Origin of the sequence: Paenibacillus urinalis (genome assembly GCF_028747985.1) — a bacterium.
Classification (GTDB): Bacteria; Bacillota; Bacilli; order Paenibacillales; family Paenibacillaceae; genus Paenibacillus; species Paenibacillus urinalis.
The window spans coordinates 4,518,015-4,575,685 of record NZ_CP118108.1 but is presented as its reverse complement, the minus strand read 5'-3'; the positions used below and the strand labels follow the sequence as shown (position 1 = coordinate 4,575,685).

The window sequence follows — 57,671 nt, the reverse complement described above, 5'->3', positions numbered from 1 at the left end:
GGCAATGCCAAAAAAGGGCGCACATATCTGGGCGTCGGCGCAGCCATTCTCATTCTTGATAATTTGATCTTTGTTGTAGGTGTAACCCTGATTTCACTTGGGGTGTTCTATTGGAAGGGGCGTAAAGTCCAGCCGAGAGAGGGCTACATTATCAATCAAAATTTCATGTCCAATTTTGCCTGGGATGAGGAGCCTTGGATGCTTCGGAACACATCGATCTGGCATGTCATCGGTGAAGTGGATGCTGACTTATCGCTGGCCATTCCAGAGTCAAAGGAAACGGTTGTTTATTTGCAGGGAGTGATGGGAGATATTGATTTATCCATCCCAGAGGATTATGGTGTAGAAATCGAGGCCTTTATATTACTAGGCAAGCAGCAGTTCGGGAATGATCAAAAAGGTGGAGCGATGAATCGGCTTGTCTATCGGACTCCGGGCTATGAGAACAGTGAATATAAAGTGAAGTTTGTTATTTCCTATTTAATTGGCGACCTAAACGTGCGATTAACGTAATACTCAACAGGAGGGAGGACTCCCTTATGCAATCCACTAAAACAAAAAATATGGTTACGCGTAGTATGGGACAGAGCATATTGCTTGCACTGGTGCTGGGTCTGGTTACCTTTTATATATTTTACTCCTATGGATACTTGATGCCGTTTGATGAGTGGGATCATTGGTTTCAGGCTGGAGCCACCCTTGTATTACTGTTGATTGGATTTGGTGCAATTTATGGCTTCTTCCAAATGTATAGAACCAAAGTACAGCTAGAGAGACTGAGGGAAACTTTACTGCAGTGGGAGAAGGGGAGTGTGACGAGGGCCGTTCCGGAGCTTGGATATGATGAAGTCGGGCGAATTGGAGAACAGCTGGGCCGAATCAGTAAGAAGTGGGAGGAGCAGGTCACCTCGCTTCAGCGCCTCTCCACGCATAATGCTCAGCTTGCTGAACAAGCAAGAGTATCTGCCATTGTAGAGGAAAGACAGCGTCTAGCCAGAGAGCTGCATGATGCGGTGTCCCAGCAGCTGTTCGCGATATCCATGACAGCTACAGCAGTAGGACGTACACTGGAGAAGGATTTTGACAGAGCACAGCGTCAGGTGGCGTTAATCGAGGAAATGGCCTCTGTTGCCCAATCCGAGATGAGGGCATTGCTGCTGCATTTACGGCCTGTATATCTGGAGGGCAAGCATCTTGAACAAGGACTCAAGGAGCTTGTGAGAGAGCTTCAGTCCAAGGTGCCGATGGAAATTTCGCTTGAGATGGATGAAGGCATTCAGCTGGTAAAAGGGATAGAGAATCATCTATTCCGTATTATTCAGGAAGCCATGTCCAATGCCCTTCGGCATTCTAAGGCGGAAAGAATCGAGATTCGAATTCAGCGAAAGGATAAAGCCATTCGGGTCATTATCCGGGATGATGGTGAGGGCTTTGAATTGGATGACAAGAAGCAGGCTTCATACGGGTTGTCCAATATGCAGGAGCGTGTAAATGAGATTGGCGGATCGATCGTATGGATAACGGCTCCGGGCAAAGGAACCCGAATCGAAATAACAGTGCCGGTCATGGAGGAAGAAAGCGAGGGAGCATAGGATTATGGAAGATGAAAGTATGGAAGTTGCCATTAAGGTGCTGCTGGTCGATGACCATGAGATGGTGCGGATTGGGCTGGCGGCTGTGCTGGATACCGAGGATGGGATCGAGGTTGTTGGTGAAGCAGGGAGCGGAGAGGAAGGCATTCGTCTTGCTCAGGAGTACCATCCCGATGTCGTTCTGATGGATCTGGTGATGGAAGGAATGGATGGGATTGAAACGACCAAGCAGCTGTTAAAGATGCAGCCAGAATGCAAGGTTATCGTACTTACCAGCTATCTGGATGATGAGAAGATGTATCCCGTCATTGAAGCTGGAGCATTTAGCTACTTACTTAAAACTTCACGTGCTTCTGAGATTGCGGATGCGATCCGTGCTGCTGCGCGCGGTCAGTCTGTTCTGGAGTCTCAGGTAGCTTCCAAGATGATGAACCGCTTCCGTCAGCCGCAAGAGCAGGCCAAGGCGCATGAAGGCCTCACTGAACGTGAGATGGATGTTCTAAGACTGCTCGCACAAGGCAAATCGAATCAGGATATTGCGGACACACTGATTATCGGTATTAAAACGGTCAAGTTTCATGTGACGAATATTCTCGCGAAGCTGGGGGTAGATGATCGTACGCAAGCTGCGATTTATGCTTATAAGAATGGCCTGGCCGAGTGATAAGGAACAACTCTCAAATTCAAATTCATATAAACTGCGCATCACAATGTAAGGCCCCGAGACTCTGAATAGATGAGCCGGGGCCTTCTCTTACTTTATAGAAATATTAGATGAGGAAGAGCAAAGCGAGGAACGAGAGACCTAGTGCCCAATCATAGCCATAGCCGCCGTAAGGATAGAAGCCTTTAACTACGGCCTGCTTCTTTAGCTTTTTCTGTTTTTTCTTCGGCTGCTCTGCTTGTTTGCTCTCGAGTACACTCGATTTGTAAGCTCGGCAGGATCTGTATTTACTTTTGCGTTCATCAGTCAGAAAAATATGGGTTCCATTACAGCTGTGCAGTCTGCCTACGAACCGTCTGCCGTCTTTCATGACAGCACATACCATTTTACCGCAATGCTGGCCTATATTTTCCGGGGATAACGGACGTACAGGATACATAACATTCACCTCAATCGTAGATATTGTACTAGAGAGAATGAAGTTAAAGGTAGGGTTCTCCATTCTGTCTAACTTATATGTATTCTCTTAAAGTCGAACAGGTATAGACCTCTAACCAAGCCTTGTATGATAGATGAGCAATTATTTGAAATCTGGTTATAAGAATAAGAGAATACCTATACTAGTAGGAATTAAGGTCTTCTTAAGCATAGCTTCGGAAGTTCAGTTGTGCTAAAATGTCAGCAACATCCAGGAAGCTCTATAAGCAGTTCAAAAATAAAACTATCCGATAGGGAAAGAAGGAGCTATGGCGAACATTCAAAAGGTTGAAACAATGCAGGCATCGAGTGCGGTATTTTTCATTTTTGGAGCTACGGGCGATCTTGCCCGGCGCAAGCTTTTTCCTGCGATCTATAGTCTTTACCGGGAAGGTAAGCTGTCAGATCACTTCGCCGTGATCGGTCTGGCAAGACGTCAGCGTACACGTGAGGAGTTCAGAGAAGATGTGCTGTCCTCGATAAAAGAGTTTTGTCGTTATAAGCCAGGCGATGGAAAGCAAGAGGAATGGGACGAGTTTGCGCGGCATTTTGAATATAAGTCTTTAGATATTCATCAGGTCGATGGGTTTCGAGAGCTTAATGCCTTTACGGAGGAAGTGGAACATGAATTTTCCATTCCCGGCAATCGTCTCTTCTATCTGGCGCTGGCTCCCGAGCTGTTTGGAAACGTGTCTTCCCATCTTAAGGAAGGCGGGCTGCTTGAAAGTGCAGGCTGGCACAGGCTGATCATTGAGAAGCCCTTTGGCTATGACTTGGGCTCGGCAGAGCAGCTGAATGAGCAAATTCGTGAAGTGTTCCGTGAAGAAGAAATTTACCGGATCGATCATTATTTGGGCAAAGAAATGGTACAGAACATAGAGGTGATCCGTTTCGGCAATGCCTTTTTCGAGCCGTTATGGAATAACAAGCATATTTCCAATATTCAGATAACGCTGGGTGAGACCGTTGGAGTTGAAGAGCGCGGAGGATACTATGACCAGGCCGGCGCTCTTCGTGATATGGGACAAAACCATATGCTGCAAATGCTCACGATGATTGCCATGGAGCCGCCAAGCCGGCTTGTGCCCGAGGATATCCGGGATGAGAAGGTGAAGGTGCTTCGCTCTTTACGGCCATTTGTTTCAAGTGAGGATGTGAGCGCGAATGTCGTTCGTGGTCAATATACGGAAGGTGATGTGAAGGGTGTACATCTGCCCGGTTATCGCCAGGAGGATAAAGTAGATCCCGGTTCCAATACGGAAACGTATTTTGCGGCGAGGGTATTCGTCGATAACTTCCGGTGGGCCGGAGTGCCCTTCTATATCCGTACTGGTAAGCGACTGCCTGTGAAAACGACAGAGGTGGTTGTGGAGTTCAAATCCATGCCGAACAATGTGTACCTTGGCCAAAAATATAAGCTCGAGCCAAACCTCCTTGTCATCCGTGTAAATCCGATGGAGGGTATTTATATCAAGATCAATGCCAAGAAGCCAGGTACAGATTCGGAGATTGAGCCGCTTGCCATGGATTTTTGCCAGAGCTGTATGATTGGAATTAACTCCCCGGAGGCTTATGAACGGCTCATTCATGATGCCGCAGAAGGAGACTCCACCTATTTCACAAGATGGGATGAAGTTGCAACAGCCTGGTCCTTCGTAGACCGTATTGCAGCGGTATGGCAGGAACAGCCGGAGAGTCTGTCCTATTATCCTGCTGGCAGCTGGGGGCCGTCTGCAGCGGATAACCTGCTGGAGCAGGATGGACATCATTGGTGGCCGGTTAATGGACAGGATGAAGACAACGTCATCTGGATAAAGAACAATGAAGGATGAATAAACCGAGCTGGATAATTGAATTAGATTGTGATTCTTAATGATGCAAAGCAGGGACCCTTCTATAATCAGGAGGACTCTGCTTTTTTAGTGTGAGATAAAATATACAGGTAAAAATAAATAACAAATGTGGTATAATAGGAGAGTTGAGCCATTTAGATGGATAGGTTCCTTTTGCAAGATGACGACAGGAATGATTTTATATTTTGAAAAATAAAGTTTGATGAATATATGAGTATGAGAGGGATAAATGAACATGAGCAAAACCACGAATATTTTGCAGGAGGAGGTCGACAAACGCCGGACGTTTGCGATCATCTCTCACCCGGATGCCGGGAAGACGACGCTGACTGAGAAGCTGCTGTTATTTGGGGGCGCTATTCGCCTGGCAGGTACAGTAAAGGCTCGGAAGGCAAGCAAGCATGCGACAAGTGACTGGATGGAGATTGAGAAGCAGCGGGGGATCTCTGTAACGTCCTCTGTAATGCAGTTTGATTATTTGGGTCATCGTATCAATATTTTGGATACACCGGGTCACCAGGACTTCAGTGAGGATACTTATCGCACACTGACTGCCGCAGATAGTGCGGTCATGTTGATTGACGTGGCGAAGGGTGTCGAGGCACAAACGATTAAATTGTTCCAGGTATGTGCGAAGCGTGGAATACCGATCTTTACATTTATTAACAAGCTGGACCGTGAGGGACAAAGCCCGTTTGATCTAATGGAGGAGCTGGAGCGTGTTCTTGGTATTCGCTCGGTACCGATGAACTGGCCGATTGGTATGGGCCGGGAGCTCTGCGGTGTATATGACCGGATGAAAAATCAGGTGGAGCTGTTCCAAGGTGATGACCATTCCAAGATTAATGTGCAAAAAGTAGACAGCTATGAGGATCCGGTAATTCGTGAGATGGCTGGTGAATTCTTGCATGATCAATTAAAGCAGGAGCTTGAGCTTCTCGATGTAGCGGGTGATCCGTTTGATCTGGAGAAGGTGCTGAAGGGCGAGCTTACCCCTGTATTTTTCGGTAGTGCCGTCAATAATTTTGGTGTTCAGACCTTCCTGGAGAACTTCCTGGAGCTGGCGCCGAAGCCGGAACCGCGTAAGAGTACGGAAGGTGTAGTGGAGCCGACAAACGAGAAATTCAGCGGCTATGTCTTCAAGATTCAGGCGAATATGAACCCGGCACACCGCGACCGTGTCGCATTCCTGAGAATTGTATCGGGTAAATTTGAACGAGGCATGAGTGTGAAGCATGTTCGGGTAGGCAAGGAGATCAAGCTCTCTCAGCCTCAGCAGTTTCTGGCTCAGGACCGGGACATTGTACAAGAGGCCTATCCAGGCGACATTATCGGTCTGTTCGATCCGGGGATTTTCAGAATTGGAGATTCCTTAAGCCAAGGCAGTGAAGTGGTCTTTGACGAGCTTCCGACATTCTCACCGGAAATTTTCTCGAAGGTAACAGCCAAGAATGCCCTGAAGCACAAGCAGTATCAGAAGGGCATTGATCAGCTGACAGAGGAAGGTACAATTCAAGTATTCCGTACAGTGAGCTTCGATGAGACTATTCTTGGAGTTGTCGGGCAGCTTCAATTTGAAGTATTCGAGCATCGGATGAAAGCAGAATACGGTGTTGAAGTTCAGCTGCAGCGCATGTCGTATCAATTTGCACGCTGGATTATTGACGATAAGATCGATCCAAGCAAATTCCGGATTAACTCTACCCTTGTTAAAGATAAGAAGGACAATTATGTGGTCCTCTTTGAGAATGAATATGCGATGAGAACGGCAATTGAGAAGAATCCGACAGCTAAATTCCTGGAAACTGCACCGTAAGGCTTGTGCGAAATGTAGGGGCTTAGCATCACATACAAAAGAAATCCCTCCGTCCGAAAATGGGCGGGGGATTTTTTGCAGTTCAAGGCTATGGATGGATCGATTCTAGGTTAAAGGAACAGGCTTAACCTTCTTCAGATGCTCTTGCAGTACCTGAATCAGCTCATCCTGCTTTCCTTTCGGCAAATCCTTCCAGATCATTTCAAACAGGGTTCCGAGTCCCGGCAGAGCTGCTTCGGGTCCATCAACAGACCCCTCAATCATCTCTCTGATATCCTTATCCGGCTTACCATGTACCTTATGAACGATCGCTTGGCGCAAATCCAGTACGATAGACATGTGTTTGTCCCTCCAAAAGTAGTCTTTTCCTGCCTATATACTGTTCCCTGAGCAGAGCGTATAAATTCAAGTTTTCCATTCATTGTGCTATACTACTTAGGATGAATTGGTTGACAGTACTTATAATAATGAAGGGCTTGAATTCATCTCACATCTTTTATTGAGTAATGAAATGGATTCACCTATAGAATAATTTTTCTTATACCTAAGATGATATGGAGGTACCATATTATGGCCAAAAAACAATATGCCGTGATCGGTATGGGCCGCTTTGGATCGAGTGTTGCTTATGCACTTAGTGAAATGGGTTTTGACGTTCTGGCAATAGATCGGGACGAGCATAGAATACAGGACATATCCAATGTAGTGACACATGCCGTGTCCGCAGATTCAACGGATGAGGAAGCGCTTAGAGCGCTCGGGATTCGGAATTTTGATGTGGTGGTCGTTGCCATAGGTGAAGATATTCAGGCGAGCATATTAACGACACTGATCCTGAAGGATATGGGTATCCACTCTTTAATTGTGAAGGCCAAATCGGAGCTTCATGGCAAGGTATTGTCCAAGATTGGTGCAGATAAAGTCGTCTATCCGGAACGAGATATGGGAATGCGGGTTGCTCATCATCTGGCGTCGCCTAATATTTTGGATTATATTGAGCTGTCAGAGGAGTACAGTATTCTGGAAATGAAAGCTTCGTCGAACATTATTGGACAGAATTTGTTACAGCTCAACATCCGCGCTCGTTATGGCTGTAACGTCATTGCCATCCGCAAAGGAACAGAAATGAATATTTCACCAGATGCAAGTGATGAAATACAGCCTGAGGATGTGCTTATTATTGTGGGTCACAAAGATGATCTAACCAAGCTAGAGCTTGCCTATTCAAGATAAAGAAGGATTGAAGACATATGGAAATCGTTTCGGTACATAATCCGAGAGTGAAGGAATGGGCTCAGCTGCTCGATAAGAAGTATCGAACCCGGCAGAACAAATACATTATTGAAGGCATTCATTTGGTTCAAGAGGCGTTAAGCTATGATGCTGATATCGAATGTATTGCTTATGATATGGATAAAGGAATACCGGGAGAGCTGTCAGGTTATGCGGATTCGGAAGATCGTGCGGAGTGGATACCGGTGTCTGCTGCTGTCATTGAGAAGTGTACCGATATGGTGACGCCGCAGCCGGTGTTTGCCATCGTTAGAAAAGATGCGGCAGGGTTAAGTGAATTCTTAGACAAGAAGGACAGCTTGATTATTGTGCTGGATCGGCTTCAGGATCCGGGCAATGTCGGTACAATTATCCGCAGCGCAGATGCAGCTGGGGCAGACGGTGTGATCGTTGGTCGGGGGAGTGCAGATGTGTATAATCCCAAAACGATACGCTCCACGATGGGTTCATTTTTTCATCTGCCTGTCGTTGAAGCGGATCTGTCTGAAGTGCTTCCAAGAGCTAAAACAGAAGGGGTTACACTTGTCAGTACATCGCTGGCTGCCGACAGCTCCTGCTATGATTATGATTTTAGGGGAGCAAAATGGCTTGTCATTGGTAATGAAGGCAGCGGTGTCTCTGAGGAGGTAAGCCGTCTTGTGGATGATGCCATTATTATTCCAAGTCCCGGACAGGCAGAATCACTGAATGCGGCAATGGCTGCTACCATACTTATGTTCGAAGCGATGAGGCAGCGGCATTACTCCGCCTGATCGCGGACTGGTGAATTAAATAGACAAGAGACATCGAGATGGCAACGCCCCTTTGGATCACAAAGGGGCGTTGCCATTTAATTTAGGAGAATACATATGAACTTAATAAGCCGGATTACGGATTATGACATTTTGGGTGAACGTTCAGCACTTCTGCATTCCGTGTCCCGGTATGGGGCTAGAGGGGTGCTCGTCGATGAGAATTCCAATATTGCGATGATGCATATGACCAAACGGAGGCTATACAAGCTGCCTGGCGGGGGAATCGAAGGGTCAGAGACGCCGGAAGAAGCCTTTTTGCGTGAAGTAGAGGAAGAGACAGGCTATCGGGCAAAAATTACGCATCCGCTCGGCCGCATTGAGGAACATAAGACTAGAAATCAGTTCCTGCAACTATCCTACTGCTTTATTGCCAAATCAGTTGAGGAGAACACCGTGAAGCTCACAGCCAAAGAGAAGCAGCTTGGGTTGACGGTGAACTGGATGACAATGGATGAAGCTCTTACAGCAATGGACAGATCGCTTAGGATTTGTCGGGAGTATTCGAGTAAATTTATGATCCTAAGAGATAAAACCATATTGGAGCGGGCCATTTCCGTTCTAAATATATAGTTTCAATTCTACCTTTTTAATGATTTATGAAATTGATTTGGTTAAGAAAATATTAATATTTTGTTAAAAATTGAGGTTTGAAACCATGGTATAATGCTCGCAAATCCAGTTAAAGGGGGTTAATTCAATTTCATAGCTTAAGGGAGTTATGGGATTGATACGGTTAAGAGTTTTAGTTATAGGATAATGGTTAATCCATAATATGGAACTCGTTAAATATTGGAAACGGCTATGGATGAGGAGAGACAAGATGATGAAATTGCGCAAACTGACGGCAATTCTATTAATACCTGCACTTATTTTGCTAAGTATGTATATAGCCCCCGCTGCTTCTGCGGATGCGGTAGAGGGAGATATTATTGTTATACTCGGTGAGGATTTGACTGCTGCACAGAAAGAACAGGTGCTAGCCGATCTGGATGCTCCTACAGATGCGATGACGATCCAGGTGACAAATGAAGAAGAACATAAATATCTGGGGAGTCATATGTCCAAGGCACAAATCGGAAGCAAGGCGCTCAGCTCGGCTAAAATCGTAATCGGCAAGCCTGGAAGCGGCGTGTCAGCGACCTCCAATCACATCAACTGGGTGACCAACGATATGTACCTTAATGCGATGATTACAGCAGGGGTTAAGGATGCCCATGTTAGCATTACCGCACCATTTGATGTATCCGGTACAGCTGCACTGACAGGGATTATTAAAGCATATGAAACAACGACAAATACGGAAATCCCGGAGGAGCAGAAGCAGGTTGCTAACGAGGAGATCGTAAAGACGGCACAATTATCCGATTCCATCGGTGCGGAAGAAACAACGACGCTGATGACGAACATCAAAGAAGAACTCGCCCAAAATCAGCCTGAGACGAGAGAAGAAATGCAGACGCTCATTATTAATATTGCAAACAATCTAAATATTACAATTCCCGAAGCTCAGCTGAACGGATTAGTGGATCTGTTTATGAACATGAAGGATGCGAATATTAACTGGAATGCAGTAGGGGATCAGCTGGAGCAAGCCAAACAGCAGTTCACTGATTTTATTGAGTCGGAGCAGGGACAAGGTATTCTGGCAGCGATTAAAGATTTTTTTGTAGGACTGATTGAAATTATTAAAGGCTGGTTCTCCTAATTGAATGGAATATTGTAAGAGAGCACTTCTTTCAGCGGATGGCTGCGAATCATATGCAGGCATCCGAGGAAGGGTGCTTTTTTTATTTTGATCAAATATTATAAAACAAAGCAGCAGTTGAGCGTGTTGAATTAAATATGGGAAAGGGAAATCGACTTCTTAATAAATTTGCGCTCGAAAGGAAGATATAGGCTATGCGTAAAATGATCACCGGATGTGTTATCGCTGCTGTTCTTCTTCTCCTCACCTCTTGTTCAGATCATGCCGATAAGGAGAAGGAGTCAGAGGGAGTACATTATACGCAGCAGAACCACATTCCTGATAAGCAGCAGCAGGAGCAGCTGGAGGACTACGTCGCAACGCCTAATCAGGATACCGCTACTCAGCAGGAACTTACAGGCCAATCAAAGCCAGAGCTGCCTCATGCTCAGTTGACCAATAAGGTTGAACTGGAATATATCGAGTACGACAGAGATGTAGTGTCATATGAAGACTTAAACAAAAGACCTGAGCTTGAAGAATGGCAAACCGCTGAGGTCCTGGAATGGTATAACCGTATAGTACCCGATACACTGGAGCAGGCAGGTCAGATAGAGCTGGTGCCAACTGTCCAAATGGCCATTCAATTACCACGGAATAAGGAAGTCAAGATATTATACGCGATTACCTCTCCTGATAAGGTGTATCTGCAGCTGCGATCATCTGAAATAATAACGTACAGAACTGACGCAGAGGATATCAAGCTGCTTCTGGAGACGCTACTATTGGATGGACCTTATAAGCCCATTGAAGGTATAGAATATCGGATTCTAACTGAGGAGTATCTTGTAAATGATGATCCTGATAATCCTGAGATCAGTTTATTTTACCGGGAGTATAAAGTGTATAAGGACTATATGACAGGATCTACTCATGGGGTTAGTTTAGAACAAGTCGAAAATATGAGTGAGGCAAAAAAAGCGTTAGAAGGATTTGGCAGTCTAAAGCTTCCTCCAAATACAATCGTTAGCCCTAAAGTGCTGAAACAGTGGCAGGCAGAAGGATATTATCCTGTACAGGAATATTCAGAGGAGTCTGTGCGAGGACTGACTTATGATGATCTTCTTGAACGAGGCAAATAGCCGTTGAGTTATAGTAATGTGGATTATCGAAAGCTTGACTAGACAGCTTCAAAAGTTCGACTACAGAGCTTCAATTCAGATAAAGATAAAATGTAGATGGCATATAAAGATAACCCCCGTAACAGCTTACGGGGGTTATTGCTGCATAGATTCATCTTTATCTGAGTTAAGACTAGAGCCATTTCTTAGCCCATTGTCCGATTGAGCTCAAAGCACGTGCAAGCTCTGTCCCTTTGCGGGTAAGTGAATATTCAGTACGGACAGGTCGGTCAGCAATGACATTCCGAATGACAATGCCTTCTTCCTCGAGTTCTTTCATTCGTTCGTTCAGGACGCGCTTGCTTAAGTCCGGGATAACAGCATGTATTTCACTGAATCGCTTGGGCTCCTTCATTAAGGTGTGAACAATAGGCGCAACCCATTTCCGACCAATAATTTGATACGAACGCGAGACTTTCTCACACATCTGCATATGATTTGACGTCGATTGTTCATCCATTTTCAAGGTCCCCTTATGCACTTGATTATTAAAAGTAACTTCTATTGTACATGGAGTTATTCCAGAATGTGAAAAAACAGTTATTAGAATTATTTATAGAATACCATGGAAAGCGCTATCATAACAGAAAATTTTTATTGTTCACAGATTCGACATTTTTTGTTGACGAAAGGTGTCAGCTGGGTGTATGATAGTCACGTTAATTTAATTGGTTACAAATAATAACCAACATCGAACGGGAATTGTATTTTTTTGTAGGTAATACATGTGGTGTTGATTATGGAAATAAGTGCGAATTATCGTTGCGTAATTTTCACATGATAACTAGCGCACAATATAGAGTAGAGACACGGGAGGCATATCAGAATGGATTCAATGACTTTTGTCCTGTTCGGGGCTACTGGCGACTTAGCCAAGCGAAAAATTTACCCAGCACTATACAACCTGTATGTTGATCAAAAGATGCCATCATCATTTTCTGTTATTGGTCTAGGAAGAAGAGAAGTGTCCGATGCTGATTTCCAGGCAAGAGTTGAAGCTTCACTTCATACATTCTCTCGCCGTTCTCCTGAGGACGCGGCTAAGGTACGTGATTTTCTAGGCGCATTTCGTTATACATCGCTTAACAATACCAAGCTTGAAGATTATAAGAAACTGCTTGAAGTGGTTGAACAACGTGAGCAGGAGCTTGGCATTCCACAAAATCGGATGTTTTATTTGTCGGTTGCTCCAGAATTTTTCGAGCCTATTGCCGAGAATATCAAAGAAAGCGGGCTCGGTTCAGGCAGCGGCTGGAAACGGCTTATCATTGAGAAGCCATTCGGTCATGACTTGGTATCCGCAATACAGCTGAATGAGAAGCTAAACAGTACTTTTGCTGAGGAAGAGATTTATCGGATTGACCATTTCCTCGGTAAACCTATGGTTCAAAATCTCGAGGTACTAAGTGCAACAAACCCTGTCATGCATGCATTGTGGGGAAATCATTATATTTCGAATGTACAAATCACCGCAAGTGAAACCGTTGGAGTCGAAGAGCGGGCTGAATACTATGACCATACCGGAGCAGTAAGAGATATGTTCCAGAATCATATGCTGCAGCTGCTCATGATGATCTCACTTCACCTGCCGAAGAAATCTTCTCCTGATGAGGTTCGTGCGAAGAAGAGAAATACGGCACAGTCCTTGATTCCTCTGGAGGAAGAAGCACTCGATCAGCATATTGTAAGAGCACAATACCAAGCAGGTGATCTTCAAGGCAAACCTGTAGTTGGTTACCTGGACGAGCCTGGGATCGAGGCAACTTCCAAGAACGATACTTATTTCGCAGCAAGATTGTTCCTGGACGATCCATTCTGGACAGGGGTTCCTTTCTATGTTCGTACAGGTAAACGTCTGAGTGAAAAATCGACACGAATCGTGGTGGAGTTCAAGCAGCCGTTAAGTACAGGAACGTCGGAAGGCGAATCGGTATCTGCTAACTTGCTTACTATCGATATTGGACCGAAGGAAGGCATGCGCCTGACGCTTAATTCCAAGAGCCCGATGCATCATGATACGATTGAACCGATGGAGCTTAGCTTCAATTCCTCATATGACAACGTACCGGAAGCTTATGAGAACCTCATTTTTGATGCGCTTCGTAGTGATGCCACATTCTTCGCGCATTGGGATGAAGTAGAGCTGTCATGGAGATGGGTTGAACCGATTCTTAAAGCCTTTGCTGCAGATGAGGTACCACTTAACTATTATGCGGCGGGAACAGAAGGTCCAGCAGCAGCGGATGAACTGCTTGCACAGGACGGAAATCGCTGGCATTAATCATTGTTCTAAAACGTTATCCGGCTGAGCACAGCCGATGACATAGATTGGTTGTTGGACAAAAAACAGAGAAGATCTAGGAGGCAACATACATGAAGGTAGGACTTATTGGATTAGGAAAAATGGGATTAAACCTGGGGAAAAACTTGATTGATCATAAGCATGAAGTCGTGGCTTACGACTTAAACGCAGGTGCTGTCGGAGAAATGAAGGGATACGGTGCAGCAGGTGCTTCTTCTTACAAGGAAGTTATTGATCAGCTGGACTCTCCTCGCATTCTGTGGATCATGGTTCCACATGCTGTCGTTGATAGTGTTATCGCTGATCTTACCCCTCTGCTGGATAAAGGCGACATCGTAATCGAAGCAGGTAACTCGCACTACAAAGAATCGATTGCCCGCTATGACCAGCTTAAAGCGCACGGTGTTCATTTCATGGACGTAGGTACTTCTGGCGGTATGGAAGGCGCAAGAAACGGCGCTTGTTACATGATCGGCGGAGACGAAGAAGCATGGAGCATCGTTGAGCCTCTGTTCAAAGATACCTCTGTAGAGAACGGCTATCTGTATGCAGGTAAAGCAGGAAGTGGTCACTTCCTGAAAATGGTCCACAATGGTATCGAGTACGGTATGATGGCTTCCATCGGGGAAGGCTTCGAAGTGCTTGAGAAGAGCGACTATGATTTTGACTATGAAAAAGTAGCACGTGTATGGAACAACGGATCGGTTATCCGTTCCTGGCTGATGGAGCTTACAGAGCGTGCATTCTCCAAAGATTCGAACCTTGATGAAATTCGCGGAGTTATGCATTCTTCCGGTGAAGGTAAATGGACGGTTGAAACGGCATTTGATCTGCAAGCAGCTACACCGGTTATTGCTCTATCCCTTCTGATGCGTTACCGTTCCCTTGAGAACGACACGTTTACAGGTAAAGTCGTTGCTGCACTTCGTAATGAATTTGGCGGACATGCGGTAGAGAAGAAGTAAGACCGTAATTCCCTTCGGATAGGGATTTCCCAGAAAGGATCTCTGTTGATCCTTCATATACACGATGCACTTATTCTGAGAAGGAATTTCGCTTTTGAGCGAGGTTCCTTCTTTTTTGTTTTTTATGACCAGGCTTACAGCTTGATCTTCTTTTTTGGAGTCTGTCTGCATAAGGATAAATGGACACACCTCTCTTAAGGGAGGAATGCGAAGCATGGCATTCAAACGAGGAAGATGGCGTACACAGCGTCAAAAAACCGGGGGTCAGCGTAAAAAGTGGATTTTGATTGTACTGTTGGTGATTGTCATCGTGACCATCCAGTCTATTAGTTATGTGGAACGGAATTTGAAGCCGCCTATTATGCATCTGGCAAAAATCAGAGTGAAGCAGCTCGGGACAGAGGCCATTAACAAAGCGATTACGAGCCAAATCTCTGCCGCGGGTCCTTCGAACGAGCTGATTGATTGGAAGACGGATGCAGAGGGGAAAATCAGCGGATTCATGCTGAACTATAACGAGCATATGCGGATTACCTCAAATGCGTTGTCTGTCGTTCAGACCACTTTACAGGAGATGGAGACGATCGAGGATCACGTTCCTGTAGGGCAAGCGCTGGGCAGCCCGCTGCTATCCTCCTTCGGGCCTAAAGTGCCAATTCGGATCGAGCCGCAAGGTGCAGTTAAGGTTGACCTCAATACAAGGCAGCAAAATGCTGGTATTAATATGATACTGGTCGAGGTGTACATCCATATTGTGGCTGAGGTTGCTGTTGTCGTTCCGCTGGATATGGAACCGGAAGTGGTCGACACGGAAATTCCGATTTCTTATTTGTTAGTCGTAGGGGATGTACCGATGTATTATTACGACGGCAAGGGAAATCCAGTTGGAGAGAATGGAGCTAACGCACCAAGTATTGCAATCCCATCCCTCCCAGGCGGAACAGTGCCTAATACAGGAGTGACCACTCCAGACGCGGGCACGACTGTTCCTAGTGGAGAGGAAGAGAGTGAGCTGTACATGGAGGAGCCAGACTTTTCGCTTCCGACAGGTAATGAGTGAGTTGATCCAGTGAAAGAACTTGCAGTCATGCGAGTGATTTCTCATCCAATGAAAGAACTCGCAGTCATGCGAGTGAATTCACATTTAATGAAAGAACTCGCAGAACAGAGTGGTCATCTACTCTTGATCTGCGAGTCGCTTTATTTTTTGCTGTTCTTCTTGGCTTTACGCGCCCGATACTCGTCATTTTCCCATTGTCTCAATAGCGGATAAGGGTCAAATGACCATTCAGTTAAGCCACTGTCACGATAAATACCATAGTGCAAATGAGGGGGGAATTTTCCCTGCGTACCCGGCTTGCCATATCCTGAGCTGCCCACCCATCCGATGGTTTGTCCTGGAGTGACAAGGCTGCCAACGTGAACCGATTTATCAAAGCCGGAGAGGTGTGCGTAATAGTGGTAATGATTATCCAGGTCTCTTATTCCGACACGCCAGCCTCCAAATGGGTTCCAGCCTTTGATCTCAATGACCCCATAGCATGTGCTTCGAACAGGGTATCCATGAGGCGCAAACAGGTCTGTTCCTTCATGGATTCTCCGGCCGCCCCAGCTCCGGCTCGTTCCCCAGGTGCTGCGATAGGAGTAACCATTGCCTAGCGGCAAAGGAAAAGCATGCTGAGCAAGATCCAATGTATCAAAATGCTTATAAATCTTTGCAAATTGCTGGATGCGCTGCACAGATCTCGAATTTTGATAATATTGCCACAAGGCAATACCTAGATCGTCTGAGGATAAACCATATTTGGATGTAATTCTTGCCATGCTGTAGAGGACATCATAATCATTGTTGGGATCGGCGATATTGTCACCAGTACCATCTAAGCCATATCCGCCGAATACCTCGATGGATAATGGATTTCGATCTAAAGAATCTGGATTTAAGATACCGGACCAGAGCTGAGGTTCAAAAAACACCCCGGTCAGCCGCTCTTCATGGGCGCGGTCCTTCGGATGTGCCTTCGTCATCGTACGCTCGTACTGATCAATGGCCGCCAAGTAATACCATGGAACACCGCTGACTGCACTGATTTGGTCGTACAGAATTTTGCGTTCCTTATAGATCTCTTCTTTAGCTAGAGGTTTCGTCTCTTCACTTTTTGCATACACATCGGTTACTGACGAAGCAAAGAGGGAAGCGGATATTATCAGTGTGACGCCGAGGTTCAACCATTTTTTCTTCTGAATCCGTATCAAAAAAGCCAATCCTCCTTTCTTCATATTTTTCATTGTATTTAGGTTCACACATCAGCATCGTTTTTATCCGTCTTTACAGAAAAAAGCTGGAGTTTAAGTCCTACAAATTATTTCGATTTGGAGCTTATTTCCACAAATCCATGTTATAATGTGTTCCATGCGAAAATTCCAACTTGATATAGAAAGAAGGGTCTCTTTTGGCGAATAAAGTAAAAGAACCAAAACCCGATTGGATCAAAATCAAGCTGACGACGGGAGATAATTATCAAGAGATTAAAGATATGATGCGTTCAAAGACGCTGCATACGGTATGTGAAGAAGCACGTTGTCCGAACATTTACGAATGCTGGGCTAATCGAACAGCAACTTTTATGATACTAGGAGACATTTGTACAAGAGCCTGCCGATTCTGTGCGGTTAATACAGGGCTGCCTACAGAGCTGGATTTGAAAGAGCCGGAGCGAGTAGCCGAAGCAGCAGAACAAATGAACCTGAAGCATTGTGTTGTCACCAGTGTGGCCAGAGATGATCTTGCTGACGGAGGAGCTTCCATCTTTGCAGAGACGATTCATGCCATTCGCCGAAAACTGCCTTTTTGCAGTGTAGAGGTATTAATTCCGGATTTTCTCGGAAACGAAGAGGCCTTAAAGATCGTGATGGACGCTAAGCCGGACATCCTTAATCACAACATGGAAACGGTCGAGCGCTTGTCTGACAAAGTTCGGGCAAAGGCCAAGTACAAGCGATCCCTTCAACTGCTTGAACGTGCCAAAAAAATGCAGCCTCATATTCCAACGAAGTCCAGCATTATGCTCGGCTTGGGGGAGACTTGGGAAGAAATACTGCAAACAATGGATGATTTGAGAAGCGTAGACTGTGATATTATGACGATCGGTCAGTATTTGCAGCCTTCGGACAAGCATTTGTATGTTGAAAGATACGTAACACCAGAAGAATTCTCCAGGCTCAAGGACGAAGGCCTCGCTCGTGGCTTCAGCCATGTTGAATCAGGGCCAATGGTCAGAAGTTCTTATCATGCGCATGAACAAGTTAAGTCTGCCGCGAATGCTAATAATGTAGTATGATAAGAGCAGGCCTGAACCTATGGGCGGTTTGGATAGAAAGGAAGGAAGACGGTTTTGATTCAGATTAGCGGGAAAACTTACGAAGTATTACAGGACTATCGAAATGGTTGGAATCCGGAAGCCTTTCGTGACCGGTATAGTGAAGTCCTGGAACGCTATGATTACATCATTGGGGATTGGGGCTACAATCAACTCCGGCTCAAAGGCTTCTACCGAGATAACCATCCAAAAGCGAACAAGGATACATCGATAGCGGGAATAGTTGATTATATTAACGAGTACTGCAACTTTGGGTGTGCTTATTTTGTGCTACAGAAACTTAAGGAACCTAAAGAATACAAAGAACACAAAGATAACAGCAGCAAGGAGCATAAAGAATCCAAGGCTGTGAAGGAAGCAAGAGAGTCCAAGGAAGCTGCAGAGCCTAAGGAAGCCACCGAAATTAAGGAATCCAAGAATTCTAAAGAAACCAAGGACAAAGAGAATATGGAAAAAATAAAAAGCAGCTCCTCATAAGGAGTTGCTTTTTATTTTAGTCCAAAAATGCAGTTCGAACCCGATCCCAGAACGGATATGGACGATATCGGGCAAAGCTGACCTTCTGGGTAGAAACCTGGCATTTTACAGAGATCAGATCGTCTACTGTTAAGTTCACATGGTCAATGGTCAGTAGCAGACGTTGAGATTTGCGAGAGAAGATGTCGCAATGATGATGCTTCGGTAGAACGATTGGCGAGCCTAATGTACGGTAGACCCGATTATTAATGGATGCAATCTCTGCAATCTGCATCGCTTCAATGGTCGGATGAACCATGGCGCCGCCGAGTGCTTTGTTGTACGCCGTACTTCCCGATGGGGTGGATACACAAATCCCGTCACCACGGAACATTTCAAATGTGACATCGTTAATATCGACCTGGGCAACCACGGTGCCGTCTACACCTTTTAACGTGAATTCATTAAGGGCGATCATAGAACTCACACCGGACTTGCGCCGAATCTCCAGATCAATGAGCGGATACTCGACGATACGAGGGGAACGGGCAGCATCCTTATTTCCTTCAGCCATAAGCTGTATGAGATCCTCAAGCTCGTCTGCTTTCCAATCTGCATAGAAGCCCAAATGGCCGGTATGAACGCCGACGAATGCGATATCAGGAATCCGGTCTGTGAAGGTGTGAAATGCTTGCAGCATGGTTCCATCTCCACCGATCGATATCACAATTTCCGGTGATTTGGCATCAAGAGTAAACCCATGCTCCTTGGCCAGTTTATGAAACTGCTGGGCTAAATCAATGGATAAAGAGTCTCCTCTGTCCTGAACATAATATCTCAAGATGAAAGCTCCTTTGTCATCAGTATAACTCGATGATATCCAATTTCAGGAGAGAAAACAATCAATATGCGTAAAGTTCTAGACATTACCTGAATCTTGAAGCGAGCCGCTGAAGGAGGATGCAGATCAAGGTCAGGACAAACAAGAAGAATATTATTACTAAGGTGAGTGCAATTTGATAAGGGACAGCCTGAAAGATGGCCGATGGGTATGGAAGGGAATGAAAGTGATCAGGCAACAGCATGAAGGATGATGTACTCTGATCAGGCATAACCAAGTCCCAGCAGACAAAGACAATCATCCCGGATAGCAATGCATGGACAAGTCGTGCCATCAAGAAAGGTGCATATCGTAACGGAGTTGGGTTAAGGATACTGACAACCTGCGCATGAACGGAGAGTCCTCCCCAAGATAATACACAGGCAGCAGCAGCCACTTTATACATTAAGGGTATGTCTGCAAGCGTTCCTGCATAACGAGCGCCGAGTGTAACTTCAAATAACCCGCCTACTAGGGCTTGGGAGATCTCTGGCGGCAGCCCGAGAGTCTTAAGCATCAGCTCCACTGTATGATACATGCCGGCCATCAGCCCTGCTTGAGTGAAGACCTCTAGTATAACGCAAAAAAAGACAACCAGGCCACCGACGACGGTAATTAGCTGCAAAGATGATTGTATCGCCTGCCTAAGCAATTCCCCCATCGTTCTACCGTCCTCGATACGTGCCTCATGCATTGCCTCAAAGGCAGCACGGAGTCGATGGGACTTAACATCGGATGAATCTGACTCAGCAGTCAAGTGCGAAGCTTTTTTTCCGTGAAACCGCATTAGCAAGCCTACGATCAGTCCAGCTCCATAATGTGCAATAGCCAGCATCACTGCCACGGCGGGAAGCTGAAAAAAACCGACGGATACGGCTCCGATCAGGAAGATGGGATCAGATGTTGTCGTAAAGGCAACCAGACGTTCGCCCTCATCCCGGGTAATCTGCTTCTTCTCCCACAGCTTGGCCGTCAATTTGGCTCCAATTGGATATCCTGAAGCATAGCTGATCGCAGCAACAAATCCTCCGGTACCGGGGATACGAAATACAGGTCTCATGAGTGGATGCAGGAGTGCGCCTGTAAAATGAACGATGCCAAGCCCAAGCAGCAGCTCAGAGATGACAAAGAACGGAAATAAGGAAGGAAAGAGAACGTCCCACCAGATGGAGAGACCGCGAACCCCTGCATTCCACACCGCTGTCGGATAAATCATCATGAATATGCATATAATGAGAAGGCCAAATACGATGCTTAGCGGAATAACTAGACGTTTCATGAGCATTAGTTCCTCCCGTAACTTCCGTTTCTCATCAATTGAGTCTAGTTAATATATGATCGTTATTGGACAAACAGGACAAAAAAATAAAGTAAGCGTTTCCAAATTAGCTGTAATTTAAAGTATTCTATGATAATATATATTTAATATAAGAAATAAGACTAAAGTCCTTTTTCAAATGTCGGATTTTCAACTTTTTTGAGGATGGAGTGATGTCATGATGGGAATTATAGCCGGTGTACTCGTCTGCGCTATCGTGTATGTGATGCGTGAAGCTCACACCCATCCGGGTGAAGAAGATTGGCGCAGCTATTAACTGAGGGGATGCGTCAAACAACGCTGCTAAGAGTTACTCGAGGTGTAATCTTTATAAGACAAGAGACCTATGAATGAAGAGGCTCTTGTCTTTTTTTGTCTCTAAGGCTAGGTAAATGAGGTATTGTATTTAGTTATGCGGAGTGAAATGCTAAAATAGCATCAAGCTGATTATAGAAAGAAGGCGCAATCGTTATGGATCCTAACAAAACGCTATATGAAAATCTAGGCGGAGAAAAGGGAGTTCGGGCTTTGGTCGAAGCATTTTATCCCAAGGTGCAGCAGAATGAATTGTTATCCCCTTTATTCCCTGAAGATATCCAGCCTGTTATGGAAAAGCAATATATGTTCCTAAGTCAATTCTTTGGAGGTCCGTCTCTGTATTCTGACGCTTTTGGTCATCCGATGATGAGGGCAAGGCATCTTCCTTTTCCTGTTACGGAAGAACGAGCTCAGGCCTGGCTCTCTTGTATGGCAGCAGCTCTGCAGGAGCAGGACTTGCCCGATTCTGTAAGGGAGTTTACTCTGAAACGTCTCTCAGGTCCGGCTTATCATTTCATTAATACCCCCTCACCATAAACAGGAATCAAAAAAAACGCCATCTCGGCGTTTTTTTGATGATACCAGCAGGCTTTGTGAGTACTTAGCCATATAATTGCAATGAACCCGAGCATTATTTACGAAGCGGCTGATCTGCCAGAAAATAATCCTGGTCATTATCGAGCAGTGTGACCCGATTATTGCAGCATGGGAAGACGAGAAGTTTCTTTTTGCCTTCGCGAATGTGAATCAGTTCTTTAGGTTTAAGCGGGAGCAGCACATTCTCTTGATCACAGAATGGACAGTACTGGACATAAATATCCCCCATCACGATATCATAAGGCCAGGTGTTCTCAAATGGAATCATGAAGTCGGCGAATCCTTCTCGTTGTTGGAAGAAGCCCCTGCTTGATTCTGCTCCTGCTTGGCTTCCTCTTTGGACAGCTCAGCCAGCTTCTGCATAAGAATGTGCTGAGGCATATGCATCAGCTGCTCGATGGGAATTCCTAGCTTCTTGGACAATGTGACTGCGGTATCGGCTGATATTTGTAAAGGTCTCATCAAGTTCCCTCCGGTAATAAACAATTTAATCAAAGTAGGTTGATCTAAATTCTGATATAGTATTAGTTATACACCTTGAATTAACGTACTTCAAACATGTTTTGTGTATTTTATTTTAATTTTTGAGAATGAGGTGGAGAAATAGTGAGTAACACACTTGCGCAAACCTGGAATTTGGAATCCGTTTTTAGCGGCGGCTCATCCTCAGCATCTTTTGCTGCTTATTTGAAGCAGCTGGATCAGGATATCACTGTTTTGGACAAGGCAATTAAAGAATATCAAGTGCCGAAGGCTATAGAGGATACATATGCTTTGGATTCTTTGCTTGACCAGCTTCAAGATGCAGCGGCGAGATTATATGAAGGCTCTTCATTTACCGCTTGTCTTGGAGCTCAGAATCAGGATGACAAGAAGGCCGTACAGCTAAGCGGTAAGATTGCTGCCTTATCCGCAAGACTGGCCGGAGTTCAGACGATGTTTGACAGCCTTTTTGAAAGAACGCCTGATGCCGTGTGGTCGGTATGGATGGAACGCCCTGAAATTCAGCCAATTTCGTTTGTGTTAAACGAGAGCAGATTAAAGGCCAAGGAAAAGATGTCTCCCGAATTAGAGAATCTTGCACTGGATCTTGCCGTTGATGGTTACCACGGCTGGGGAGAATTCTATGATACGATTGTAAGCAAAGTTCGGGTTCCATTTGAAGAGAATGGAGAAACCGTATATCTATCTGCTGGCCAAGCAGCTAACAAATTGCATGACCCAGACCCGAATGTGCGGGAGAAGCTGCTGCAGGACTGGGAGAAGGCGTGGAGCGATGCGGCAGATTACTGTGCGGATACGCTGAATCACCTGGCTGGATTCCGTCTCAAATTGTATGAAAGACGCGGCTGGGATTCAGTACTGAAGGAGCCTTTGAGCATCAACCGCATGTCACAGGACACACTCGATGCGATGTGGAACGTGATTACACGGGCTAAACCGACACTAGTGAAGTTTCTGGAACGCAAGGCTCAGCTCCTGGGGGTCGAGAAGCTGTCTTGGGCAGATGTGGATGCTCCGATAAGCTCCGCTACTGAGAAGATATCGTATGATGCTGCTGCTGCGAATATTGTGAATCAGTTCCGCAAATTCAGTCCAAGGATGGCAGAGTTTGCTCAGCATGCCTTTGATCATCAGTGGATAGAGGCAGAGGACAGACCAGGCAAGCGGCCAGGCGGCTTCTGTACAGGACTTCCTGTGAGCAAGGAAACCCGCATTTTTATGACTTATGCAGGAACAGCCTCCAATGTTTCCACTTTGGCTCATGAGCTGGGGCATGGGTATCATCAGCATGTGATGGACGATATGGAGATCTTGAATCAAAATTATGCCATGAACGTTGCAGAGACAGCGTCAACCTTTGCAGAACTCATCGTGTCCGATGCACTGATCAAAGAGGCGAAGGATGAAGAGGCTCAAATAGCATTGCTTGAAGAGAAGATACAGAATTCAATTGCTTTCTTCATGAATATCCATGCCCGCTTCTTGTTCGAAACGCGCTTCTACGAGAAACGGAAAGAAGGACTTCTTAGCAGCAGTGATTTGTCCGAACTCATGGAGGAAGCTCAGCGCGAAGCGTATTGTGACGCACTGGGGACGTATCACCCAACTTTTTGGGCATCCAAATTACATTTCTATATTACCGATGTGCCATTTTATAATTTTCCATATACTTTTGGATACATGTTCAGTATGGGGATTTACGCACAAGCGCAAAAAGAGGGCAGTGATTTTGCTGAGAAGTATGACGCGTTGCTGCGGGATACGGGCCGCATGACGGTAGAGGAGCTTGCTGAAAAGCATCTGGGTACAGATGTAACTAAACCTGCTTTCTGGCAAGGTGCTGCTGATCTCTGTATAGCTGATATTGAGCAATTTTTGCGTATGACACAGCATCGAGTTTAATGGAAGTTTGAAGAAGTTCAAGTTATTACTTATGAGTAGGACCTCGACAATTTATGTTGAGGTCTTTTTTTTATATTTGGATGAAAAAATTCTGAATTATATGTCGAATATTGAAGAGGGTCGACTGGATATTACCCGATTCGATAGGTATAAACGCAAAAATTAGTATATTATTCCTAATTTACTATTCATTTGTTGTATTAAGGAAAATATTGTAATATACTGAGTCACAAGCCCTATATAAAATAGGTCTAATATGCTAAGGAGGTAACATATGGTCTCACTAGATCAACTATCACTGCCTAGACAGCTGGATATGGTATTTAAGGAGCTTGATGAAGAGCTGAAAGGAATGGATTCTGGAATTGTATTTGTGCAAATACGGAATAATGTGATTGGTAAATTCGGTATTAAGCATTATCCGGTTCAGTTGCGCAGCGAGATCCATCCTGCGACCGGATTGACGGAGATGCAGCGCGTTTCTTTTCGACAGATGGCCCTGGAAACCTTGAAGCTGAAGAGACACTGGACACATGGAGAAATTACCTATGATTTTGGAGTTCGACAAGGAATGATTGTAGTAGACGCCACGCTTGAGTCCAATTACAATTTAGCAAGCTTGATGATTCGCTATCCACGAAATACATATCAAGAGAAGACTTCTGGTTAATGCAGGAAGTGTAAGAAGAATGAATAGATTAGAACCAGAAGAAACTTGAATTACAACGAAACAAAGCGGCCCTCTGGTTAGAAGACCGCTTTGTCTATCTGCCATAGATCTCTTCTTACACGAACAACACTTTTCAGTGCATAATCATGCAGAACAGCTTAGGCTAGATTTATGAGGAAAATTGCATCATTATTGACGACCAGCCAATTGCTGTTCAGCCAATTGAACAAGACGTTTTGTGATGTAACCTCCAAGAGAACCAGTCTCACGGGAAGTGTAGTTACCGTAGTAACCATCTTGTGGAATAGTTACACCAAGCTCTTGTGCAGCTTCCATCTTCAATTGTTGAAGAGCTGCAGTTGCTTGAGGAACGACAAGGTTGTTAGAAGATCTTCCATTTGCCATGTGTTGTCACCTCCTTTGTGCTTTGTGAGTTTAGTATGGTTTCAAAGAGATAAAATATACTCAAAATAGGATAAGGTAACAAGTGGAAAATTCGAGCACTCTCAACAGCAGTCACAAGAGTGATGAGGAACTAGGATTTAGATCGTTCAACAACAAAAAAGCAGCTGAAGCATATGTCAGCTGCTAGTGCGTATTCAGATCATCTATTTTGCGTGTTCAGGCTGTATTATTTCAATTGCGGTATGAAGTGAGACCGACTCTCCAGGCTCTATATGAATCAAGCCGGTAAATTCCGTATCCTTGTTCAGATTAGGGGCGTCTGGAAGCCAGGTGTAGGGCTCAATACATAAATAATCACTGGCTTCGCCTTTGGTAAACAATACCCAATGCTTAAAGGAATCCTTGCTGGCTGTATATTTAATCGTATATCCATCATTACGCTGCAGAACAGCAGTATCCTGCTCCATATTTGATCTGTAGATGGTGTCAAGATTTTGACCTGCAAGACTGATGCCTTCAGGAAGCTCTGCCTGAGCATCTAAACTGGCTAATTCACCTGTGGGTAGCTGTTCTTCATTCAGCGTATATATGCCTGTAACAGGTAAAGATATATTCCATCGTTCCGGTTCACCATCAAGCAGGAACCAGGTATGGTAGCCCATTCCAAAAGGAACAGCATGGCTGCCAAGATGAGTAATACGAAGCTGCTGTGTCAGAATGGACCCCTGTAAACGAAATGTCATCTCCAGCTTGAGCGGTACAGGAAAATGCTTCATCCACTGCTCATCTTCTTGAGTCTTGAATTCAGTTGTGACGGTGCATCCTTCTTCGTCTTCTTCAATATCACTGACGCACCACGGCTGTGTGCGGTGTAATCCATGAATATGATTGGAATGGTTGGAGTTTTGAGCGAATTGGTATTCGTGGCCCGCATACTCAAAGTGACCTCGGCAGATACGCCCTGGAGGAATCAGCATCGGAACGCCAAAATGGTAAGGTTTCTGAAGATAGAAAGCGAGATCCTGTTCATCTGGTCTTCGAACAACTTCTCGATTCTGAGCTCGATCATAGATGGATATAATATTGTTACCGAGGCGGGGCAGCAGGGTGACTTCAAGATCACGGCTGTTTAAGGTATAAGTATCATAGCCGTTCCAAAGTCCTTTGGTCACTTGTTTCATTTTATTAACTCCTTTTCCCACAAAAAATCAAAATACAACTTAAGTACAATTCGTAAGAACAAACTTAAGACTATCATATCAGATAATCAAGCCGGGCTGTGAAGAAGGATCTGTCATTTCCGAATGAAAATAATGTAATCTTTGGGAAATGGAAAGTGACGTTTGACAATCAGAGCAATAGATGCTTATGATATAGCAAAGCTCAATTGTAAGATGAAGAGCGCCAGATCATACGAATTAAAGCGATGATGAGGATAAGTAAGCTTAGCATTAGCAAGTACAGAAAGCCGGTGGTGGATGCGAACCGGTATTGCATGCTTTGTCTGAATGGCCCTCAGAGCTCCCAGGCACAACGAGAAGTATTATTCTTCTTTAGTATGCCGGACGATGGTTTCCGCGTTAAGGAACATAAAAGGCTGATGAATATCAGTGAATTAGGGTGGCACCACGGTCTCACGTCCCTTCTACGGGGATGTGGGGCCTTTTTGTATTTCTCGTGAATCATATTAGGATCTGTTTAGGAGGAAAAAAGAAAATGAAAACTGTTTTTTCTGGTATTCAACCCAGCGGTAAATTAACACTGGGTAACTACATCGGCGCCATGAAAAATTTTGTGAAACTGCAGGACGAATATCATTGTCATTTCGTTGTCGTTGACCTGCATGCGATCACGGTTGCCCAAGACCCGGCGGCATTGAGAGAGCAATCGAAGGATGTTGCAGCCCTCTATCTTGCAGCAGGTATTGATCCGAAGAAAGCAAATGTGTTCCTTCAATCTCATGTACCCCAGCATGCAGAGCTCGGATGGATGTTAACGACGCTGACTGCAATGGGTGAGCTTGAGCGGATGACGCAGTTTAAGGATAAGTCCCAAGGTAAAGAGTCAGTAGGTGCAGGGCTGTTTGTATATCCGTCACTGATGGCTGCAGATATCTTGCTGTACAATGCGGATCTGGTTCCTGTCGGTGAGGATCAGAAGCAGCATCTTGAACTGACAAGAGATCTGGCACATCGTTTTAACCACCGTTACGGTGAATTCTTCACAATTCCTGAGGTCTATACACCGAAGGTTGGCGCACGCGTCATGTCACTGGATGATGCTTCCAAGAAGATGAGCAAAAGTAATCCGAACCCAGGCAGTTACATCTCCCTCTTGGATACACCGGCAGAGATTCGTAAAAAGATCAGCCGTGCGACAACAGACTCAGATAGCGCCGTCCGGTTTGATCCGGAGAACAAACCGGAAGTCAGCAACTTAATGAGCATTTACAGCGAATGCTCAGGCCTCTCTTTACAAGATGTAGAGAAAAGATTTGAAGGACAGATGTATGGCGGCTTCAAGAAAGAATTGGCCGAAGTCGTCCTGTCTGTTATCGAACCGATGCAAGAGAGATTCCGTGAAATACGCGAATCCGATGAGCTGATGAACATTCTGAACGCTTCCGCGGAACGAGCTCGTGAGGAAGCATCCAAAACCCTTGATGAAGTCAAAAAAAGAATGGGATTCGTACTTTAACAAAAAGAGCAAAGAAGGGCTTGTGATCTCGAAAGATCAAGCTCTTCTTTTTTTAGCCTTTATAACAAAGCCCCACCCGATATTGGCAACGGACAAGACAGCGAATAGCAGCGCATACCACAAGGAATAGCTAAGAGACACGGCAGTTGCCATAAGCAGAAGCATCGAAGAGGTCGCGAACCAAGCGGACAAACCTTTACTCATCATTTTGTAAAATACCTCCAGGTTAATGTTTTTTGTGAATAAGAGAATAGCGTCAGATAGTAAGAGACATAATAATCTTGCAAGCTTGCATAGCACATAATAACAGCATGAGAAGCGAAAGGAGATTACACATTATGGCATCTCGTTCTAACAATCTGGTAGTTCCACAAGCAACAGCAGCTCTTCAACAGCTTAAAATGGAGGCAGCTCAAGAACTGGGTGTAACCATTCCAGCTGACGGCTACTATGGTAACTACACTTCCCGTGAAACGGGTTCACTCGGTGGATACATTACCAAACGTCTTGTGCAACTAGCTGAACAACAACTGTCTGGCCGCAGCGGCCAGTAACTTAGACAGTATATAATTTGAGTCATAAGCCTAGAACGGCGTAAGCCGTTTTAGGCTTTTTGTGCGTTAATCCCTTTGTGCTGATTTTGCCTGAATAAACCGCTTTCCGTCAAGAACAAAAAAACGGCCTGTTCAGGCCGTTTCATGTAGATCGTACTAAATATTTGAGCTAATGGAGAGCTTCTTCTCCATCTTATCTTCACTTAGCCAGCCGACATAAGTGCTGATCGGCTCATAATTCTTATCCATGACGACGCAGGCGACAAAAGGATATTGCTTGCGATGCCGGTATCTGACATCTCCCCAACGGACAAAGTAGCCGAAGCTCAGCTCTTCTACCTCTGCGACTGCGAAGGATGTGAAGTAGAGGAAAGCTTGGATATCAGGATGTTCTTTGGATTTAGCCACCGCCGGATGGTCTGAGGAAACGGCATGTTTTTTCCAAGTAAGCTCATCTCCGTCCAGCTTTCCGATTTCGTAGCTTCCATCCTCATGGGCTTTAACGACATGCCAGCGGTTCAAATGGATCGTTGGAATGACATAATATTTGTCGTTAGATTTGGAAGCAGGGTCCATCCGTCTGACATGAGCCTTTCTGGCGAAGTGAACCCAAGTGCGCCAAATATAATAAAATGCTAAAAATATATACAGCACAGTGAAAATTTCAGCAGGGTGGAATACCCCGAAGGCCCACAGCAGGATGGCTGCGATATGGGTACCGAATAAAACCGGATCGAAGATGTGAATGATATTCCATGAGATCCACTTCTCCGTAATCGGCCGCAGCGCTTGTGTGCCGTAGGTGTTGAAGACATCTGTGAATACATGGACGCATACGGCGATTCCGGTCCAGAGAGCGACATGCCCGATTGGAACATCCCTGAATAGAAGTGCAATGGCGGCGGTAATCAGCACAGTCCATATAGCAAGAAAAGGAAGCGAATGAGTAATGCCGCGATGGTTACGTATATAAACGGCATTGTTTTTCATACGAAGCGCCGTGTCGATATCAGGTGCTTGTGAACCAACGACGGTTCCGATCATAACGGCAAAGGCAAGCTCAGGATTAGCCGCAACTACCGGATCGACGTAGCTGAGTCCGGCAAGTCCTATGCCCATAACAAAATGTGTAGCGGTATCCATCTAAGGTATTCTCCTTTGTTATTGGTATAAACGATAGCTGTAATCCTTGTTTTTTCTAAAAATGATCTGTTCAATTAGTAGATGCCCTATTCGCACATCCTGTATTCGATGAAGTAAGATAAGCCATAAATTTAGATAAATTTGTCATATCCTATTCATATTTGCAAGATGAATGTCAAAGACTTTCTTTTTTTGTTGTGATAAAATTTAGTGCGGAGGCCATAATTCCCCTCCATATGACGCAAAGCAAGGAGGATTATAGAAGCGTGAGTAATCGATATCGAGCCTCTTCCGATACGGCAGCGCTCTCAACCCGGCAAACACCGCCGCAAGAGTCTGTCACTTGGAGAGACTTCGTTACATTGGCTAAACCCGGCATCCTCCGGAGCAATCTGATTGCCGCTTTTGGCGGATATTGGCTTGCTTCTCAATGGGACATTGACTACCTCAAAATGATAATAACCATGCTCGGAACGGTTCTCGTTATGGCTTCAGCCTGTGTGTTTAACAACTACTTTGATCGTGAGCTGGATAAAAAAATGGAACGCACACGGGATCGCGCACTTCCTACCGGGAAGCTTACTCCGCAGCTCGTGCTCGCTTATGCATTTATCCTGGGCATTGCTGGACTAGCCCTATTGTTTTCTTTTTCCGGCTGGCTGGCAGGTATACTCGGCATATTTGGGATGTTCATATACGTTATTGTGTATACGCTGTGGCTTAAGCGCTCCTCAACCTGGAGTACTTCCATGGGAGGCTTCTCCGGCGCGGTGCCGCCTGTCATCGGATATGTTGCTGTAACCGGGACAGTAGATATGGGTGCGATTCTGCTCGGTGCCCTGCTGTTTTTGTGGCAGCCGCCACATTTCTGGTCGCTTGCCATTCGCCGTTTGGATGATTACAAGAATGCCGGCTATCCGCTGCTTCCGGTAGTGAAAGGAATCCATCGTACCAAAATTCAGATGATTCCTTATTTGATTCTCCTGGTTCCTGTGCCGATATTAATGTATGTCTATGGATACACAGGTATCATCTTTATGAGCGTATCTTTACTGCTGTCACTAATATGGCTGTTCCTCGGGTTTCAAGGCTTCCGGGCCAGAGACACCGATGCTTGGGCCAAGAAGATGTTTTTCTTCTCCATAAATTATTTAACCATTAGCTTTATTCTAATGATTGTCGATACCGTGCGCCAATAGGTGTACTACTAAGAAGCCCGGTATGAACAGTAATTACACTTTCAGTGAAGAATTTAATCAATGAGCATATAGGAGTCCCTGTTAGACGTACAGCTGAAAGGACTCCTTCTTTTGTAGACTCAGCTTCAATTTTATTACATCCTTTGGGGATAATGTAAGAAGGGGAGTGGGGATAAGATGTCACTGTTTAGAAAATACATATGGACTTGGATATTGCTGCTGATTGCTGCAGCGATGGCTGGTTATCTAATCTATAATGCGCTTGATCTGGGGGAAGAAGCATTTCCGGTGGCAGGGGAAGTAACGGACTTTAGTATGGAAAATGTAGATGGAAGTACTGTTTCACTTGCGGATACGGAGGGAAAGGTACGGCTGTTTTATTTCTATTTTACAAGCTGTCCGGATGTATGTCCGGTAACGACGTTCTCTATGTCGCAAGTACAGGATTTATTGAAGGAAGACGGCACTTTTGGCAGGGACGCTTCCTTTGTCTCCATCTCATTTGATCCAGAGGTAGACACGAGAGAGAAGATCAAGGAATTCGCCGATCGCTTCAAGGCAGATTACTCAGGCTGGTATTTCTTGAGAGGAGATGCGGAACAGACGAAGCAGCTGGCGAGAGACTCTTTCAAAATTATTATTGAAGGAGACAAGGCGGATAACTTCGTCCATGCCAATTATATCGGTCTTGTGGATAAGGACAACAATCTTCGCAAGGTATATAACGCGTCAGATATGGAGGCGGCAGCTCCGGATGTCATCGCAAGAGATGTCAGAACACTGGTAAACGAATAGGATATCGTTCTGCTAGAATATCTCAGGATAAATAATAAAAGCTTCAAGGCCGGCCTTCTCGAGCTGTGCAACCAGATACTCATCAGGTGTACCTTCAACACCCGCATAACCTTTTCTTGTATATATCTGTTCTGCATCGGGAAAGGTGTCGCGCAGCATAGCCCTTATTCGTTTACCTGAACTATCATTGTCCATGAACAGATACACTTCATCATCCTGAACGCGCTTGCGAAGCGTCTCCAGCTTCTCACTGTTGAGCGTACCGAACGTGCATAGGATGGATATTTCGGGATCGAGCAGCCTGCGGAGCTTGCTGCGGTCGTTCTTACCTTCAACAATGACATGAATCGGCATCGTATGCTTCACCTCTAGTATGTTAAGTATCGAAATTCCCCGGGAAATGTTTGTTTATATTTTAGCGCAATTTTGGAATTTGATGCAAAAAAGGTCTGCCGTAAAGGCAGGCCTCTTTATGTATGGGTCACACTCGGATCGTTAAACATGCTTGGCTTCCGGATGAGACAGAGTAGATGCTTTGAACTTGTTAGGGAATGGAAGGAGAAGCAGTCCAAGCATTAATACAATAAATGCAAGGAAATATGGTGACACGTCCATACGGATTTGTCCAGCGGCGATTGGTCCGACGAAGGAGCCGAGTGAAGTGGCAATGGACTGGATCGAGAACACTCTTCCTAGCCGTACACCTTGACTGAGCTGAACAAGCATGGAAGCCAGTGCAGGAAAGATAATTCCTTTGGAAGTACCCAGAATAAACAGAATCAGCCACAACGGAATTTGGGGTGCAGCGGCCATAAGAAAGAAGCTGAACGCCATGAGCAAAACACCGCCTGCGAGCCTCATGGTTGGTGAATACCGATTGAGAAATAGCATGCTCAGTGTTGCGAGAGCACCCAGACTGATGATCGAAAATAACAGACCCGTAGATAGGATGGAGGCCGACCCGCTGCCTCTAAGCGGCAGTTCAAAGAAAAGAATGCCCTGTGCACATGCAACGACCAGCGGAAGTACGAAAAAACGCCATGAAATTGGAAAAAAGCTGCGATTTGGGCTGTCTTCTGTCTGTGCTGCTGTTGATGGGGCGTTCGCTGCACTCGTTTTTACGGCTGGCAGTGTGAAGTAAGCCATAATTCCGGTAATGATCAGCAGGATGCCGAGACTCTGGAAAGTTCCCGAGAACCCGATGCCTGCGACGATAAATGCTCCTGCAGCCGGAGAGACAACAGAAGCTAAGGTGTGAACGACACCATGCCCTGACATATATTTGCCTTGGGTGATGGGATCCGATGATAGCTGGGCAAGAAGAGTCATACAGGCTGGAGACAGAAAAGCAAGCACAAAGCCGCTGATAGCCCGGAGGGCAAGCAGCTGCCAAGGAGCATCGACTTGGGATTGCAGGAGCAGTACAATTCCGGCAGCAGTCAAGCTGAAGACGATATACCTTCGGCTTCCATGCTTATCAATCTGAGTGCCTGCAATGAGATTGCCAGGCAGGTGGGTAAGTGAGTAGATCCCCATCATCCAGCCTATAAATGTAGGAACGGCTCCAAGTGAGAGCGCAAAGGGCGTGAGTATCGGATATTGAGCATGCAAATCAAAAAAGGCGAGAAATAGAAAAAGATAGAGCCATACGGCCGTTTTCAAGCGAACTGCACCTCCTTATTTCGAGTCGAACAAGCATAAGCACACCTGATATACTTGTACGCTGGACAAACGGGTCTTATACCGTTTTTTTCCACGAGCTCTTGCTTATATGACAGGGACATCGGTAATCATGTATAATATTCGGGAGAAATGAACCAAGAGCAAGGCAAGAGTAACCTCGATGAATACACAATCTTGAATTGACCGATAAAGTGGTACAGAACTCGAGTGTTGAAAAGGTGGTCAAGTAGATGGATATTGAAATATGGAAAGAGTTTATTTCGCAAAATTGGCTTGTTATCGTGATTGCGCTGATCCTGTTGTTCGTCGTCATTAATGTGCTGAGAACTGTGCTCAAATGGGCCATCGTTGTCGTCATTGTTGCGGCACTTATCATCTATAGCGGTGTTTCATTTGATCAGATTAAAACGGTCGTCACTGATGTAGGCACCAGCACGATGGATACGCTTCGAACAGAGGCTGCGGAGCTCATGCAGAAGGAAGCGGCAAAGGCGGAGTATGTAGTGAATCCGGACGGTACTTTTACCATAACCAGTCCGAATGTCGAAGTAAACGGCAAGCAGGGTGAGGACAAGGTCAAAGTCTCTGTCCGCGGCATATCGCTCGGGGAGTGGAGTATTAACGATACGGTTCGATTGTTTATGGAAACAGCTCAGAATAGATAGCTGCATTTTAGAGTTTTATATAGGCAAGAAAGCAGGTGAATTATGATTGATGCTTGGATAGGGAGTGTGAAGGAGGGGAACCTCATTACGCTCATTCTAATGTTGATCATCCTTATATCGCTGTTGCAGGGCTTTATCCGGGGAGCCTCACGTTCGGCAGGAACCCTGGTGAACCTGATTACCGAAGGGGTGTTCACGATCGTCGGGATCGCAGGTGCTTTTCTGCTATCCTTGAAGCTGTCTCCTGCGGTACAGTCATGGCTATCGGGTTACAGCGAAGCGATGCCGAGTCGCGATTTGAACATGTGGGAGCAAATTTACTACACAGTCATTACAGCACTGGCTGATTTTCCGCTGCTGCGGTTTGCTGTGCTGTTCGTTATTAGTTACAGCATCATTCGTTTCATTCTAGGTCTGATTGGCGGATTCATTAGAGGAATCCCATCCGGTGAAGCTCGCCGCAATCCTGGCTTTCTCAGCCGTTTAATGGGGGCGTGCTTTGGTGCTGTTGTTGGAGCGGCTAGATGCGTGTTGGTTATTGCACTGCTATTCATCGTAGTGAGCCTGTATCCAAGCAGTTCCTTCAGCAATTATGTAGAGTCATCACCGATGTATCAGCAAGGAGCCAAATCCGTAATAGAACCGATATCCGGGAATCTGATTAAGGACAAGCTTCCGGTTATCAGCCAGGCGGCACAGAAGGAATTTAACGGCATGATGCAGCGCAGATATGAGGTCATTGATCGTAATATTCCTGAGGATATCGAGGGAGCTGCAGCTAAGATTGTGGAGGGGGCCGTTACAGATGAGCAGAAGGCAAGAGCGCTCTATCAATGGGTAGGAACCCGAGTTGAGTACGATTATGGTAAAGTCGAGGATTACGAGCAGCGCGGCATATGGAATGAGCAGACGCCTCAAGATACCTTCGATACGATGATGGGGGTATGCATAGACTATGCGAGGCTCTATGCGGTGATGGCTCGTTCACAGGATCTCGAGGTGAGAGTCGTTACAGGCCTTGGTTACAACGGTCAAGGGGGCTATGGGGCTCATGCCTGGAATGAAGTATACCTGAGTGAGCAGGATACTTGGGTCCCGCTTGATCCGACATGGGCAAATAGCGGCGATTGGTTCAATCCGCCTCATTTTTATGACACCCATATCAAGGATCAGACTGTCTAAATAGGCTCTCTGGTATATTTCGGAGCAGCAGGAAAGGGTAGTAGCATAATGAACAAAGAGGAGATGGCTTCGTATCTTGGTCAGCAAACAAACCATGAGAAAAGTTTTAACTTTCGCTTAAATGTGTTTTTTCTTGCGACATTTCTTATTTTTACCGTATTAATTGTAAGATTGGCCTACTTGCAGCTGGTGCAGGGACCGACAATGCAGAAGGAAGAAGCCAATATTGCAACAAAAAGCGTGTCGATCGCGCCCATTCGCGGAACTATCTTTGATTCGACAGGCGAGAACAAAATTGCGTATTCTTCATCCACTCAATCCTTATATATGAGCTTGGACAAGAACTACAGTCTTGAAGAGAACAAGGCTGAGCTGAGCAGCATCATTTCGGAGCTTAAAGCGGTTTTTGACGAATATGGCGATTCAGAAATGACTATGTCCGAGCAGGAAATTGAAGATGCGCTTGATATTACGTATCGACAAAATTACGGATATACGCCTAGGCGAATCAAAACCGGTTTGACGAACGAGGAAATTGCCTATTTCTTATCTCATAAAGAGGATTTCCCTGGTGTTGAAGTGGTAGAAGAGAACATTCGTCATTATGACAAAGACACGGTTGCCGTACAGACCGTTGGGTACATGAAGCCCTTCCGCTCCGTGATTGATCCGGAATATGGTATCGATTTTTATATTCAAGCCAAGGAAGAGGAGGACCCGGCACTCCAATATCTTGATAATGAAGAGGTCGGATATGATGGAGTGGAGCTGATGTTCCAGGAGGAGCTTCGCGGCACGAAGGGGCTGAAGACCTTCCCGGTGGACTCGCAGAATCGGATCTCGGGTGAATCGACATTGACTCCGCCTGACAAGGGCAACAATGTGTGGCTGTCGATTAACAAAGATGTGCAGATGGCAACCGAACAGGCCATAATGGATCAGCTGGAATATTTGCAGACAACTAGCAATCCTGCCGTCTATGCACCCAACGCCAAAACCGGCTTTGCCGTTGCCATGGAAGTAGATACGGGCCAGATTGTTGCGATGGCAAGCATGCCTGACTACGACTCTAATGTGTGGTCAGAGGGCAGTAAAACCCAGGAAGAAATTAATAAGATATCACCGTTCTCCTCCAATGGAGCCATTCGTGAAGTGTATCAATCGTATGGAAGCCAGGAGGAGAGCTATAAGCATCCTTCTTCTACCGTGCTGCTCGGTTCTGTTATTAAGCCGTTGTCGGTATTGATCGGATTGAATGAAGGGCTGTTTACAACCTCGACGATCTATAACGATACCGGAGCAGGCAAGTTCGGGAAGAAGGGATACGAATCAACGGTACGTAATTCGAGTGGTCACGTATATGGTCAGATCGACCCGGCCTCTGCCATTGAACATTCCTCCAATGCCTTTATGATTGAGATGGTAGCCAATAAGCTGTTTGATGAATACAATACCGGTGGTGTTGAAGTGTGGGACAGCTATATGAAGCAGTTTGGGCTTGGTGTCAGTACGGAAAGCGGTCTGCCTGGTGAGCAGGAAGGGCTACGTGAGTATATCCATGAGCAGGAGACCAACAGTACACAATCTGCCTTGGCTTTTGCTTCATTTGGTCAGCAGGGTAAGTATACAACACTGCAGCTGGCACAATACACCGCCATGCTTGCGAATGAAGGGAAACGGTTAAAGCCCCAAATTGCCAGCAAAATTACGGATGAAGATGGGAATGTCGTCAAGGAATTCGGAGCAGAAATTCTGAATACGGTCGACATGGATGATGCTTACTGGGAAGAGATCAAAAAAGGGATGAACAGTAATGTTCAAGGCTTTGATCATTTTCCTTATGATTACGCCCGCAAGACAGGGACTTCTCAGCAGAATGTAGGCGGAGTAGATGTTGAGAACGGTGTGTTCATTACCTTCGCCCCCCGTAACAATCCGAAGCTGGCGATTGCTGTCGTTATACCGGAAGGCAAATACGGCTCCAACAGTGCGGCGCCGGTAGCAAGGAAGATCTATGATGCTTATGACAAATATATCGGACTGGACGGTACGCCTAAGGGAGATAATGAGGCAGCCGAACAGGAAGAAGAGCAGAGCTCTAATTAATATTTAATGGTATGAAGCAGTATGTCTTGAAAGGTTCATATAAGGCATACTGCTTCTTTGTCGTTTAATGACGAAACTGTAACCGGCAAAGAGGAAATTTATTGTCCGAATATGGTAGAATGGAATACAGCAAAAGAATCACAAAGCGAGGTATCGTATGGCACAGCAGCAAAATCATGAAAAGGAAGAACTTTCGAACAAACGCCGGTTCAGTTTTCGATTGAATTTTTTCTTTTTTAGCTCTTTTATTATCTTTTCTATTATTATTATAAGATTGGCCGTGCTTCAGTTTGTGGAGGGGCCCGTGCTTGCTCAGCAGGAGAGCAGCAGTGTAACGAAGAGTATTCCATTGCTTCCTGTCCGCGGAACAATCTATGATGCAACCGGAGAAACCAAGCTAGCCTATTCGGAGCCGATTCAATCTTTGTACATAACCCTGTACAAAAATTACAGCCAGCAGGAAGGCGGCCCAGAGAATCCGAATCGTCCAGAAGCCGAGGCCATGGCGGAGAAGCTGGCAGAAGTGTTTGCTGAGTATGGGGAAGCAGACCGTGAGCCAATGTCTAAAGATGATATCATTAACGCCATGGATCTGGAGTATCGTCAGACACACGGCTATACGCCGAGGCTGATCAAGAGCGACCTGTCGAAAGAAGAGATTGCTTACTTCATGCAGCATAAGAAGGATTTTCCAGGCGTGAGTGTAATAGAGGAAACGGTCCGCAAATATGATGAGGATTCTGTCGCTGTACAAGCGATTGGCTATCTGAAGACGTTCAAGACGTCCAAGACATTGGCAGAATACGCTGCGATTGATCAGGAAAATAGCAGCCAAACGGACCCGGGGCTCGTCTATTCTGAGCTGGAGTATGTGGGTGTAGATGGCTTGGAACGACAGTATCAGGATGAGCTGCGCGGCAAAGCAGGATACAGTCAGATTCCGATCAACCCGCTTAACCTGCCGGAGGAGGGAACGGTGATTCAGCCTCCGGAGAAGGGTCATGACCTGATCTCATCGATTAATAAGGACATTCAGGTTGCAACAGAACAAGCGATCTTGGATCAGCTGGACTGGCTTCACACCAATCTGGTGTCAGGTAAGTATCATACAAATGCCAAGACAGGCTTTGCTGTCGCCATGGAAGTCGATACGGGCAATGTAGTTGCGATGGCCAGCATGCCGGATTATGATCCGAATGAGCCTTGGGACTATGACAAGGTCAAATACATTTACCGGAATGGTACCGTAGAGTCCTTCCCGCCGGATGATACGGGAAGACATCCTGAATCAACGGTGCTATTAGGTTCAACGGTTAAACCGCTCAGCGTTCTTATTGGATTGAAGGAGGGTTTCTTCTCTCCGAACGGAACGGTTTATCAGGATCGAGGAATTGCCTACTTTGGACGGGATGATTCTAGTGTAAGGAACTCCCAGGGCCATGTATATGGACCTTTATCGGCAGCAACTGCAATCCAGCATTCCTCCAATGCCTTTATGGTTGATTTGATCGGAGAGAAGCTATGGAACAAGTATGGTAGTGAAGGGGTTAACGTCTGGGATCAATACATGAAGGAGTTTGGTCTTGGGGTAGAAACGGGTGTGGATCTGCCAAAAGAATACGAAGGCTTCCTTGAGTACACTAATGAAGGGGAAACGGCACTAGCAAGACTTGCCTTTGCTTCATTTGGTCAGCAGGGTAAATATACGACGATGCAGCTGGCTCAGTATGCAACGATGCTGGCTAACAAAGGGAAACGATTAGAACCACATCTGGTGAAGGAAATTCGTGATGCGGAAGGCAATATTGTGGAGAAAATCGAACCTGAAATTCTCAATGAAGTTGATTTTAATGACGCTTATTGGGAAACGATTCATCGCGGGATGAATACCGATGTAAGCATGGCATTCTCAGGATTCCCTTATGATTTTGCTCGTAAGACAGGTACATCAGAGCAGGATATTTATTTTAATGGAACGCGTAATCGGGTGGAGAACGGAGTATTTATCGCCTTTGCTCCGCGTGATAATCCTAAACTGGCAGTGGCTGTTGTAGTACCGGAAGGTGGATATGGCTCAAGCAGTGCTGCTCCGATCGCCCGTAAAATCTTTGATGCATACGATCAGGTATACGGTCTCGATGGTGTTCCGAAAGGAAAACCGGAGAATAGCGAAGAGGATACAACAGAACAATAAGAACAACAGGCTGTCGGGAAAATTTCTCGGCAGCTTTTTTTTGCCTGCGAATGGAATAAATTAGTATAATTAGAGTTGTTAATCCATATAACTGACCTATTCAATACCGACTGTGGGACGATGGGAGAGGATTCATCGAATGAACCGTTATGAACAGGAGCAGGAAAGGCTGCTTAAGGCAAATAAAAGAAGCTTTCGTCTTAATCTCACTTTTTTCGCTGCCTTTCTGCTGTTTTGTGTACTGATCGTACGCCTGGCCTTTCTACAGTTTGTCGAAGGTGCTGAACTGACTGCGCTTGAGCATGGGGAGAATCGGAAGGCGGTGCCGATGATGCCTGTGCGAGGAACAATTTTTGATGCAACCCATACGCCGCTTGCTTATTCAGAGCCTTCGCATTCGTTATACCTCACTCTCTATAAAAATTACGGGAACGCAGAAGGCATCCCCGCAGCAAGCCGGATTGAAATGAATTTGCTGGCCGAGGAAATTGCAGCTGTGTTTAGACAGTATGGTCATGCGGATGCGGAGGAGATCACCGCCGGGGATATTGTCAATAAGCTCGATTTGAATTATTCCAAAGCCGGAGGATATGTTCCCCGTTTGATCAAGAGCAATTTATCCTCGGAAGAAGTGGCTTATTTTCTACAGCATAAAGAACGGTTTAAGGGAATCGACATCGTTGAAGAAACGGTGCGCAGATATCATAAGGATTTACTGGCAGTACAGACCGTGGGTTACTTGTATAAGTTCAAGGGAGCTAAGGTAGAGTCGCTGTACGAGCAGATGGATCAGCGAAATGCAGAGATGGCTGTTCAGCAGCCAGGGCTGTTTTATCAGGAGAATGAGCTGGTCGGGTTCGGTGGTCTGGAGCTTCAGTATCAGGAAGAGCTTCGGGGTGAATCCGGATATTGGCTCATTCCGGTGGATCCTCGTAACATGCCGATCGGACCAGCAGAGCTCGTACCGCCGAAGAAGGGACATCATTTGTACACTACACTGCATAAGGATGTGCAAAAGGCGGCGGAGCAGGCGATTCTGGATCAGATTGAGGCCCTTCGTTCCAGCGGCAAGAGCGAGTCGAAGAACGCATCAACCGGCTATGCGGTAGCGATGGAGGTGGATACAGGGCATGTAATCGCCATGGCCAGTATGCCGGACTACGATACCAATGTATGGGAACAGGGCGGTGTGTCTCCGGAGATCTATGACCAGATTCGCCATATTTATCAGAATGGTACGATCCGGTCCTTTTTCCCTTCGGACAAAACAAACACGCCGGAGTCGGTCGTGCTTCTCGGTTCTACTGTAAAGCCGCTCAGCGTTCTAATCGGTCTGAAGGAAGGGCTGATCAGTCCTTCTACAACGTATAATGACCTCGGTTCGGCCGAATTTGGCCGGGACGGATCAAGAGTCTCGAACTCAGGCGGTGCTGTCATGGGAAGACTAACGGTACAAGATGCAATACGCCGTTCCTCGAATGCCTTTATGGTCGATTTGATTGGTGAAGAGCTGTACCGAAGATATGGGAGCAAGGGAGTCGACATTTGGGATGAATACATGAAGGAATTTGGTCTTGGAGTGGCAACAGGTGTGGACTTGCCGAATGAATTTCGCGGCCGGATTGAGTATAGGCAGGAGGGACAGACAGCACTTGCATCACTGGCGTTTGCTTCCTTCGGACAGCAGGGCAAGTACACGACAATGCAGCTTGCACAATATGCGGCGATGCTAGCTAATAAGGGGAAGCGGATGGAGCCTCATCTCGTGAAGGAGATACGGGATTCAGCAGGCAATGTCGTGAACAAAATTGAACCCAAGGTGCTGAATGAAGCTCAATTTGATGACAGCTATTGGAGCATTATTCATCGCGGTATGGATACGAATGTGGGTGCTGCCTTTAACGGCTTTCCATACGATTTTGCTAGAAAAACGGGGACTTCACAGCAGATGATCTACCCAGGCAATGGCCAAGGGCCCATCAACGTGGATAATGGAGTGTTTATCGCTTTTGCTCCTCGTGAGAATCCCAAGCTCGCAGTTGCTGTAGTCATACCGCAAGGAGGATTTGGAGCAAGCAGTGCTGCCCCTGTAGCCCGTAAAATATTTGATGCGTATGACAAATACTATGGACTGGACGGTACTCCAGCAGCAAGTCAACAAGACCGCAAGCGTAATTCGAATTGAACATTTCTGTGTATATAACTACATGACATAAAGATAACGGGTCCAAGCAGGAGAAAAATTTTCTCTTGCTTTTTTTTGTGGAGTCTAATAAAATTTGCACTAAGGAAACATTATTGTGCTTGTATAATAAAAGAGTGCATGTACAAAATTATTATACTTAATTAAATAACTTGGCCTAATGCTAAGTTGCTTGTCTGACGAATGTCTAACACAAAAACAAAAAATGGGTAAAGGGGAAATGAGAGAAATGAGGAGATTTACAGGTAGAACAGGAAGTAAGCTGCACAAAATGATGATCAGCGTGGCTGTTGTGAGCTCGATGCTCGTACTGGCCGCATGCGGAAATGCTTCGGATGAGGGAAGCTCGGCATCAGCTGATGATAAGCTCCAGATTACGACCACGACAGGGATGATTGCGGATGCAGCCCGCGAGGTTGGCGGTGATCTCGTAGAAGTGACAGGACTTATGGGTCCAGGGGTTGACCCGCATTTATACAAAGCTTCACAGGGAGATATTCAGAAGCTGGAATCCGCTGACGTCATTCTGTATAACGGTTTGCATCTGGAAGGGAAAATGTCAGATATCTTGATTAATATTGGCAAGTCGAAGCCTGTGGTTCAGGTAACCAAGGACATTCCAGAAAGTGAGCTGTTAATGGTGCCTTATGGGGACAGCGAGGAAGCAGATCCGCACATCTGGTTTGATGTTGAGAAATGGATTCAGGTTACAGATACGATCCGCAATGCAATGATTGAAGAAGATCCGGACAACACAGACACTTACAACCAACAGGCGGATGCTTATATTGAAGAGCTGAAAGCACTGCATGAAGAGGTAAAGACACAAATTGCTTCCATTCCAGAACAATCCCGAGTACTTGTTACCGCTCATGATGCATTTGGATATTTTGGCGAAGCATATGACATTGAAGTTGCGGGACTTCAGGGGATCAGTACATCAGCTGAAGCGGGTGCGAGCGATGTCAGCGAGCTGAGAGATTTTCTAGTGGAGAACAAGATCAAGGCCGTATTTGTAGAGTCCAGTATTTCGCCTAAAGCAATGGAAGCGATCGTAGCCGGAGCAGAAGAGAAGGGACATACCGTCTCGATCGGCGGGGAGCTGTTCTCAGATGCAATGGGCCCTGAAGGGACAGAAGAAGGAACATATATCGGTATGGTGAAGCACAATACGAAGACGATTGTAGATGCACTAAAATAAACGGGTAAGCATAGTAATAATGGGCTTAAGGCTATTGGAAGGAGTTGAATGGGGATGAGCTCAATATCGTATGAACAATCAGGAAGAGATCAATCTCAAGGCAGCGAGCAAATTCCGTTCTCGGTACGGAACCTGGCCGTTGCTTATCATAAAAAACCGGTGCTGAGGGATGTAACCTTCAGCGTGCCGGATGGCAAGCTGATCGGTATTCTGGGTCCCAATGGAGCCGGTAAATCTACGCTGATCAAGGCTGCACTCGGTCTTGTTCCTACAATCAGCGGCGATGTCCGCATCTACGGCAAGCCGTATAAGGAGCAGCGCAAACGAATCGGATATGTTCCTCAGCGAGAGTCCGTGGATTGGGATTTTCCAACGAATGCACTGGATGTCGTCTTAATGGGGCAGTATGGACAGCTTGGCTGGTTTAAGAGACCGGGCAAGAAAGAAAAAGAGCTTGCATTTGAGTGCTTGAGCAAGGTAGGCATGGCTGACTACAGCAATCGTCAGATCAGCCAGCTCTCGGGAGGTCAGCAGCAGCGGGTCTTCTTGGCGAGAGCACTTGCGCAGAATGCAGATATATATTTTATGGATGAGCCGTTTGCAGGCGTTGATGCCACAACAGAGAAGGCGATTATTGTACTGCTCGAGGCACTCAAGAATCAGGGTAAGACCGTTCTTGTTGTACACCACGATCTGGCTACCGTGGAAGAATACTTTGATCATGTACTGCTCTTGAACGGCAGGCTGGTTGCTGCCGGACCGACAGCAGAAACCTTCACCCCTGATCTTCTGCAACAGACCTATGGGGGCCGTATTGCCATGATCGGGCATTCCGCACCGAAGGATGGAAGGTGAGCCTGATGTTTGAATGGATAGCTTCTGTAGTAACTGATCCTAACGTCAGATGGATTCTGTTTGGTTCTATGCTGCTTGGCTTTAGCAGCGGATTAATCGGTTCCTTTACCTATCTTCGTAAACAAAGTCTGATCGGTGATACCCTTGCTCATGCGGCACTCCCGGGCATATGCATCGCGTTTATGCTTAGCGGGGTTAAATCCACCTTCTTGTTCATGATTGGGGCCCTTGTTGCAGGTTGGATGGCGACCATTGGGATTTCGCTCATAACCCGCTATTCCCGCATTAAGCAGGATACTGCTCTCGGTATCGTATTGTCCGTATTTTTCGGTATTGGTATTGTGCTGCTGACGAAAATTCAGCATGGGGATTACGGAAGTGCCAGCGGGCTGGATAAGTATATGTTCGGCCAGGCAGCTTCCATGGTCAGAAGCGACGTATACATGATGCTGGGAGTATCGGTTCTTCTGCTCATCGTGTGCTGGCTGCTATTCAAGGAGTTCAAGCTGATCAGCTTTGACGCCGGCTTTGCAAGGGGAATGGGTTATCCATCAGCCTTTCTTGAACAGCTGTTATTATTTCTAACCGTGATTGCCGTTGTTGCCGGCGTTCAGGTTGTAGGTGTCGTGCTGGTCGCAGCCTTATTGATTACGCCAGCTGCCGCTGCAAGGTACTGGACGAATGCGCTCGGTCTGATGGTCTGTCTGGCAGGACTGTTTGGAGCAATTAGCGGAGCACTGGGCACGCTGATCAGTGCAACAACGCCGGATCTTCCTACTGGACCCGTTACCGTGCTGGTGATCACACTGATCTTCGGTGTATCTGTGTTGATCGCACCGGGCCGGGGGCTGCTCGCCAAAGAAATTAGGAAGTATAGAACCAAAACGGATTACAACAATCAGCAGCAATCGGTAAATCGTGCTGAGGTAAGTAAATAGGAAGGGGGAAATCAATCATGTCAACATTTTGGATCTTGCTAACTGCCATACTGGTTTCCTCGGCCTGTGCACTGCTCGGTACGTTTCTGGTGCTTAGAAAGATGGCGATGGTTGGGGATGCAATCAGCCACGCGGTCCTTCCTGGTATCGCCATTGCCTTTTTGATCAGCGGCCGTGAATCTCTCTGGATTCTTGTCGGCGCTACGGCGGTGGGACTGCTTGCTGTCTTTCTGATTCAGCATCTGGAGTCCAGCGGGCTACAGTCTGATGCTTCCATCGGGATTGTTTTCACAGCTCTGTTCGCCTTTGGTGTCATTCTGATTAGTTTAAATGCACAGAATGTCGACCTTGATCTGGACCACGTACTGTATGGTGAAATTACGTATGTTCAATGGGACCGGCTAATCATCGGAGAGATGGATCTCGGGCCAAGGGCGGTATGGATGCTCGGAATTACCCTGGCGATTATTCTAACGCTGCTAACTTTGTTCTACAAGCAGTTTAAGCTGGTATCCTTTGACCCTGCACTAGCGGCGGCTACTGGCATTCCGGTAATGCTGTTTCACTATCTGCTGATGGGCATGGTGTCTATGACCTCTGTCGCTTCATTTGACAGTGTCGGCGCCATTCTCGTTGTCGGCATGCTGATTGTACCTGCGGCGACGGCATATCTGCTCACAGATCGGCTGTCCCATATGCTGGTGATCAGTGTTATTATCGGTGTAATCAGCTCATTTGCCGGCTATTATTCCGCTTTGATCATGGACTCGTCCATTGCCGGATGCATGGTAGCTTCCGCAGGTATTTTGTTTGTGCTGGCCTTCCTGTTCTCTCCACTTCATGGAGTTGTCGTTCGGAAATGGAAACAGAAGCGGGGCACCATGACAAAAGATCCGCTGGAAGTATAGTTGAATTAGGTGTACGAGAATGTAACATAATGAAATGATGAAGTGACAGGCTGAGATGGAATCTCGCCCTGTCCTTTTTGCATTGTAATTTTTGTTGAACAATCCTGTTTTATGTTAAAATGTCGCTATGCCTCTTGATAGAGCGGCTAAAGGTATGATGAAATTGAATCTAGTTGATTCTGCCTTATAGAGAAATACGAAATTGGATAAGAGATGCAACATACACAAAGGAGGTCGAACCTGCTTGAGTAATCATTATCAATATAAATTACTTGCGCTGGATATGGATGGTACACTGCTGACGGATAATCATGAGATATCCCATGAGACTTCCACCTGGATTCATAAAGCGATGGAGGCTGGCATTCATGTCTGTCTGTCCACCGGACGTGCCGTGCATCATGCCCTGCCTTACGGTCAGGAGCTGGGCCTTGCGACACCGATGGTTACAGTGAATGGAAGCGAAGTATGGAAATCGCCGAATGAGCTGCATATCCGCACACTGCTTGACCCTGAATTAATTAAGAAGATGCACGATATTGCTGTGAAGCATGACTGCTGGTTCTGGGCTTATTCCGTAGATCAGCTGTTTAATCGTGAGCGCTGGGTGGATGCCATTATGGAACATGAGTGGCTGAAATTTGGCTATACCACAGAGGATGATCAGGTGCGTCATGAGATTCTCATGGAGCTTCAGGATCTCGGCGGGCTGCAGATCACTAATTCTTCACCGACCAACCTGGAAGTGAATCCTGCGGGGATATCGAAGGCAAGTGGTATCGCTGAGGTGTGCAAGCTGCTGGGTATAACCATGGAAGAGGTTGTTGCCGTTGGCGACAGCTTGAACGATCTTGCGGTTATTCAGGCTGTGGGTCTTGGTGTGGCCATGGGTAATGCACAGGAGACGGTGAAGGAAGCAGCAGATCTCATTGTCGCTTCCAATAATGAGGATGGCATTGTGGAGGTCATTCGTGACCATATGTTGAAGGTAGGAACGATTAAAATACAGCCTTAACGTTTCGCACGGGGAAGGAAGAAGGGAAAGAACGTTTTGTCTAAGAAAGAATCATTTATTAAGGGGACGCTGATTCTGGCTGCAGCTGCATTAGTTGCGCGCGTGCTGGGCCTGGTTCAGCGGGTTCCGCTTGAGCATTTGCTCGGCCCGGTCGGGGACGCTTCATTCGGTGTCGCAAACAGCGTCTATCTTATGCTCCTTACTGTAGCGACAGCAGGCATTCCGAGCACGCTCAGCAAGATGGTATCTGAACGGTATGCGCTCGATAAGCCGCAGGATGCCAAAAGAGTTTATCAGGCTGCGCTTATCTTCGCTGGTTTTGCCGGAATCGTCATGACCATTCTCTTATGGTCACTCGCTCCATTCTATGCAACCTATATTGCTCAGGTCCCGGAGGCATCGACAGCGATTCGGGCGTTAGCTCCTGCACTGCTGCTGTTTCCGACCATTGCCATGATGCGAGGATACTTCCAAGGCCGCAATAATATGACGGCCGGGGGGATCTCTCAAATCGTGGAGCAATTCGCCCGTGTGGGAACGGCGATCCTGCTTGCGTTCATTCTCTTGCGGCTCGGATATGCAGATGAAGAGGTAGCAGCAGGTGCTTCTTTCGGAGGAGTGCTGGGCAGCATCGGAGCTTTTGCTGTTATGATGTATTTTGCATTCAAGCAGTCCCGCAAAGACCAGTCGATGGGGCTTGCACTGCATGCAAACACGCAGGTTCCATTATCACGCATCTACCGTGATATCTTTACGCTATCGATTCCTATCGTCCTGTCATCCCTTGCTGTGCCTGTAGTGAATTTTATTGATTCCTCCATCATTAAGCCGCTGATCAGCGGTGATGTCGGATCAGCTGCAGCGACCAATCTGCTCGGGATCTTAACGAATCGTGCACAGCCGGTTGCGGGGATTCCACCGATTCTCGCTATTGCGCTTAGTCAGTCGCTTATTCCTATTATCGCCGCAGCTTATGCCAGAAAAGATGAAAGCCATCTGCGCGGACAGGTTACCCTGGCGATGCGAATTGCCATCATGACAGGTATGCCGATGGTCATTGCACTTACCGTTGCTGCATATTCCATCAACGGACTCTTGTTCAGTACGTTGGAAGGTGCCGGCGTAGTGGCGATGCTGACGTTCGGAACGATCTTCCAGATTACAATGATGACGTCGAATTCCATCTTGCTGGGAATCGGTAAACCCAAAATAACGATGGTTACCGTCTTCATAGGAATCGTAGTGAAGCTTGCCGCGAGCTTTGCGCTTGCACCGTTCTTCGGCATCTATGGCATCATTGCTTCAACAGGTCTCGCATTCCTCATCATTACAGCATTAAATGTACGTGTTCTGAAGAAAACAGTCAGCTTCTCCATCCTTGGCTCAAGGTGGGCAGGATTTGCTGCAACGGTCGTGCTCTCGGCAGGAATAGGGTACGGGCTCCATCAACTGGGTCTGCGAATGACTGATCTGATGCCGTCTAGACTGGCTTACCTGATTAACTGTGGGATCGTTGGATTAGCTGTTCTTATCAGCTACTTTGCTCTACTCATCCTTCTCGGTGTACTGCGAGAAGACGAGCTGAAGAGTTATCCGCGTATCGTTCAGAAGGTGCTCCGCCCGCTTATGCGATTGAAGCGTTCTGGTAATCAGGGAGCAAGAGGATAACAGGGCGAGGATTAGAATACTACGTATATAGAAAAAAAGGCATCGTTTCATCACCAGATGAAACGATGCCTTTTGATGTCTAAATTAATCGATCCAGGTCATGCATCATGGCCAGCTTGGATAGACTGCTCCTATGCTCATGGCTGATCTCGAACAATTTGGGCCGTCTTGGAACGGTCAGATGACCAAGACTATCGGTTTGAGTCAGCCAGTCTTCTCGAGATATTTTCTCATACGGCAAGTCCTGCCAAACGTCTAGCAGTTTTGGGCTGTACAGCTTACTTCCTGACGGGAGCGCTTCATTTCGGCTCAGCATAGGCGATACGAGGGCCTCATGTGTAGAGAGCTCTTTTTGAGCTGTGAAAAATTTAGGCCAATATTCGCTTCTTGAGCCTTCATGAGGGACGGCATATGCATAAGCAGCAGCCCGGTCCAGCACCTGCTCATGTCCAAATAGCAGCGCATACAGATTCTTGCCAAAGGCAATCCGCTCATGCATCTTGTTGAAATTCGACAAGGTCAAGCCAACGAGCTCCTCATTAATACCGAGCGGGATGACAATATGATTCAGCCCCGCGATTTCATGTGAGCGAAAGGACAGAGTAGAGGTGACATGGTGCTGGTAGAACGAATTGCGGATGACGCGATACTCAATATAGTTCTGTTCATTGATGATCAGTCCAACCGCCAGCAGTGCACTGTCCCTGTTCAGCCAGAATTGCTCCCAGAAGGGAACCATGAAGGAGGAAATGTGAAATTCCGATAGTAAATGAAAGTAGCTCCGGCCTTTTTCCTTACTTTTCATATATAGCAGCAGCTGAGGGTAAGCGTCTTGAAAAATAAGTGCGTTGCACCGTTCAAGCAGCAGGTATACCCTTTCTTTTTCTTGGTCATTCAGGATGGTCTTCAGCAATCCGCTGCGCAGATCTGTCATATTATATCCACCGTTCCGGGATACGAAGTGAGCGAGCAGTGCCCAGTGCAGCTCTGGATAAGACTTGTAGCAGGCGAGGTAAGCTGCTGTTCTGGAGACATTGCTCTGGTTGTGAACTCTTGTCAGCTGCTTAATCTCCTGAACGAGCTCCAGCTCCTCCACACTATAAGGGTCAAGCTGGCTGCTCCGAAGGGAGGCTGTCTGAACACCAGACGTTCTTACACTTGCCATCATATGCTCAAGCTGATGCTGTACCTGTACGGCAGAAGAAGTCTGCCACGTCAGGGAGAGAAGTGGGTGACGCAGTTTTTTGGAGGCTTCCCAGGCTGATCTCTTCCCAGTGATCATTTCCTTGATCGTGACCGGAATCGTTGTAATCAGCTGCCAAATAGAAGGCTTGGGCTGCGCTTGATAATCTGGTTTGTCCATCATCATATCTCCCTTTCGTTGAATCGTCTCACGATGCTTACTCACGATGTTTACTAGTATGCACACAAAATTTGACTTCCACTCTATTCTTTGCTTCACTAAGGTAAGATAAAGGTAAATAGCAGAAAGGATGGTACACATGAAATTAATGAATTCCAAGGCTGAATTTGACGTATCTATACAATCCTCCAACCTGGTCGTTGCTGTATTTAAGGCGGATTGGTGCGGTGACTGCACCTATATCAATCCATTTATGCCAGAGGTAGAGGAGAAATATGCCGATTCCTTATCGCTTATTCAGGTGGATGTGGATAAAGTGGAGGAGGTCAGTCAGGAGCAGAACATTCTGGGCATTCCGAGCTTTGTTGCTTACACGGATGGCCGGGAATTGATTCGTTTCGTTAATAAAAACCGCAAATCACGCGAGGAGATTGAGACCTTCCTGGATCGTGCGGTTGAAGTGTACAAGTCCATTCATAAATAAGAAACTCAAAAATACACCGTTCTCCTTCTTCCGAAGGGAGCGGTGTTTTGCTGTGTAATGATGGATATACTGAGATGAGTGCAATGAATTGGGATTGATGTGGCAGCTCAGCGTGTTATGAAATAGATTTTATGCGTTAACATTTTGTCACAATCGGTTTATGCTGTGGATTCTTTTATCCGTTATAATTGAAAAAGAGCTGATGGATAGCTTCACCATATTTCATAACAGCAGGTGAATGAAGTTGAAACATATCAAATTGTTAAAATGGGTCAGTTTCGTGACGACCATATTCATGTTTTTTGCCACCTTTGGCGGTGGAGTCGTTACCCGGACAGAGTCCGGACTCGGCTGCGGCAATGAGTGGCCGCTGTGTCATGGTGAATTTGTACCAGCACATACGCTTGCTTCACTTATTGAGTATTCCCATCGCATCGTGAGTTCAACAGCCGGGCTGCTTGCGGTTGCAACCTTTGTGCTCTTCTGGCTGTACAGCAAGAAACGCCGTGATTTACAGATCTTTGCGCTATTGACGTTAATATTTGTCATTATCCAAGGAGGAATGGGTGCACTGGCTGTTGTCTTCTCCCAATCTCCACCCGTGATGGCACTGCACCTTGGGTTTGCGTTTATCTCGCTTGCAAGTGCACTCATGACAACGCTTGGGGCCAGACAGGAAGAGAAGTTTGGAGGTCTTGAACGGTTTGACAGTTTGCCGCGCGTCAGCAAGGGCTTCCGTAATCTGGTATGGATTACCGCAATCTATTCCTACGTGGTTGTTTATACGGGTGCTTTTGTAAGTCATACGAGCTCTGCAGGCGGCTGCTCCGGCTTCCCTCTATGTAATGGAGAGGTTGTGCCTCAGTTGTCTGGCGGAGTCGGCATAGCCTTTATGCACCGAGCAGCTGCATTTCTGCTGGTTGCTGTCGTTGCAGTGCTCAGTCACTATGCTTATCGTCACCACAAGAATAACCGGGAAATGCAGGTGCTTGGGCTGTCAGCGATCGGTCTAATTATTCTTCAAGTGCTCTCTGGTGTTGGACTGATGCTGACAATGAATCGTCCTGAAGTCTACATGTTCGTCGTACTGGCACATATGACAATCATTGCCGTCTTGTTCGGCATGCTGTGCTATATGAGCTATGTCGTGTGGAGACTTGCCAAGCCAGTGGGCAGTAATAAGCTGTAACAGAGCTAGCTGGTAAAAGGGAAAGCTAATCGTTTCACTCGGGCAGTGGTCGCTGCCCGGGATACATAACTCAGGCGTGTGTCACGCACTTGTTAAGCCTTCGGAGATACTCCGCAGGCTTTTGTTTTCAAAATGCCTGATAACGGAATCAATTTCATAATACCTTTAGCTGCTTCAATCAAGGGTATATATAGATCAAAATGATTTTTTAATGAGTTATGGAATTGATTCAACGGGGTACATATCTTGCATGGACTCACCTCTTATCCATCATTCCATCCGTCAGGATTATCAAGTAATTATGGTTGTGAGGTGCAGAATTCGGGAACTATAAGCTGTACAGATGCACAGGAGGACACGCATATGCTTCGAACCTTATTGGGAGAGCCCGCCCGGGTTAACACCGGAGAGTTAAAAGAAGCCATGGATACCATGGCGAAGACACTGCAGCTGCTTGGAGCGGCTATAGATCGAGGAAACGACCCTTCACATGATTATCGCAAGCTCGATATTTGGACCCGAGGTCTGATGACCTCACTTGATGAACTGGAGCAGAGCACTTTTGCTGCCTCTTTCTTTGCCGCCAAAGTTCATTCTTCCTCAACAGAAGATATGGAACCGGATGAGAAGGCGGATTACGCTCGTTATGTTTATTTTTACAAGGATGGCTTTATTCGCATGTTTGCTATTCTCGACAAGCTTGGTAACCTGCTGGATGACTGGTATGATCTTCATACTTCTAAGGTGAAGGTGCATTTCTCTTACTTCACGGTTCTTCGTCAATTTGAATATTTGAAGCAGCATATGCCGCTTGTTCAGGAGCTGAACGATCTTAAAGATCGATATTCAGACTCGATGAATCGTCTGCGAAAACGAAGAAATACAGAAATTCATCACATGAATATTGAGATGGTGGATGATCTGTGGCAGAAGCATCAGACTCTTCATGGCAAAATTGAGCTGGAGGATCTGAAGTCTTTTACACAGGATCTTGAGCTTGGCCTAGAGCTTGTATCCAAGAGCGTGACAGCGGCATTTCATTACATTAATAACAACTGGCAGAAGAGCACATCTATGGCCAAAAATGCTGTCAAATCCTCAACATAAGAAATCCGATAAAAATAATGTAATATTTTCCTTTGACAAGTGGTGTGAAGTATTTTATACTTTCACTTAGTTTCTGAAATTGCTGAAATAAGTAATAAAGTGAGTTAAACACACAATCGCATATATGTTCTTATCGAGAGTGGCGGAGGGACAGGCCCTATGAAGCCCGGCAACCGATTCAGTATTGCAGTCAGTAAGACTGCTGTACCCGAATGACATGGTGCTAAATCCTTCAAGACCGTGAGGTTTCTTACGATCTTGGCAGATGAGAAGGAATCGCTTAATGATAACAAGCCCCTTTTTGTCTAGCAAAAAGGCGGCTTTTTCTTTTTATCAGATATTCTTCCACGAGGGGTTCGGGTAGAAAGCAAGGCATACGGGTAAAACAAGTGTAAAGAAATAGAAGCTCTGACATAGAGAAGAACGGATTGCAGTAAGTAAGGAGGTACCTCATTTGATCGAACTAAAAAATATTAAAAAGGACTACGGCAAAGGAAAACAGGTCACGACGGCCTTATCCGGGCTTAATCTGTCCATTCAAAAGGGTGAAATCTTCGGCGTCATCGGTCATTCCGGCGCAGGGAAGAGCACGCTGATCCGCTTAATTAATTTGCTTGAGCGTCCGACAGCCGGTGAGGTATGGGTCGGAGGCATTAACATGACCAGGCTTGGCAAACAGCAGCTGCAGGCGAAGCGCCGCAAGATCGGTATGATTTTTCAGCATTTTAATCTGCTCAGTTCAGCTACTGTGTATGATAATGTTGCGTTTCCTCTACGGCTCGTGAAGACCAATCAGGCGGAAGTGGATCGTAAAGTGAAGGAGCTGCTAGAGCTGGTTGGTCTGACTGAGCATAGTAAAAAGTATCCTTCTCAGCTCTCAGGCGGTCAGAAGCAGCGCGTTGGTATCGCACGTGCGCTGGCAAGCGACCCGGAAGTGCTGCTATGTGATGAGGCCACCTCAGCACTGGACCCGCAGACGACGAATTCCATACTTAAGCTGCTGCTGGATATCAATAAACGCTTTAATTTGACCATTGTACTAATTACACATGAGATGCATGTGATTCAGTCGATCTGTGATCGTGTCGCCGTCATTCATCAGGGCGGTATTGTGGAAGAGGGGCCGGTGACGGAAGTGTTCCTCAAGCCTCAGCATCCTGTAACCCAGGACTTTATTCTACGTGAAACGGATTCGGGCGACCTGCTCGGTGAAGCCATTATGGCGACACATTTGGAGCATTCCCAAACGGTTAAGATTACGTTTCTTGGAAGCAAAACGTATGATTCGATTCTGTCGCAGACGGCTAGAAGGCTTGGTATTGATTTTGCCATCCTGCAAGGAACCATCTCAACTATTAAGCAAGTGCCTTATGGACAGCTTACGGTAAGACTTGAAGGTCCTCCTGAGCTGATTCGCAGTACGATAGATGAGCTTGTGTCACAAGGGCTAGAAGTGGAGGTGATGGCATGATGGGGCTTGATTTTTCCGTCATCAACTGGGATGAATTCCAGAAGGCCACTTTAGATACATTAAAGATGCTGGGGGCATCCGGACTATTTTCAATTCTTATCGGTCTTCCGCTGGGCATTATTTTGTTCATGACTTCCCGTTCCACATCAGGAATCAACAAGTCTGTTTACAATGTGCTGTCTGTGATTGTTAACATCTTGCGGTCAGTGCCATTCATCATTCTGATTGTGGCGATGATTCCGATTACGAAAGAAATCGTAGGGACGGCGATCGGTGTTCTCGGTACCATTCCTCCGCTTGTTGTGGGGGCAGCGCCGTTCTTTGCCAGACTTGTTGAGACTGCGCTTCGTGAAGTCGACCGCGGTGTCATTGAGGCCTCACAGGCAATGGGCGCATCGACGGGTCAGATTATCTGGAAGGTGCTGATGCCGGAATCTCTACCGGGTCTGCTTGCGGGGATGACCATGACCATTGTTACGCTCGTATCCTACACAGCCATGTCGGGAATGGTCGGTGGTGGAGGGCTTGGTTCTCTCGCCGTCAACTACGGTTACTACCGCTATGAGAATGAAGTGATGATCATTGCTGTTATTATCATGATCGTGCTCGTACAAGCACTGCAGATGATTGGGGATCGCTTAGTGAAGCATTTTACTCGAAGATAATAGAGCAACTGTAAGTTTGTTTTAATTTTACTTTGGATTTAGGGCATGGACGTTGAATGGTTCATCCTTTATCACATATATCGAGATTATATAGGAGGGTCATCTGTAATGAAAAAATGGTTCTTATCTGCATTAACTCTAACTCTGGTTCTGGTACTGGCAGCTTGCGGCAACGATTCCGCTCCCGATACCACAGGAAGTGAAGGCACGGGAAGCACAGAAGAAACAGTAACCTTGAAGGTCGGTGCAACTCCGGTTCCACATGCTGAAATTCTAGAGCAGGTTAAACCAATCCTTGAAGAGCAAGGCGTTAATTTGGAAATTGTTACTTTTAACGACTATGTACAGCCAAACGTACAGCTTGATGAAGGTCAGCTCGATGCGAACTTCTTCCAGCACAAGCCTTACCTGGATAACGAAATCGAGACACGTGGTCTTAAGCTGACTGCTCTCAATCCGGTACATGTGGAGCCGCTTGGTGCTTACTCGAATACAATTACCTCTGCAGATGAGCTGCAGGACGGTGCGAAGATTGCCATTCCAAACGATGCAACCAACGGCGGCCGTGCCCTTATTCTTCTGGACAAGAACGGTATCATCAAATTGACTGATAACACGAACATTGAATCCAAGATCAGCGATATTGCAGAGAATCCAAAAAACCTGGAAATTATCGAAATGGATGCGGCGATGCTTCCTCGTCAGCTGGGTGAAGTAGAGCTTGCTGTAATCAACGTTAACTATGCGCTTGAAGCAGATCTTAACCCATTGGAAGACGCTCTCTTCCTTGAAGATGCAGATTCTCCATATGCGAACCTGCTCGTATCCCGCGAGGATAACAAGGACAATGAGGCTATTCAGAAGCTGAATGATGCTCTGCAATCCGATGAGATTAAACAGTTCATTGAAGATAATTATGCTGGAGCGATCGTACCTGCATTTTAATTGATTCAAGAAGATGATAAACAGTCCCGTTCGGTACTTTGTTGTTAAAAAAGTGCCGGACGGGACTGTTTCGTATGCCGTTCCTTTCATTCTGTCCTTCCCTATATTATACTGAATTAGTAACCGCTCTTGTTAGAAGGAGGAAGGGATTTGGACAATAAAGTCGCCCTTATTACGGGAAGTGCGAAGGGCCTTGGCAAGATGACAGCTCTTCGGCTGGCTGCTGAAGGCTTCGATATTGCATTAAATTATGTGCATAGCAGGAAAGAAGCGGAAGCTCTTCAAGCGAGATCATGAAGCTTGGTGTGCGTTGTATTGCGGTACAAGCGGATGTCTGTATAGCCGATGATACAGAGCGACTCGTCACCACGGTTGAGAAGGAACTTGGAGAAGTGGACATACTGATTAACAATGCAGGACCGTTCATTCGTGAGCGGAGGCTGTTTGCTGAATATAAGCAAGAAGAGATTATGATGCTGATGCAGGGCAATCTGGTCGGTACGATGCTCCTTGATCATCGGGTGCTGCCTTCCATGCGGCGCAAGAAATGGGGCCGCATCATTCACTTTGGATTCAGCCATGCAGGAGAGGCAAGATCCTGGCCGCAGCGTGCGGTGTATGCGGCTGCCAAGGTAGGACTGGTTTCGTTCACGAAGACATTGGCCGTCGAGGAAGCACCTTATGGAATTACAGTGAATATGATCTGTCCGGGGGATATTAGAGGAGATCATAAAGAAATGACGATTGAAGCGGTCAGCGGGCTCGTTGATAAGGAGACCCCTCGGGGCAGACCTGGCAGCGGGGAAGACGTTGCAAGAGTCATACATTTCTTATGTTTGGAGCAATCGGACTTTATTACCGGTAATATTATGGATATTTCCGGCGGATTGGATCCGATAAGACCGACCATCAAGGATGGGGATTGAGCGCGAGAAGTCCGAAGTGTCTCCAAAAAAAAGAGTCCCGGCTTCTGCACATGACAGAAGCTTCGGGACTCTCTTATATGATGATATGGGATATTAGAATACTTGAACGACTTCTTCTACGCCTTCGACTTCTTCGACTAGCGCGCGTTCGATCCCTGCTTTTAGTGTGATGGTGGAGCTTGGGCAACTACCGCAAGCACCCATCAATTTCAGTTTCACAATACCGTCTTCGACATCGACCAATTCCACGTCACCGCCATCGCGCTGCAGGAACGGACGAAGTTTATCGAGCACGTCAGAGACTTCATCATACATGGTGCTGCTTTGTACGTTTTCGCTCATATTATCAACTCCTTTCCTTCCCTTTATTATAGTATAAATTACGCCAAAATAAAATGGTCAAACCAAAAGCAGGTGAATAAATTGAGACCGATTATTGAATTTTGTACCAATAACATGCACTTTGGTACGGATGAGCTCTTTGAAGAGCTTGAAGAGAATATGGACTATGACGTCATCGAATACGGCTGCCTCAGCAATTGCGGACAATGCAGCATTACCCCTTTTGCACTGGTCAATGGTGAGGTTATCACCGCGGCCAGCCCTAAAGAACTGCATGAAGCCATTTTGTCCAAAATGGCTGAAGCTGACGCATGGGATGACTTGGATATATGAGTTAATTCGCTTGGCGCAAGCTAGCCAAGATGACGCTTAGACATCCAGAGAACACCGCTCTTCAGAATACGCGGAACACGCCCCATCATGGAGGTCTTACCCATGAGCCCAAATCCGGCCTTTTTGCCTAAAGCACCTAGTGTGCCTCTTAGGCGAAGGACCTCGATTTTGGGCTCTTCGTTTCTTAGAAGAGCAGAAATGACATGCGCAATTTGCTCACCTTGCACTTCAGCTGCTTGGGCGCTTGGGGCAAAAGGAAGGCTCGCACAGTCTCCGACAACATAGACTTCTTTGTATTCAGGAATCTGGTAGTACTCGTTCAATTTCACACGACCGCTTGGATCTTTCTCAACAGGCAGATCCTGTACCAATTGTACAGGTTGAATTCCTGCCGTCCACACGATGGCATCAGTCATAATTTCCTCATCTCGATTATAGATTGAGCCAGGCTCAACACGGGAGACAGAAATATGATTCTTGATCTCTACCTGGTGCTCACTGAACCACTCACCCACGTAAGCAGATAGTCGCTGTGGAAATGCAGAGAGAACACGCTCACCGCGATCCAGGATGGTTACGTTCAGGTCTGCACGGCTTTCTCTTATTTCCGCTGCCATTTCAACTCCGCTGAGTCCACCGCCCACAATATGAACATTGGCGTAAGGCTTGAGCTCGCTTAGACGCATATACGTTTCACGAGTGCTCTTGAAGCTTTGTATTGTGCAGCTATGTTCCTCGGCACCTGGAGTGCCATGGAACCGATCGGTGCAGCCAAGGCCGATGACGAGC

At 46.2% G+C, this 57,671-nt stretch carries 57 protein-coding genes, 1 pseudogene, 1 riboswitch and 1 other annotated feature (2 of these 60 cut by a window edge); of the genes and pseudogenes, 41 read left to right on the top strand and 17 right to left on the bottom strand.

Annotation, left to right across the window (positions count from 1 at the left end; all coding sequences use genetic code 11):
* The 3 genes in view from liaF to PUW25_RS21145 are tightly spaced (at most 26 nt apart) and all read left to right on the top strand, a layout consistent with a single transcriptional unit that may run on beyond the window.
* On the top strand, positions 1–513 hold the 3' portion of the coding sequence (gene liaF / locus PUW25_RS21155) for a cell wall-active antibiotics response protein LiaF (protein ID WP_047913508.1). Its footprint begins 135 nt before the window's first position; the window shows 513 of its 648 coding nt (coding positions 136–648); its start codon lies beyond the left edge, outside the window; its stop codon occupies positions 511–513.
* 26 nt (positions 514–539) lie between these two features.
* Positions 540–1,592, top strand: a complete 1,053-nt coding sequence (locus PUW25_RS21150) for a sensor histidine kinase (RefSeq protein ID WP_047913509.1) — start codon at positions 540–542, stop codon at positions 1,590–1,592.
* Between the two features lie 19 nt (positions 1,593–1,611).
* Positions 1,612–2,256 (top strand): response regulator, encoded by a 645-nt coding sequence (locus tag PUW25_RS21145; RefSeq protein WP_047913634.1) that lies wholly within the window; start codon positions 1,612–1,614, stop codon positions 2,254–2,256.
* A 106-nt stretch (positions 2,257–2,362) separates the two neighbouring features.
* Here the strand turns inward: PUW25_RS21145 and PUW25_RS21140 are convergent, their stop codons facing one another.
* The gene (locus tag PUW25_RS21140) at positions 2,363–2,695 is read right to left on the bottom strand and encodes a hypothetical protein (protein ID WP_047913510.1); all 333 of its coding nucleotides are present in this window, start codon (positions 2,693–2,695) and stop codon (positions 2,363–2,365) included.
* Between the two features lie 307 nt (positions 2,696–3,002).
* On the opposite strand from PUW25_RS21140, the gene zwf (PUW25_RS21135) reads away from it, so the two are divergent.
* Positions 3,003–4,565 (top strand): glucose-6-phosphate dehydrogenase, encoded by a 1,563-nt coding sequence (gene zwf / locus PUW25_RS21135; protein WP_047913511.1) that lies wholly within the window; start codon positions 3,003–3,005, stop codon positions 4,563–4,565.
* Between the two features lie 256 nt (positions 4,566–4,821).
* Entirely contained in the window at positions 4,822–6,402 is a 1,581-nt protein-coding gene (locus PUW25_RS21130; protein ID WP_047913512.1) for a peptide chain release factor 3, read from the top strand.
* A 105-nt stretch (positions 6,403–6,507) separates the two neighbouring features.
* Here PUW25_RS21130 and sspI read toward each other — a convergent pair whose 3' ends face one another.
* Positions 6,508–6,741 carry a small acid-soluble spore protein SspI gene (sspI, locus tag PUW25_RS21125; RefSeq protein ID WP_047913513.1) on the bottom strand — a complete coding sequence of 78 codons (234 nt, stop codon included), beginning with the start codon at positions 6,739–6,741 and terminating at the stop codon, positions 6,508–6,510.
* A 231-nt stretch (positions 6,742–6,972) separates the two neighbouring features.
* On the opposite strand from sspI, the gene PUW25_RS21120 reads away from it, so the two are divergent.
* From PUW25_RS21120 to PUW25_RS21100, 5 genes are all read left to right on the top strand, one after another.
* Positions 6,973–7,635: a potassium channel family protein gene (locus PUW25_RS21120; protein WP_047913514.1), complete on the top strand. Its 663-nt coding sequence runs from the start codon at positions 6,973–6,975 to the stop codon at positions 7,633–7,635.
* A 17-nt stretch (positions 7,636–7,652) separates the two neighbouring features.
* The gene (locus PUW25_RS21115) at positions 7,653–8,447 is read left to right on the top strand and encodes a TrmH family RNA methyltransferase (RefSeq protein WP_047913515.1); all 795 of its coding nucleotides are present in this window, start codon (positions 7,653–7,655) and stop codon (positions 8,445–8,447) included.
* Between the two features lie 96 nt (positions 8,448–8,543).
* Positions 8,544–9,059: an NUDIX hydrolase gene (locus PUW25_RS21110; RefSeq protein WP_047913516.1), complete on the top strand. Its 516-nt coding sequence runs from the start codon at positions 8,544–8,546 to the stop codon at positions 9,057–9,059.
* Positions 9,060–9,309: 250 nt separating this feature from the next.
* Complete coding sequence (locus PUW25_RS21105; protein WP_338000035.1) at positions 9,310–10,194, top strand: DUF1002 domain-containing protein; 885 nt, start codon at positions 9,310–9,312, stop codon at positions 10,192–10,194.
* 194 nt (positions 10,195–10,388) lie between these two features.
* Complete coding sequence (locus PUW25_RS21100) at positions 10,389–11,315, top strand: hypothetical protein (protein WP_047913517.1); 927 nt, start codon at positions 10,389–10,391, stop codon at positions 11,313–11,315.
* Between the two features lie 172 nt (positions 11,316–11,487).
* Here the strand turns inward: PUW25_RS21100 and PUW25_RS21095 are convergent, their stop codons facing one another.
* On the bottom strand, positions 11,488–11,814 hold the full coding sequence (locus tag PUW25_RS21095; RefSeq protein WP_047913518.1) for a winged helix-turn-helix transcriptional regulator: 327 nt from the start codon (positions 11,812–11,814) through the stop codon (positions 11,488–11,490).
* A gap of 366 nt (positions 11,815–12,180) precedes the next feature.
* Between PUW25_RS21095 and zwf (PUW25_RS21090) the strand changes: the two genes are divergently transcribed.
* The 3 genes from zwf (PUW25_RS21090) to yunB all read left to right on the top strand — a co-directional run bounded on the left by zwf (PUW25_RS21090) (position 12,181) and on the right by yunB (position 15,681).
* Positions 12,181–13,635: a glucose-6-phosphate dehydrogenase gene (zwf, locus tag PUW25_RS21090; protein WP_047913519.1), complete on the top strand. Its 1,455-nt coding sequence runs from the start codon at positions 12,181–12,183 to the stop codon at positions 13,633–13,635.
* 92 nt (positions 13,636–13,727) lie between these two features.
* Positions 13,728–14,621 carry a phosphogluconate dehydrogenase (NAD(+)-dependent, decarboxylating) gene (gene gnd / locus PUW25_RS21085; RefSeq protein WP_047913520.1) on the top strand — a complete coding sequence of 298 codons (894 nt, stop codon included), beginning with the start codon at positions 13,728–13,730 and terminating at the stop codon, positions 14,619–14,621.
* A 214-nt stretch (positions 14,622–14,835) separates the two neighbouring features.
* Entirely contained in the window at positions 14,836–15,681 is an 846-nt protein-coding gene (yunB, locus tag PUW25_RS21080) for a sporulation protein YunB (RefSeq protein ID WP_047913521.1), read from the top strand.
* Positions 15,682–15,821: 140 nt separating this feature from the next.
* Here yunB and PUW25_RS21075 read toward each other — a convergent pair whose 3' ends face one another.
* Positions 15,822–16,877: a M23 family metallopeptidase gene (locus tag PUW25_RS21075; RefSeq protein ID WP_238546468.1), complete on the bottom strand. Its 1,056-nt coding sequence runs from the start codon at positions 16,875–16,877 to the stop codon at positions 15,822–15,824.
* A gap of 197 nt (positions 16,878–17,074) precedes the next feature.
* Between PUW25_RS21075 and lipA the strand changes: the two genes are divergently transcribed.
* The gene (lipA, locus tag PUW25_RS21070) at positions 17,075–17,962 is read left to right on the top strand and encodes a lipoyl synthase (protein WP_047913522.1); all 888 of its coding nucleotides are present in this window, start codon (positions 17,075–17,077) and stop codon (positions 17,960–17,962) included.
* A gap of 54 nt (positions 17,963–18,016) precedes the next feature.
* Positions 18,017–18,478, top strand: coding sequence for a YutD family protein (locus tag PUW25_RS21065; RefSeq protein ID WP_047913523.1), 462 nt, complete (start codon positions 18,017–18,019; stop codon positions 18,476–18,478).
* 16 nt (positions 18,479–18,494) lie between these two features.
* On the opposite strand, the gene PUW25_RS21060 is transcribed toward PUW25_RS21065, so the two are convergent.
* Complete coding sequence (locus PUW25_RS21060) at positions 18,495–19,298, bottom strand: NAD kinase (RefSeq protein WP_047913524.1); 804 nt, start codon at positions 19,296–19,298, stop codon at positions 18,495–18,497.
* 85 nt (positions 19,299–19,383) lie between these two features.
* Complete coding sequence (gene ylbJ, locus PUW25_RS21055; protein ID WP_047913525.1) at positions 19,384–20,622, bottom strand: sporulation integral membrane protein YlbJ; 1,239 nt, start codon at positions 20,620–20,622, stop codon at positions 19,384–19,386.
* 504 nt (positions 20,623–21,126) lie between these two features.
* Between ylbJ and PUW25_RS21050 the strand changes: the two genes are divergently transcribed.
* A complete protein-coding gene (locus tag PUW25_RS21050; protein WP_047913526.1) occupies positions 21,127–21,510 on the top strand; it encodes a globin domain-containing protein in 384 nt (127 codons plus the stop codon).
* A gap of 94 nt (positions 21,511–21,604) precedes the next feature.
* Here the strand turns inward: PUW25_RS21050 and PUW25_RS21045 are convergent, their stop codons facing one another.
* Together PUW25_RS21045 and PUW25_RS21040 are read right to left on the bottom strand one after the other, a co-directional pair.
* Positions 21,605–21,838: a hypothetical protein gene (locus tag PUW25_RS21045; RefSeq protein ID WP_047913527.1), complete on the bottom strand. Its 234-nt coding sequence runs from the start codon at positions 21,836–21,838 to the stop codon at positions 21,605–21,607.
* Entirely contained in the window at positions 21,835–22,032 is a 198-nt protein-coding gene (locus PUW25_RS21040) for a YycC family protein (protein ID WP_047913528.1), read from the bottom strand. Before PUW25_RS21040 ends, PUW25_RS21045 begins: the two co-directional genes overlap by 4 nt.
* Before the next feature lie 144 nt (positions 22,033–22,176).
* Here PUW25_RS21040 and PUW25_RS21035 point away from each other — a divergent pair, with 144 nt between their 5' ends.
* Both PUW25_RS21035 and PUW25_RS21030 read left to right on the top strand, forming a co-directional pair.
* Positions 22,177–23,976 carry a M3 family oligoendopeptidase gene (locus PUW25_RS21035; RefSeq protein WP_047913529.1) on the top strand — a complete coding sequence of 600 codons (1,800 nt, stop codon included), beginning with the start codon at positions 22,177–22,179 and terminating at the stop codon, positions 23,974–23,976.
* Positions 23,977–24,250: 274 nt separating this feature from the next.
* The gene (locus tag PUW25_RS21030; RefSeq protein ID WP_047913530.1) at positions 24,251–24,646 is read left to right on the top strand and encodes a hypothetical protein; all 396 of its coding nucleotides are present in this window, start codon (positions 24,251–24,253) and stop codon (positions 24,644–24,646) included.
* A gap of 189 nt (positions 24,647–24,835) precedes the next feature.
* On the opposite strand, the gene PUW25_RS21025 is transcribed toward PUW25_RS21030, so the two are convergent.
* Together PUW25_RS21025 and PUW25_RS21020 are read right to left on the bottom strand one after the other, a co-directional pair.
* Positions 24,836–25,051: an alpha/beta-type small acid-soluble spore protein gene (locus PUW25_RS21025; RefSeq protein ID WP_047913531.1), complete on the bottom strand. Its 216-nt coding sequence runs from the start codon at positions 25,049–25,051 to the stop codon at positions 24,836–24,838.
* 203 nt (positions 25,052–25,254) lie between these two features.
* Entirely contained in the window at positions 25,255–26,232 is a 978-nt protein-coding gene (locus tag PUW25_RS21020) for an aldose 1-epimerase (protein WP_047913532.1), read from the bottom strand.
* Between the two features lie 236 nt (positions 26,233–26,468).
* Positions 26,469–26,698, top strand: a binding site (T-box leader).
* A gap of 69 nt (positions 26,699–26,767) precedes the next feature.
* Here PUW25_RS21020 and trpS point away from each other — a divergent pair.
* Positions 26,768–27,748, top strand: coding sequence for a tryptophan--tRNA ligase (trpS, locus tag PUW25_RS21015; protein ID WP_047913533.1), 981 nt, complete (start codon positions 26,768–26,770; stop codon positions 27,746–27,748).
* Between the two features lie 36 nt (positions 27,749–27,784).
* Here the strand turns inward: trpS and PUW25_RS21010 are convergent, their stop codons facing one another.
* Complete coding sequence (locus PUW25_RS21010) at positions 27,785–27,955, bottom strand: hypothetical protein (protein ID WP_193746103.1); 171 nt, start codon at positions 27,953–27,955, stop codon at positions 27,785–27,787.
* A 131-nt stretch (positions 27,956–28,086) separates the two neighbouring features.
* Here PUW25_RS21010 and PUW25_RS21005 point away from each other — a divergent pair, with 131 nt between their 5' ends.
* Positions 28,087–28,302: an alpha/beta-type small acid-soluble spore protein gene (locus PUW25_RS21005; RefSeq protein ID WP_047913534.1), complete on the top strand. Its 216-nt coding sequence runs from the start codon at positions 28,087–28,089 to the stop codon at positions 28,300–28,302.
* Between the two features lie 156 nt (positions 28,303–28,458).
* Here PUW25_RS21005 and PUW25_RS21000 read toward each other — a convergent pair whose 3' ends face one another.
* Entirely contained in the window at positions 28,459–29,445 is a 987-nt protein-coding gene (locus PUW25_RS21000) for a metal-dependent hydrolase (RefSeq protein WP_047913535.1), read from the bottom strand.
* Positions 29,446–29,711: 266 nt separating this feature from the next.
* Here PUW25_RS21000 and cyoE point away from each other — a divergent pair, with 266 nt between their 5' ends.
* Together cyoE and PUW25_RS20990 are read left to right on the top strand one after the other, a co-directional pair.
* Positions 29,712–30,644, top strand: coding sequence for a heme o synthase (gene cyoE, locus PUW25_RS20995; RefSeq protein WP_274337483.1), 933 nt, complete (start codon positions 29,712–29,714; stop codon positions 30,642–30,644).
* Between the two features lie 177 nt (positions 30,645–30,821).
* Positions 30,822–31,439: an SCO family protein gene (locus PUW25_RS20990; RefSeq protein ID WP_047913537.1), complete on the top strand. Its 618-nt coding sequence runs from the start codon at positions 30,822–30,824 to the stop codon at positions 31,437–31,439.
* A 12-nt stretch (positions 31,440–31,451) separates the two neighbouring features.
* Here PUW25_RS20990 and PUW25_RS20985 read toward each other — a convergent pair whose 3' ends face one another.
* Positions 31,452–31,793, bottom strand: coding sequence for a toprim domain-containing protein (locus PUW25_RS20985; protein WP_047913538.1), 342 nt, complete (start codon positions 31,791–31,793; stop codon positions 31,452–31,454).
* Between the two features lie 141 nt (positions 31,794–31,934).
* On the bottom strand, positions 31,935–33,101 hold the full coding sequence (locus PUW25_RS20980) for an MFS transporter (protein WP_047913539.1): 1,167 nt from the start codon (positions 33,099–33,101) through the stop codon (positions 31,935–31,937).
* Positions 33,102–33,352: 251 nt separating this feature from the next.
* Between PUW25_RS20980 and PUW25_RS20975 the strand changes: the two genes are divergently transcribed.
* The 11 genes from PUW25_RS20975 (at position 33,353) to PUW25_RS20925 (ending at position 48,057) form a co-directional block, all read left to right on the top strand.
* Positions 33,353–33,787, top strand: coding sequence for a hypothetical protein (locus PUW25_RS20975; protein ID WP_047913540.1), 435 nt, complete (start codon positions 33,353–33,355; stop codon positions 33,785–33,787).
* A gap of 42 nt (positions 33,788–33,829) precedes the next feature.
* Complete coding sequence (locus PUW25_RS20970) at positions 33,830–34,969, top strand: transglutaminase domain-containing protein (protein WP_047913541.1); 1,140 nt, start codon at positions 33,830–33,832, stop codon at positions 34,967–34,969.
* 48 nt (positions 34,970–35,017) lie between these two features.
* Positions 35,018–37,075: a peptidoglycan D,D-transpeptidase FtsI family protein gene (locus PUW25_RS20965; RefSeq protein WP_047913542.1), complete on the top strand. Its 2,058-nt coding sequence runs from the start codon at positions 35,018–35,020 to the stop codon at positions 37,073–37,075.
* Between the two features lie 157 nt (positions 37,076–37,232).
* Entirely contained in the window at positions 37,233–39,269 is a 2,037-nt protein-coding gene (locus PUW25_RS20960) for a peptidoglycan D,D-transpeptidase FtsI family protein (RefSeq protein ID WP_047913543.1), read from the top strand.
* A gap of 139 nt (positions 39,270–39,408) precedes the next feature.
* On the top strand, positions 39,409–41,454 hold the full coding sequence (locus PUW25_RS20955) for a peptidoglycan D,D-transpeptidase FtsI family protein (RefSeq protein ID WP_274338447.1): 2,046 nt from the start codon (positions 39,409–39,411) through the stop codon (positions 41,452–41,454).
* Positions 41,455–41,701: 247 nt separating this feature from the next.
* Entirely contained in the window at positions 41,702–42,673 is a 972-nt protein-coding gene (locus tag PUW25_RS20950) for a metal ABC transporter solute-binding protein, Zn/Mn family (protein WP_081872709.1), read from the top strand.
* Between the two features lie 54 nt (positions 42,674–42,727).
* On the top strand, positions 42,728–43,528 hold the full coding sequence (locus tag PUW25_RS20945) for a metal ABC transporter ATP-binding protein (protein WP_047913546.1): 801 nt from the start codon (positions 42,728–42,730) through the stop codon (positions 43,526–43,528).
* 5 nt (positions 43,529–43,533) lie between these two features.
* Complete coding sequence (locus PUW25_RS20940) at positions 43,534–44,466, top strand: metal ABC transporter permease (protein WP_047913547.1); 933 nt, start codon at positions 43,534–43,536, stop codon at positions 44,464–44,466.
* 17 nt (positions 44,467–44,483) lie between these two features.
* Positions 44,484–45,374: a metal ABC transporter permease gene (locus tag PUW25_RS20935; protein ID WP_047913548.1), complete on the top strand. Its 891-nt coding sequence runs from the start codon at positions 44,484–44,486 to the stop codon at positions 45,372–45,374.
* A 244-nt stretch (positions 45,375–45,618) separates the two neighbouring features.
* A complete protein-coding gene (locus PUW25_RS20930) occupies positions 45,619–46,389 on the top strand; it encodes a Cof-type HAD-IIB family hydrolase (RefSeq protein WP_338000034.1) in 771 nt (256 codons plus the stop codon).
* A 36-nt stretch (positions 46,390–46,425) separates the two neighbouring features.
* The gene (locus tag PUW25_RS20925) at positions 46,426–48,057 is read left to right on the top strand and encodes a putative polysaccharide biosynthesis protein (RefSeq protein WP_205054911.1); all 1,632 of its coding nucleotides are present in this window, start codon (positions 46,426–46,428) and stop codon (positions 48,055–48,057) included.
* A gap of 79 nt (positions 48,058–48,136) precedes the next feature.
* On the opposite strand, the gene PUW25_RS20920 is transcribed toward PUW25_RS20925, so the two are convergent.
* Entirely contained in the window at positions 48,137–49,420 is a 1,284-nt protein-coding gene (locus PUW25_RS20920; RefSeq protein WP_274338446.1) for a DUF2515 family protein, read from the bottom strand.
* 139 nt (positions 49,421–49,559) lie between these two features.
* Here PUW25_RS20920 and PUW25_RS20915 point away from each other — a divergent pair, with 139 nt between their 5' ends.
* From PUW25_RS20915 to PUW25_RS20885, 7 genes and pseudogenes are all read left to right on the top strand, one after another.
* Positions 49,560–49,904, top strand: a complete 345-nt coding sequence (locus PUW25_RS20915) for a thioredoxin family protein (RefSeq protein ID WP_047913551.1) — start codon at positions 49,560–49,562, stop codon at positions 49,902–49,904.
* Between the two features lie 244 nt (positions 49,905–50,148).
* The gene (locus PUW25_RS20910; protein WP_377783605.1) at positions 50,149–51,093 is read left to right on the top strand and encodes a COX15/CtaA family protein; all 945 of its coding nucleotides are present in this window, start codon (positions 50,149–50,151) and stop codon (positions 51,091–51,093) included.
* A gap of 363 nt (positions 51,094–51,456) precedes the next feature.
* The gene (locus PUW25_RS20905; RefSeq protein ID WP_205054912.1) at positions 51,457–52,200 is read left to right on the top strand and encodes a Cthe_2314 family HEPN domain-containing protein; all 744 of its coding nucleotides are present in this window, start codon (positions 51,457–51,459) and stop codon (positions 52,198–52,200) included.
* Positions 52,201–52,327: 127 nt separating this feature from the next.
* Positions 52,328–52,472: riboswitch (SAM riboswitch) on the top strand.
* Positions 52,473–52,654: 182 nt separating this feature from the next.
* Complete coding sequence (locus tag PUW25_RS20900; protein ID WP_047913554.1) at positions 52,655–53,671, top strand: methionine ABC transporter ATP-binding protein; 1,017 nt, start codon at positions 52,655–52,657, stop codon at positions 53,669–53,671.
* Positions 53,668–54,336: a methionine ABC transporter permease gene (locus PUW25_RS20895; protein ID WP_205054913.1), complete on the top strand. Its 669-nt coding sequence runs from the start codon at positions 53,668–53,670 to the stop codon at positions 54,334–54,336. Before PUW25_RS20900 ends, PUW25_RS20895 begins: the two co-directional genes overlap by 4 nt.
* Before the next feature lie 108 nt (positions 54,337–54,444).
* Positions 54,445–55,281: a MetQ/NlpA family ABC transporter substrate-binding protein gene (locus PUW25_RS20890; RefSeq protein WP_047913556.1), complete on the top strand. Its 837-nt coding sequence runs from the start codon at positions 54,445–54,447 to the stop codon at positions 55,279–55,281.
* A gap of 150 nt (positions 55,282–55,431) precedes the next feature.
* Positions 55,432–56,207: pseudogene (locus tag PUW25_RS20885) on the top strand (SDR family oxidoreductase).
* Positions 56,208–56,300: 93 nt separating this feature from the next.
* On the opposite strand, the gene PUW25_RS20880 reads toward PUW25_RS20885, so the two are convergent.
* Complete coding sequence (locus PUW25_RS20880) at positions 56,301–56,549, bottom strand: NifU family protein (protein WP_047913558.1); 249 nt, start codon at positions 56,547–56,549, stop codon at positions 56,301–56,303.
* An 81-nt stretch (positions 56,550–56,630) separates the two neighbouring features.
* Here PUW25_RS20880 and PUW25_RS20875 point away from each other — a divergent pair, with 81 nt between their 5' ends.
* Positions 56,631–56,882: a YuzB family protein gene (locus tag PUW25_RS20875; RefSeq protein ID WP_081872711.1), complete on the top strand. Its 252-nt coding sequence runs from the start codon at positions 56,631–56,633 to the stop codon at positions 56,880–56,882.
* A gap of 20 nt (positions 56,883–56,902) precedes the next feature.
* On the opposite strand, the gene PUW25_RS20870 is transcribed toward PUW25_RS20875, so the two are convergent.
* On the bottom strand, positions 56,903–57,671 hold the 3' portion of the coding sequence (locus tag PUW25_RS20870) for an NAD(P)/FAD-dependent oxidoreductase (protein ID WP_047913559.1). It continues 293 nt past the right edge of the window; only the last 769 of its 1,062 coding nucleotides appear in the window; its start codon lies off the right edge, out of view — the gene reads right to left on this strand; it ends in the stop codon at positions 56,903–56,905.

Bases quoted from the DNA above. Each gene is read 5' to 3' on its own strand.
- yunB (WP_047913521.1), top strand. From the start codon at position 14,836: ATGGCATTCAAACGAGGAAGATGGCGTACACAGCGTCAAAAAACCGGG.
- sspI (WP_047913513.1), bottom strand. From the start codon at position 6,741: ATGTCTATCGTACTGGATTTGCGCCAAGCGATCGTTCATAAGGTACAT.
- PUW25_RS20975 (WP_047913540.1), top strand. From the start codon at position 33,353: ATGGATATTGAAATATGGAAAGAGTTTATTTCGCAAAATTGGCTTGTT.
- PUW25_RS20990 (WP_047913537.1), top strand. From the start codon at position 30,822: ATGTCACTGTTTAGAAAATACATATGGACTTGGATATTGCTGCTGATT.
- zwf (WP_047913511.1), top strand. From the start codon at position 3,003: ATGGCGAACATTCAAAAGGTTGAAACAATGCAGGCATCGAGTGCGGTA.
- PUW25_RS20895 (WP_205054913.1), top strand. From the start codon at position 53,668: ATGATGGGGCTTGATTTTTCCGTCATCAACTGGGATGAATTCCAGAAG.
- PUW25_RS20920 (WP_274338446.1), bottom strand. From the start codon at position 49,420: ATGGACAAACCAGATTATCAAGCGCAGCCCAAGCCTTCTATTTGGCAG.
- PUW25_RS20965 (WP_047913542.1), top strand. From the start codon at position 35,018: ATGAACAAAGAGGAGATGGCTTCGTATCTTGGTCAGCAAACAAACCAT.
- gnd (WP_047913520.1), top strand. From the start codon at position 13,728: ATGAAGGTAGGACTTATTGGATTAGGAAAAATGGGATTAAACCTGGGG.
- PUW25_RS21150 (WP_047913509.1), top strand. From the start codon at position 540: ATGCAATCCACTAAAACAAAAAATATGGTTACGCGTAGTATGGGACAG.
- PUW25_RS21050 (WP_047913526.1), top strand. From the start codon at position 21,127: ATGGATCCTAACAAAACGCTATATGAAAATCTAGGCGGAGAAAAGGGA.
- PUW25_RS21005 (WP_047913534.1), top strand. From the start codon at position 28,087: ATGGCATCTCGTTCTAACAATCTGGTAGTTCCACAAGCAACAGCAGCT.
- PUW25_RS20950 (WP_081872709.1), top strand. From the start codon at position 41,702: ATGAGGAGATTTACAGGTAGAACAGGAAGTAAGCTGCACAAAATGATG.
- trpS (WP_047913533.1), top strand. From the start codon at position 26,768: ATGAAAACTGTTTTTTCTGGTATTCAACCCAGCGGTAAATTAACACTG.
- PUW25_RS21045 (WP_047913527.1), bottom strand. From the start codon at position 21,838: ATGATTCCATTTGAGAACACCTGGCCTTATGATATCGTGATGGGGGAT.
- PUW25_RS20915 (WP_047913551.1), top strand. From the start codon at position 49,560: ATGAAATTAATGAATTCCAAGGCTGAATTTGACGTATCTATACAATCC.
- PUW25_RS20985 (WP_047913538.1), bottom strand. From the start codon at position 31,793: ATGCCGATTCATGTCATTGTTGAAGGTAAGAACGACCGCAGCAAGCTC.
- PUW25_RS20905 (WP_205054912.1), top strand. From the start codon at position 51,457: ATGCTTCGAACCTTATTGGGAGAGCCCGCCCGGGTTAACACCGGAGAG.
- ylbJ (WP_047913525.1), bottom strand. From the start codon at position 20,622: ATGCTCATGAAACGTCTAGTTATTCCGCTAAGCATCGTATTTGGCCTT.
- PUW25_RS20955 (WP_274338447.1), top strand. From the start codon at position 39,409: ATGAACCGTTATGAACAGGAGCAGGAAAGGCTGCTTAAGGCAAATAAA.
- PUW25_RS21105 (WP_338000035.1), top strand. From the start codon at position 9,310: ATGATGAAATTGCGCAAACTGACGGCAATTCTATTAATACCTGCACTT.
- PUW25_RS20935 (WP_047913548.1), top strand. From the start codon at position 44,484: ATGTCAACATTTTGGATCTTGCTAACTGCCATACTGGTTTCCTCGGCC.
- PUW25_RS21130 (WP_047913512.1), top strand. From the start codon at position 4,822: ATGAGCAAAACCACGAATATTTTGCAGGAGGAGGTCGACAAACGCCGG.
- PUW25_RS21120 (WP_047913514.1), top strand. From the start codon at position 6,973: ATGGCCAAAAAACAATATGCCGTGATCGGTATGGGCCGCTTTGGATCG.
- PUW25_RS21100 (WP_047913517.1), top strand. From the start codon at position 10,389: ATGCGTAAAATGATCACCGGATGTGTTATCGCTGCTGTTCTTCTTCTC.
- PUW25_RS21095 (WP_047913518.1), bottom strand. From the start codon at position 11,814: ATGGATGAACAATCGACGTCAAATCATATGCAGATGTGTGAGAAAGTC.
- PUW25_RS20890 (WP_047913556.1), top strand. From the start codon at position 54,445: ATGAAAAAATGGTTCTTATCTGCATTAACTCTAACTCTGGTTCTGGTA.
- PUW25_RS21145 (WP_047913634.1), top strand. From the start codon at position 1,612: ATGGAAGTTGCCATTAAGGTGCTGCTGGTCGATGACCATGAGATGGTG.
- PUW25_RS21030 (WP_047913530.1), top strand. From the start codon at position 24,251: ATGGTCTCACTAGATCAACTATCACTGCCTAGACAGCTGGATATGGTA.
- PUW25_RS21010 (WP_193746103.1), bottom strand. From the start codon at position 27,955: ATGATGAGTAAAGGTTTGTCCGCTTGGTTCGCGACCTCTTCGATGCTT.
- PUW25_RS21025 (WP_047913531.1), bottom strand. From the start codon at position 25,051: ATGGCAAATGGAAGATCTTCTAACAACCTTGTCGTTCCTCAAGCAACT.
- PUW25_RS20880 (WP_047913558.1), bottom strand. From the start codon at position 56,549: ATGAGCGAAAACGTACAAAGCAGCACCATGTATGATGAAGTCTCTGAC.
- PUW25_RS21140 (WP_047913510.1), bottom strand. From the start codon at position 2,695: ATGTATCCTGTACGTCCGTTATCCCCGGAAAATATAGGCCAGCATTGC.
- zwf (WP_047913519.1), top strand. From the start codon at position 12,181: ATGGATTCAATGACTTTTGTCCTGTTCGGGGCTACTGGCGACTTAGCC.
- PUW25_RS20945 (WP_047913546.1), top strand. From the start codon at position 42,728: ATGAGCTCAATATCGTATGAACAATCAGGAAGAGATCAATCTCAAGGC.
- PUW25_RS20940 (WP_047913547.1), top strand. From the start codon at position 43,534: ATGTTTGAATGGATAGCTTCTGTAGTAACTGATCCTAACGTCAGATGG.
- PUW25_RS20970 (WP_047913541.1), top strand. From the start codon at position 33,830: ATGATTGATGCTTGGATAGGGAGTGTGAAGGAGGGGAACCTCATTACG.
- PUW25_RS21020 (WP_047913532.1), bottom strand. From the start codon at position 26,232: ATGAAACAAGTGACCAAAGGACTTTGGAACGGCTATGATACTTATACC.
- PUW25_RS20960 (WP_047913543.1), top strand. From the start codon at position 37,233: ATGGCACAGCAGCAAAATCATGAAAAGGAAGAACTTTCGAACAAACGC.
- PUW25_RS21115 (WP_047913515.1), top strand. From the start codon at position 7,653: ATGGAAATCGTTTCGGTACATAATCCGAGAGTGAAGGAATGGGCTCAG.
- PUW25_RS21000 (WP_047913535.1), bottom strand. From the start codon at position 29,445: ATGGATACCGCTACACATTTTGTTATGGGCATAGGACTTGCCGGACTC.
- PUW25_RS21110 (WP_047913516.1), top strand. From the start codon at position 8,544: ATGAACTTAATAAGCCGGATTACGGATTATGACATTTTGGGTGAACGT.
- PUW25_RS21040 (WP_047913528.1), bottom strand. From the start codon at position 22,032: ATGAGACCTTTACAAATATCAGCCGATACCGCAGTCACATTGTCCAAG.